Annotated in this window: 65 protein-coding genes (1 of these 65 cut by a window edge); 21 read left to right on the plus strand and 44 right to left on the minus strand. The window is 31.9% G+C overall.

All coding sequences use genetic code 11. The annotated features are described in order from the left end of the window. The 5 genes from VK164_RS12900 to VK164_RS01290 form a co-directional block, all read left to right on the plus strand. Positions 1–138 (plus strand): T9SS type A sorting domain-containing protein (locus VK164_RS12900; RefSeq protein WP_414655537.1); only part of this gene is annotated, 138 nt, incomplete at its 5' end. Positions 139–219: 81 nt separating this feature from the next. Then, positions 220–1,218 (plus strand): glycosyltransferase, encoded by a 999-nt coding sequence (locus VK164_RS01275; protein ID WP_324207632.1) that lies wholly within the window; start codon positions 220–222, stop codon positions 1,216–1,218. Between the two features lie 2 nt (positions 1,219–1,220). Beyond that, positions 1,221–1,808 (plus strand): dephospho-CoA kinase, encoded by a 588-nt coding sequence (gene coaE, locus VK164_RS01280; RefSeq protein ID WP_324207633.1) that lies wholly within the window; start codon positions 1,221–1,223, stop codon positions 1,806–1,808. A 72-nt stretch (positions 1,809–1,880) separates the two neighbouring features. After that, positions 1,881–3,464, plus strand: a complete 1,584-nt coding sequence (locus VK164_RS01285) for a HAMP domain-containing sensor histidine kinase (RefSeq protein WP_324207634.1) — start codon at positions 1,881–1,883, stop codon at positions 3,462–3,464. 25 nt (positions 3,465–3,489) lie between these two features. Continuing rightward, entirely contained in the window at positions 3,490–4,188 is a 699-nt protein-coding gene (locus VK164_RS01290) for a response regulator transcription factor (protein ID WP_166235826.1), read from the plus strand. Between the two features lie 33 nt (positions 4,189–4,221). On the opposite strand, the gene VK164_RS01295 is transcribed toward VK164_RS01290, so the two are convergent. The 9 genes from VK164_RS01295 to nadA form a co-directional block, all read right to left on the minus strand. After that, entirely contained in the window at positions 4,222–4,947 is a 726-nt protein-coding gene (locus tag VK164_RS01295; RefSeq protein WP_166235825.1) for an acyl-[acyl-carrier-protein] thioesterase, read from the minus strand. A gap of 4 nt (positions 4,948–4,951) precedes the next feature. After that, positions 4,952–5,887, minus strand: coding sequence for a tRNA (adenosine(37)-N6)-dimethylallyltransferase MiaA (miaA, locus tag VK164_RS01300; protein ID WP_324207635.1), 936 nt, complete (start codon positions 5,885–5,887; stop codon positions 4,952–4,954). A 2-nt stretch (positions 5,888–5,889) separates the two neighbouring features. Continuing rightward, positions 5,890–7,251 (minus strand): exonuclease domain-containing protein, encoded by a 1,362-nt coding sequence (locus tag VK164_RS01305; protein WP_324207636.1) that lies wholly within the window; start codon positions 7,249–7,251, stop codon positions 5,890–5,892. Between the two features lie 80 nt (positions 7,252–7,331). Next, the gene (locus VK164_RS01310) at positions 7,332–7,997 is read right to left on the minus strand and encodes a YggS family pyridoxal phosphate-dependent enzyme (RefSeq protein ID WP_324207637.1); all 666 of its coding nucleotides are present in this window, start codon (positions 7,995–7,997) and stop codon (positions 7,332–7,334) included. 90 nt (positions 7,998–8,087) lie between these two features. Then, complete coding sequence (locus VK164_RS01315; protein WP_324207638.1) at positions 8,088–9,308, minus strand: DUF1015 domain-containing protein; 1,221 nt, start codon at positions 9,306–9,308, stop codon at positions 8,088–8,090. Positions 9,309–9,373: 65 nt separating this feature from the next. Beyond that, positions 9,374–10,264: a 3-hydroxybutyryl-CoA dehydrogenase gene (locus tag VK164_RS01320; protein WP_324207639.1), complete on the minus strand. Its 891-nt coding sequence runs from the start codon at positions 10,262–10,264 to the stop codon at positions 9,374–9,376. 27 nt (positions 10,265–10,291) lie between these two features. Beyond that, a complete protein-coding gene (locus VK164_RS01325) occupies positions 10,292–11,257 on the minus strand; it encodes a Gfo/Idh/MocA family oxidoreductase (protein WP_324207640.1) in 966 nt (321 codons plus the stop codon). A gap of 74 nt (positions 11,258–11,331) precedes the next feature. Then, complete coding sequence (gene nadB / locus VK164_RS01330; protein WP_324207641.1) at positions 11,332–12,906, minus strand: L-aspartate oxidase; 1,575 nt, start codon at positions 12,904–12,906, stop codon at positions 11,332–11,334. A gap of 1 nt (position 12,907) precedes the next feature. Further along, positions 12,908–13,900 (minus strand): quinolinate synthase NadA, encoded by a 993-nt coding sequence (gene nadA / locus VK164_RS01335; protein WP_324207642.1) that lies wholly within the window; start codon positions 13,898–13,900, stop codon positions 12,908–12,910. 140 nt (positions 13,901–14,040) lie between these two features. On the opposite strand from nadA, the gene VK164_RS01340 reads away from it, so the two are divergent. Then, a complete protein-coding gene (locus VK164_RS01340) occupies positions 14,041–14,682 on the plus strand; it encodes a protein-L-isoaspartate(D-aspartate) O-methyltransferase (RefSeq protein ID WP_166235817.1) in 642 nt (213 codons plus the stop codon). A gap of 25 nt (positions 14,683–14,707) precedes the next feature. On the opposite strand, the gene VK164_RS01345 is transcribed toward VK164_RS01340, so the two are convergent. Then, entirely contained in the window at positions 14,708–15,760 is a 1,053-nt protein-coding gene (locus tag VK164_RS01345; protein ID WP_324207643.1) for a Fic family protein, read from the minus strand. Positions 15,761–15,818: 58 nt separating this feature from the next. Next, on the minus strand, positions 15,819–16,271 hold the full coding sequence (gene smpB / locus VK164_RS01350; protein ID WP_166235815.1) for an SsrA-binding protein SmpB: 453 nt from the start codon (positions 16,269–16,271) through the stop codon (positions 15,819–15,821). A 139-nt stretch (positions 16,272–16,410) separates the two neighbouring features. Here smpB and VK164_RS01355 point away from each other — a divergent pair, with 139 nt between their 5' ends. The 3 genes from VK164_RS01355 to VK164_RS01365 all read left to right on the plus strand — a co-directional run bounded on the left by VK164_RS01355 (position 16,411) and on the right by VK164_RS01365 (position 18,100). Beyond that, complete coding sequence (locus tag VK164_RS01355) at positions 16,411–17,073, plus strand: OmpW/AlkL family protein (RefSeq protein WP_324207644.1); 663 nt, start codon at positions 16,411–16,413, stop codon at positions 17,071–17,073. A 174-nt stretch (positions 17,074–17,247) separates the two neighbouring features. Next, positions 17,248–17,529 (plus strand): hypothetical protein, encoded by a 282-nt coding sequence (locus VK164_RS01360; protein ID WP_166235813.1) that lies wholly within the window; start codon positions 17,248–17,250, stop codon positions 17,527–17,529. 28 nt (positions 17,530–17,557) lie between these two features. Continuing rightward, complete coding sequence (locus VK164_RS01365; protein ID WP_324207645.1) at positions 17,558–18,100, plus strand: hypothetical protein; 543 nt, start codon at positions 17,558–17,560, stop codon at positions 18,098–18,100. A gap of 49 nt (positions 18,101–18,149) precedes the next feature. Here the strand turns inward: VK164_RS01365 and VK164_RS01370 are convergent, their stop codons facing one another. The 7 genes from VK164_RS01370 to VK164_RS01400 all read right to left on the minus strand — a co-directional run bounded on the left by VK164_RS01370 (position 18,150) and on the right by VK164_RS01400 (position 22,516). Further along, a complete protein-coding gene (locus VK164_RS01370; protein ID WP_324207646.1) occupies positions 18,150–19,007 on the minus strand; it encodes a TerC family protein in 858 nt (285 codons plus the stop codon). Between the two features lie 38 nt (positions 19,008–19,045). Beyond that, entirely contained in the window at positions 19,046–19,417 is a 372-nt protein-coding gene (locus VK164_RS01375) for a DNA topoisomerase IV (RefSeq protein WP_324207647.1), read from the minus strand. A gap of 1 nt (position 19,418) precedes the next feature. Beyond that, a complete protein-coding gene (locus VK164_RS01380) occupies positions 19,419–19,658 on the minus strand; it encodes a DUF6095 family protein (RefSeq protein WP_324207648.1) in 240 nt (79 codons plus the stop codon). Continuing rightward, positions 19,658–20,122 (minus strand): hypothetical protein, encoded by a 465-nt coding sequence (locus VK164_RS01385; RefSeq protein ID WP_324207649.1) that lies wholly within the window; start codon positions 20,120–20,122, stop codon positions 19,658–19,660. The genes VK164_RS01380 and VK164_RS01385 overlap by 1 nt, the downstream gene beginning before the upstream one ends. A gap of 4 nt (positions 20,123–20,126) precedes the next feature. Further along, positions 20,127–20,945 (minus strand): N-acetylmuramic acid 6-phosphate etherase, encoded by an 819-nt coding sequence (murQ, locus tag VK164_RS01390; protein WP_324207650.1) that lies wholly within the window; start codon positions 20,943–20,945, stop codon positions 20,127–20,129. Positions 20,946–21,017: 72 nt separating this feature from the next. Next, positions 21,018–21,752 (minus strand): ZIP family metal transporter, encoded by a 735-nt coding sequence (locus VK164_RS01395; protein WP_324207651.1) that lies wholly within the window; start codon positions 21,750–21,752, stop codon positions 21,018–21,020. Continuing rightward, on the minus strand, positions 21,752–22,516 hold the full coding sequence (locus VK164_RS01400; RefSeq protein ID WP_324207888.1) for a class I SAM-dependent methyltransferase: 765 nt from the start codon (positions 22,514–22,516) through the stop codon (positions 21,752–21,754). The genes VK164_RS01395 and VK164_RS01400 overlap by 1 nt, the downstream gene beginning before the upstream one ends. 110 nt (positions 22,517–22,626) lie before the next feature. Between VK164_RS01400 and VK164_RS01405 the strand changes: the two genes are divergently transcribed. Further along, positions 22,627–23,787 (plus strand): THUMP domain-containing class I SAM-dependent RNA methyltransferase, encoded by a 1,161-nt coding sequence (locus VK164_RS01405; RefSeq protein WP_324207652.1) that lies wholly within the window; start codon positions 22,627–22,629, stop codon positions 23,785–23,787. Positions 23,788–23,898: 111 nt separating this feature from the next. After that, positions 23,899–24,132 carry a hypothetical protein gene (locus VK164_RS01410; protein WP_324207653.1) on the plus strand — a complete coding sequence of 78 codons (234 nt, stop codon included), beginning with the start codon at positions 23,899–23,901 and terminating at the stop codon, positions 24,130–24,132. A gap of 375 nt (positions 24,133–24,507) precedes the next feature. Here the strand turns inward: VK164_RS01410 and VK164_RS01415 are convergent, their stop codons facing one another. From VK164_RS01415 to rlmD, 7 genes are all read right to left on the minus strand, one after another. Further along, entirely contained in the window at positions 24,508–25,062 is a 555-nt protein-coding gene (locus VK164_RS01415) for a hypothetical protein (RefSeq protein ID WP_324207654.1), read from the minus strand. Between the two features lie 370 nt (positions 25,063–25,432). Continuing rightward, complete coding sequence (locus tag VK164_RS01420) at positions 25,433–26,203, minus strand: hypothetical protein (RefSeq protein WP_324207655.1); 771 nt, start codon at positions 26,201–26,203, stop codon at positions 25,433–25,435. After that, complete coding sequence (locus tag VK164_RS01425) at positions 26,175–27,017, minus strand: hypothetical protein (protein ID WP_324207656.1); 843 nt, start codon at positions 27,015–27,017, stop codon at positions 26,175–26,177. Before VK164_RS01425 ends, VK164_RS01420 begins: the two co-directional genes overlap by 29 nt. 164 nt (positions 27,018–27,181) lie before the next feature. Further along, positions 27,182–27,760 carry a hypothetical protein gene (locus VK164_RS01430; RefSeq protein ID WP_324207657.1) on the minus strand — a complete coding sequence of 193 codons (579 nt, stop codon included), beginning with the start codon at positions 27,758–27,760 and terminating at the stop codon, positions 27,182–27,184. Between the two features lie 232 nt (positions 27,761–27,992). Further along, the gene (locus VK164_RS01435; protein ID WP_324207658.1) at positions 27,993–28,700 is read right to left on the minus strand and encodes a DUF6048 family protein; all 708 of its coding nucleotides are present in this window, start codon (positions 28,698–28,700) and stop codon (positions 27,993–27,995) included. Beyond that, positions 28,681–29,184 carry a DUF6452 family protein gene (locus VK164_RS01440; RefSeq protein WP_324207659.1) on the minus strand — a complete coding sequence of 168 codons (504 nt, stop codon included), beginning with the start codon at positions 29,182–29,184 and terminating at the stop codon, positions 28,681–28,683. The genes VK164_RS01435 and VK164_RS01440 overlap by 20 nt, the downstream gene beginning before the upstream one ends. Before the next feature lie 75 nt (positions 29,185–29,259). Continuing rightward, on the minus strand, positions 29,260–30,672 hold the full coding sequence (gene rlmD, locus VK164_RS01445) for a 23S rRNA (uracil(1939)-C(5))-methyltransferase RlmD (RefSeq protein WP_324207660.1): 1,413 nt from the start codon (positions 30,670–30,672) through the stop codon (positions 29,260–29,262). Between the two features lie 120 nt (positions 30,673–30,792). On the opposite strand from rlmD, the gene VK164_RS01450 reads away from it, so the two are divergent. After that, positions 30,793–31,491 carry a DUF1003 domain-containing protein gene (locus tag VK164_RS01450; protein ID WP_324207661.1) on the plus strand — a complete coding sequence of 233 codons (699 nt, stop codon included), beginning with the start codon at positions 30,793–30,795 and terminating at the stop codon, positions 31,489–31,491. A gap of 36 nt (positions 31,492–31,527) precedes the next feature. Continuing rightward, complete coding sequence (locus tag VK164_RS01455) at positions 31,528–32,076, plus strand: DUF1697 domain-containing protein (RefSeq protein ID WP_324207662.1); 549 nt, start codon at positions 31,528–31,530, stop codon at positions 32,074–32,076. Here the strand turns inward: VK164_RS01455 and VK164_RS01460 are convergent, their stop codons facing one another. Then, positions 32,077–32,823, minus strand: a complete 747-nt coding sequence (locus VK164_RS01460; RefSeq protein ID WP_324207663.1) for a PA14 domain-containing protein — start codon at positions 32,821–32,823, stop codon at positions 32,077–32,079. It lies immediately after the preceding gene. A gap of 179 nt (positions 32,824–33,002) precedes the next feature. Here VK164_RS01460 and rocD point away from each other — a divergent pair, with 179 nt between their 5' ends. Continuing rightward, the gene (gene rocD, locus VK164_RS01465; RefSeq protein WP_324207664.1) at positions 33,003–34,247 is read left to right on the plus strand and encodes an ornithine--oxo-acid transaminase; all 1,245 of its coding nucleotides are present in this window, start codon (positions 33,003–33,005) and stop codon (positions 34,245–34,247) included. Positions 34,248–34,298: 51 nt separating this feature from the next. Here the strand turns inward: rocD and VK164_RS01470 are convergent, their stop codons facing one another. The 7 genes from VK164_RS01470 to rsfS all read right to left on the minus strand — a co-directional run bounded on the left by VK164_RS01470 (position 34,299) and on the right by rsfS (position 39,829). Further along, positions 34,299–35,072: a superoxide dismutase gene (locus VK164_RS01470; protein ID WP_324207665.1), complete on the minus strand. Its 774-nt coding sequence runs from the start codon at positions 35,070–35,072 to the stop codon at positions 34,299–34,301. 3 nt (positions 35,073–35,075) lie between these two features. Then, positions 35,076–35,357 (minus strand): acyl-CoA-binding protein, encoded by a 282-nt coding sequence (locus VK164_RS01475; protein WP_166235792.1) that lies wholly within the window; start codon positions 35,355–35,357, stop codon positions 35,076–35,078. After that, complete coding sequence (locus VK164_RS01480) at positions 35,358–36,014, minus strand: phosphatidylserine decarboxylase family protein (protein WP_166235791.1); 657 nt, start codon at positions 36,012–36,014, stop codon at positions 35,358–35,360. Continuing rightward, positions 36,004–36,810, minus strand: a complete 807-nt coding sequence (locus VK164_RS01485) for a phosphatidate cytidylyltransferase (protein WP_324207666.1) — start codon at positions 36,808–36,810, stop codon at positions 36,004–36,006. Before VK164_RS01485 ends, VK164_RS01480 begins: the two co-directional genes overlap by 11 nt. A gap of 1 nt (position 36,811) precedes the next feature. Next, positions 36,812–37,417 (minus strand): lactate utilization protein B/C, encoded by a 606-nt coding sequence (locus VK164_RS01490; protein ID WP_324207667.1) that lies wholly within the window; start codon positions 37,415–37,417, stop codon positions 36,812–36,814. 106 nt (positions 37,418–37,523) lie between these two features. After that, positions 37,524–39,449, minus strand: coding sequence for an ATP-dependent zinc metalloprotease FtsH (ftsH, locus tag VK164_RS01495; protein ID WP_324207668.1), 1,926 nt, complete (start codon positions 39,447–39,449; stop codon positions 37,524–37,526). An 8-nt stretch (positions 39,450–39,457) separates the two neighbouring features. Beyond that, positions 39,458–39,829 (minus strand): ribosome silencing factor, encoded by a 372-nt coding sequence (rsfS, locus tag VK164_RS01500; protein WP_324207669.1) that lies wholly within the window; start codon positions 39,827–39,829, stop codon positions 39,458–39,460. An 85-nt stretch (positions 39,830–39,914) separates the two neighbouring features. Here rsfS and VK164_RS01505 point away from each other — a divergent pair, with 85 nt between their 5' ends. The 3 genes from VK164_RS01505 (at position 39,915) to VK164_RS01515 (ending at position 44,610) form a co-directional block, all read left to right on the plus strand. Continuing rightward, positions 39,915–40,646 (plus strand): biotin--[acetyl-CoA-carboxylase] ligase, encoded by a 732-nt coding sequence (locus tag VK164_RS01505; RefSeq protein ID WP_324207670.1) that lies wholly within the window; start codon positions 39,915–39,917, stop codon positions 40,644–40,646. Between the two features lie 104 nt (positions 40,647–40,750). Next, positions 40,751–43,909, plus strand: a complete 3,159-nt coding sequence (gene ccsA, locus VK164_RS01510; protein ID WP_324207671.1) for a cytochrome c biogenesis protein CcsA — start codon at positions 40,751–40,753, stop codon at positions 43,907–43,909. Between the two features lie 104 nt (positions 43,910–44,013). After that, entirely contained in the window at positions 44,014–44,610 is a 597-nt protein-coding gene (locus VK164_RS01515; RefSeq protein ID WP_324207672.1) for a glutathione peroxidase, read from the plus strand. Positions 44,611–44,677: 67 nt separating this feature from the next. Here the strand turns inward: VK164_RS01515 and VK164_RS01520 are convergent, their stop codons facing one another. Next, on the minus strand, positions 44,678–45,172 hold the full coding sequence (locus VK164_RS01520; protein ID WP_324207673.1) for a GNAT family N-acetyltransferase: 495 nt from the start codon (positions 45,170–45,172) through the stop codon (positions 44,678–44,680). A gap of 83 nt (positions 45,173–45,255) precedes the next feature. Between VK164_RS01520 and menD the strand changes: the two genes are divergently transcribed. Together menD and VK164_RS01530 are read left to right on the plus strand one after the other, a co-directional pair. Beyond that, positions 45,256–46,911 carry a 2-succinyl-5-enolpyruvyl-6-hydroxy-3-cyclohexene-1-carboxylic-acid synthase gene (gene menD, locus VK164_RS01525; protein WP_324207674.1) on the plus strand — a complete coding sequence of 552 codons (1,656 nt, stop codon included), beginning with the start codon at positions 45,256–45,258 and terminating at the stop codon, positions 46,909–46,911. Positions 46,912–46,982: 71 nt separating this feature from the next. Further along, positions 46,983–47,324, plus strand: coding sequence for a DUF2853 family protein (locus VK164_RS01530; RefSeq protein WP_324207675.1), 342 nt, complete (start codon positions 46,983–46,985; stop codon positions 47,322–47,324). Between the two features lie 43 nt (positions 47,325–47,367). On the opposite strand, the gene VK164_RS01535 is transcribed toward VK164_RS01530, so the two are convergent. The 4 genes from VK164_RS01535 to VK164_RS01550 all read right to left on the minus strand — a co-directional run bounded on the left by VK164_RS01535 (position 47,368) and on the right by VK164_RS01550 (position 50,139). Next, the gene (locus VK164_RS01535; protein ID WP_324207676.1) at positions 47,368–48,309 is read right to left on the minus strand and encodes a hypothetical protein; all 942 of its coding nucleotides are present in this window, start codon (positions 48,307–48,309) and stop codon (positions 47,368–47,370) included. A gap of 23 nt (positions 48,310–48,332) precedes the next feature. Further along, positions 48,333–48,752, minus strand: a complete 420-nt coding sequence (locus VK164_RS01540; protein ID WP_324207677.1) for a DUF1801 domain-containing protein — start codon at positions 48,750–48,752, stop codon at positions 48,333–48,335. An 81-nt stretch (positions 48,753–48,833) separates the two neighbouring features. After that, positions 48,834–49,298, minus strand: coding sequence for a DUF1456 family protein (locus tag VK164_RS01545; RefSeq protein WP_324207678.1), 465 nt, complete (start codon positions 49,296–49,298; stop codon positions 48,834–48,836). Between the two features lie 52 nt (positions 49,299–49,350). Beyond that, complete coding sequence (locus tag VK164_RS01550; protein WP_324207679.1) at positions 49,351–50,139, minus strand: alpha/beta hydrolase; 789 nt, start codon at positions 50,137–50,139, stop codon at positions 49,351–49,353. Between the two features lie 43 nt (positions 50,140–50,182). Here VK164_RS01550 and VK164_RS01555 point away from each other — a divergent pair, with 43 nt between their 5' ends. Beyond that, positions 50,183–50,584, plus strand: a complete 402-nt coding sequence (locus VK164_RS01555) for an excinuclease ABC subunit B (protein ID WP_324207680.1) — start codon at positions 50,183–50,185, stop codon at positions 50,582–50,584. Between the two features lie 65 nt (positions 50,585–50,649). Further along, entirely contained in the window at positions 50,650–51,402 is a 753-nt protein-coding gene (locus tag VK164_RS01560) for a UDP-2,3-diacylglucosamine diphosphatase (RefSeq protein WP_324207681.1), read from the plus strand. Here VK164_RS01560 and VK164_RS01565 read toward each other — a convergent pair. The 6 genes from VK164_RS01565 to VK164_RS01590 form a co-directional block, all read right to left on the minus strand. Continuing rightward, on the minus strand, positions 51,399–52,655 hold the full coding sequence (locus VK164_RS01565) for an MFS transporter (RefSeq protein ID WP_324207682.1): 1,257 nt from the start codon (positions 52,653–52,655) through the stop codon (positions 51,399–51,401). The two genes, VK164_RS01560 and VK164_RS01565, sit on opposite strands and share 4 nt — an antisense overlap. Continuing rightward, positions 52,648–54,348, minus strand: coding sequence for a single-stranded-DNA-specific exonuclease RecJ (gene recJ, locus VK164_RS01570; protein WP_324207683.1), 1,701 nt, complete (start codon positions 54,346–54,348; stop codon positions 52,648–52,650). The genes VK164_RS01565 and recJ overlap by 8 nt, the downstream gene beginning before the upstream one ends. Positions 54,349–54,519: 171 nt before the next feature. Beyond that, entirely contained in the window at positions 54,520–54,945 is a 426-nt protein-coding gene (locus VK164_RS01575; protein ID WP_324207684.1) for an OsmC family protein, read from the minus strand. Positions 54,946–54,947: 2 nt separating this feature from the next. Next, a complete protein-coding gene (locus tag VK164_RS01580) occupies positions 54,948–55,169 on the minus strand; it encodes a PLD nuclease N-terminal domain-containing protein (protein WP_324207685.1) in 222 nt (73 codons plus the stop codon). An 18-nt stretch (positions 55,170–55,187) separates the two neighbouring features. Continuing rightward, positions 55,188–55,865, minus strand: coding sequence for a 16S rRNA (cytidine(1402)-2'-O)-methyltransferase (rsmI, locus tag VK164_RS01585; RefSeq protein ID WP_324207686.1), 678 nt, complete (start codon positions 55,863–55,865; stop codon positions 55,188–55,190). A 4-nt stretch (positions 55,866–55,869) separates the two neighbouring features. Next, positions 55,870–56,476, minus strand: the 3' portion of a protein-coding gene (locus VK164_RS01590; protein WP_324207687.1) for a hypothetical protein. Its footprint extends 341 nt past the window's final position; 607 of the gene's 948 nt are visible here — the last part of the coding sequence; its start codon lies beyond the right edge, outside the window; its stop codon occupies positions 55,870–55,872.

The following is a 56,476-nucleotide window of genomic DNA, read 5'->3' on the forward strand; positions in this document are numbered from 1 at the left end:
CTTGGTCAAGAAGTTCTTTCTAGAGATGTAAATGCAACTTCAACACAAATAGATATGTCTCAATTGAGCACTGGAGCATACATTGTTAATGTAACAGTAGGAGATACAATCAAAACAATTAAAGTTGTTAAGCAATAATTAGAGGTGAAATTCTAATATATTAAAAAGTCCCGCTTTGGCGGGACTTTTGTTTTTTGCTATATTTGTAAAAATTAGAATATGTATTTTTCTTTTATTATTCCCGTTTATAATCGACCTGATGAAATAGATGAGCTTTTAGAAAGTTTATCAAAATTAAAAACCGAATTAGTTTTTGAAGTTGTTGTAGTTGAAGATGGCTCTAAAATTTCATGTGAGCATATAATTGAAAAATATAATTCTAAACTTTCCATATCTTATTATTTTAAACCAAATTCAGGGCCAGGTGATTCACGAAATTACGGAATGCGTATTGCAAAAGGGGACTATTTTATTATTTTAGATTCTGATTGCATTATTCCCGAAGATTATCTGGAACACGTTACAAAGAGCTTAGAAAATGATTATGTGGATTGTTTTGGAGGACCAGATGCTGCATTAGATACTTTTTCAGATGTACAGAAAGCAATAAATTTTACAATGACTTCTTTTTTAACAACGGGAGGAATTAGAGGAGGAAGTGAAAAAGTAGATAAATTTCAACCAAGAAGTTTTAATATGGGATTGTCTAAAATTGCATTTGAAGCTTCAAATGGTTTTGGAAATATCCATCCTGGTGAGGATCCAGATTTATCAATTAGATTATGGAATTTAGGATTCCGAACTAAGTTAATCAAAGAGGCTTTTGTTTATCATAAAAGAAGAATTAGTTGGGAAAAGTTTCAACTTCAAGTGAATAAATTTGGAAAAGCACGTCCTATTTTGAATTCGTGGTATCCACAATTTGTAAAAATTACTTTTTGGTTTCCAAGTCTTTTTTTATTAGGATTCTTATTTTCAGTTTTACTATTAGGTTTTAAATTCCCTTATTTTTTAGAATTGTATATAGCTTATTTCACAGTTCTATTCACGGTGTCATTATTTGTAAATAAAAGCCTTAAAATTGCACTATATTCAGTTTATGCAGCCATAATTCAATTTTATGGCTACGGAAAAGGATTTTTACTTTCTTTTTATAAAATCTTTATTTTAAAACAAAAACCAGAAGAGGCATTTCCAGAATTATTTTTTAAAAAATAAATATGACTAGAATTATTGGTTTAACAGGTGGAATTGGCAGTGGGAAATCTACAGTAGCAAGTTATATTGCTTCAAAGGGTATTCCTGTTTATATAGCTGACGAAGAAGCAAAAAAGCTGATGGATTCTAAAAAAATTTCGACAAAAATTCAAGCTATTTTCTCCGAAAATATTCTTACAATCGATGGCACTTTAGATCGAAAAAAAATAGCTGCTATAGTTTTTAATTCTCCCGAAAAACTATCTAAATTAAATGCAATTGTTCATCCAGAAGTAAAAAAACACTTCAGAAATTGGCTCAACTTACATAAAAATGCTCCTTTTATTATTAAAGAAGTAGCAATTTTATTTGAAACAGGTGGGAATTTATCTTGTGATAAAGTAATTTTAGTTACGGCTCCTGAGGAAATCCGTATTCAAAGAGCAATGAAACGAGATAATGTTGATAGAGATAGTGTATTAAAGCGTATTCAAAATCAACTGCCTGAAGAAGAGAAAATTAGTAAAAGTGATTTTGTAGTGCATAATATTGATTTACAAAATACGTTTATAGAAATAGACCAAATTCTTAAAATTTTAGCAAAACCATAAAAAATGGTTTTTATGTTAATCTTTGGTTAATGTATTTTAACAAGATATGTTAAAATGTTAAATTTGTTGTCGATGAATAAATCAAGGTTTAGGTTATTGGTCTTTTTAATGAGTTTGTCATTAATAGGAATTATTTTAGTTCAATTGTATTGGATAACAACCTCGTTGAATAAAAACGAAGAAGAATTCAAATATCATGTACAGCAAGTACTTGGGAATGTTTCAAATAATTTGAAAGAAAAAGAATTGGTTTCTTTTTTTACAAAGTATAATGAAATTAAAGACAGTATTGGTAAGGATCCAGAAACTAGTCAATTAAAGGAGATTTACTTTTATGAGCGAGACACAAAAACAAATGAAACTATAATTTACACCAATACTTTAGTAGCCGAAAATTATGGAATAACAGGTTCGTTCTTTGATAATAAAGCTGATTCAGTAAATGTTGGAAATCTAATCGCTAAACGGAAAACTGAGATTTACAACGGAAATTCTATTAATGACGGGAGTTTTCAAATTAACAATCAGCCAAATATAACAATTTCAAAAGCAGGAAGTTTGTCTAGTTTAGACAAAGCAAATTTTGAAGTGGTTTTTAAAGATATTGTTTCCCAAAAACCATTGCAGCAAAGAATTACAAACGAAGAATTAGAAAAGTTATTAAAAGCTGAATTAAAAAAATATGGTGTTAAAACGCCTTTTGAATTCGGAATTTATAGTAATGGATTAGCTACTAAAATTCGTTCAGAAAATTTTAAATACGATAAGAAAACCACCTATGGAATTCCTGTTTTTCAAGATAATGAAGGAATGTCAAAGTACCAATTATTGGTAGGTTTTCCTCACAAGAGTAAATTCGTTTTTTCATCGTTAATTGGAATTACAAGTTTGTCTTTATTGTTTACATTGGTTATTGTTTTAACCTATTCAAGCGCTTTGAATCAGTTAATTAAACAAAAACAAATTTCGGAAATAAAGACCGATTTTATCAACAATATGACACACGAGTTTAAAACACCTATTGCTACTATAAACTTAGCTTTAGATGCAATTAAAAATCCAAAAATAATTGAAGATAAAGAAAAAGTACAGCGTTATCTCCAAATGATTAAGGAAGAAAATAAGAGAATGCACGCTCAAGTTGAAAATGTTCTTAGAATTTCAAAATTAGAAAAGAATGAATTAGATATTTCTAAAGAACCAAGAGATGTTTCTGAAATAATTGAAGATGCAATTGAACACGTTAGTTTAATTATTGAAGATAGAGAAGGAGTTATACATCAGCATTTTAATGCACAGCGAACTACAATATTGTTAAATGAAGTTCATTTTACAAATGTGTTAGTAAATGTCTTAGATAATGCAATTAAATATTCGCCAAACGCACCTGTAATTGATGTGTTTACCGAAAATATAAAGGATTTTATTTTAATAAAAATACAAGATCAAGGGGCCGGAATGAGTAAAGTAGCTCAGAAAAAAGTGTTTGAAAAATTTTATAGAGAACACACCGGAGATTTGCATAACGTAAAAGGTCACGGACTTGGTTTAGCTTATGTAAAGCAAATAGTTGAAGATCATAACGGACAAATTTATGTTGAAAGTGAAAAAGGTCGCGGAAGTACCTTTATTATAAAAATGCCATTAATAAATTAAAAAATATACACACAACACTATTATCATGGAAGGAAAAAAAATATTATTAGTAGAGGATGATCCAAATTTTGGAGCTGTTTTAAAGGATTATTTAATGATTAATGACTTCGAAGTTACGTTGGCAAAAAACGGAATGGAAGGATTTGAAAAATTTAAAAAAGATACTTTTGATTTATGTATTTTAGATGTAATGATGCCATATAAAGATGGTTATACATTAGCAAGAGAAATTCGTGAAAAAAATCAGGAAGTACCAATTATCTTTTTAACAGCTAAAACACTCAAAGAAGATGTTTTAAAAGGTTATAAAGTAGGAGCAGATGATTATTTAAACAAACCATTTGATTCTGAAGTGCTATTAATGAAAATTAAAGCAATCATTCAGCGTAAAGCGTCTGAAGTAAAACCTGATACTACTAAATTTGAGTTCGAAATTGGAAAATTTCACTTGAATTCGAAATTACGTTTTCTAACATTTCCTGGTCAAGAACCAATTAAACTATCTCCAAAAGAATGTGAGCTTTTAAAAATGTTAGCATTACACGAAAATGATTTAATGCCTAGAGAATTAGCATTGACAAAAATTTGGAGAGATGATAATTATTTTACTTCTAGAAGTATGGATGTTTACATTGCTAAATTGAGAAAATTTTTAAAATTAGATGAAAATGTTGAAATCTTAAACATTCATGGTGAAGGTTTTAGATTAGTAATCAAAAAATAATAAAAATGGCTCTGATTTTCAGAGCCATTTTTATTATGTAATTAAATCAAGTGCGAAACAAATTTTATCATCCTTAGAAATCGTATAAATAGTTTCGTGATTTTGGATAACCACATCATCATTCAGATTTAATTCTTTTAGAAAATTCATTTCAAAGCCTTTAATTTTTTGTCTTAGCACAAATTTTGCGTCCATAGCATTTAAACACCATTCTAAATATTTTACATTATTAGCATGGTTTACAATATCTATGTCTGACAATTGTACTTTATGGTCCAAAACCTTTTTAAAAGCAACATTTAAATTAATTTTTTGAACTTCTTTTTCAGAGGCATTATTTTCTGGGTATTTAATAAAATGCTCATGAGGTAATGCTAAATTTTCTGGCCTTCTGGTTTGTGTATTCATTACCACCCAATAGGTTTCACATCCTACTAATTTTTCATTACCTCGGTACAATTCTAAACAGCGAGTCGAACGTGAGTTTTCAAGCGATTTTATCCAAGTTTTTACAGTAACTTTTTCTTTCCATTTTGGTAAATTGATAATTTCCAGTCGCATTTTACTCATTACCCAAGCTTGATGATGTTCTTGCATATCGCTAAAACTAATGCCACCTAAATCGGCATGAATTCCAGCAGTGATTTGAAAAATATTACATAAATCTGTATATTTTAAAACACCATTTGGATAACATTGCACAAAATTTATTTCGTATTCTTGTTCTAAAATGGATGTAAAGTTGGGTGAAATGGGCATTTTTTTATTTTTTTGGAATCTTAGATTCTATTACTTTAATAATTTCTTTTTTATCAGTTAAATAATCAAACCAACTCACATTTTCAGTTCGTTTAAACCAAGTTATTTGACGCTTGGCAAATCGTCTCGTGTTCATTTTGATTTGTCCAATAGCAAATTCTAGTGTTGTTTTCTCATCAAAATAATCGAATAATTCTCTGTAGCCAACGGTTTGTAATGCATTCAAATCTTTGTTTGGATATAGTGAGTGTACTTCGGCTATAAGCCCTTCATTTAGCATAATATCCACGCGTTGGTTGATTCTGTCGTACATTACCTCTCTGTCTGCTTCTAGACCAATAATGATTGGAGTGAAGTTTCTAACATTTTTTCGTTTACCAATAAAACTCGAATAAGGTTTTCCTGTTCCTTTACAAACTTCTACAAACCTCTTCATACGTTGCGGGTTTTGTAGTGTTTGCGGGTTTTGAGTTTGTAATTTTTGATAATATTTCGAATCTAATTCTTGTAATTGTTCTTGTAAATATGTAATTCCTAAAACATCAAACATAGCATTAATTTTAGTTCGAACAGAACCATCTATATCTGGAAAATCATCAAAACCTTTCAAAATTGCATCCACATACAATCCTGAACCGCCTACCATAATTTGAATGTTGTTTTTTTGAAATAATTCACTTAATTTATCCAAAGCTTCTTGTTCAAAATCTCCTACTGAATAACCATCAAAAATTGATTTATTTTGAATAAAATGATGTGTAGCAGTAGCTAATTCATCATCATTAGGAACAGCAGTTCCAATTTTCATTTCTTTAAAAAATTGTCTACTATCACATGAAATAATATCACAACCAAAATGTTGAGCCAAAGTAATACTTAAGGCTGTCTTTCCTATAGCTGTTGGGCCAATAATGGTGATAAGATAATTTTCTGAAGGCATAATTAAAACGTAATCACTTTATGTACTCTATTTTTACGCAAATAGGTTTGAATAATCGTTTTTGTATCACGATTGTGTTGCATCGGAATAATGATGTTTTTAAGAATTTCAATATTATTTACTTGATAGTTTAATTCATAGAAACAATAGCCTTTATAGACGCCATTCTCGATTAAAATTGCACTTCGCTCATCAAATGTTCGTCCTTTATCGATGATGACCATGTTATTGTTTTCAAATGAGTTTTCTGTAATAAATTCTTGCACACGTTCATTATAAATTTCTGGAGATTCTTCACCTAAACAAGCTCCATTACACTCTTTTATTTTGTATTGAAAACAACCGTTTTTTGTTTCGTATAAACCGTTTATTTTTTGGCATAAATTATACTTTTCTGTAACTTTAAAAAGGTAGTTTTTGCCTTCTTGTAAAGTTGTAAACGATGTGATTTCTTTTTTACGACCATCTGCTTTTTCGATAGATAGTGCTAAATAGCCAGCATCATCTTTTTGCATATACAAAGCATATTGGAAAATACTCTTACGTTGCGCAACATTATAAATTGGCTTGTTGATTTTAATTTCTTCGCTTTCTTTTAATAGTGCGATAAGCTCGCTACCCGTTTCTTCAACGTTTACGGCATATACATCACGCTGAATTTTTTTACTTTTACTATTAGAACCTGTAAAATGTTGATTGACACGTTTTTTGATGTTTTTGCTTTTGCCAATATAAATTAAATTGCCTTTTTCGTTATGTATGTAGTAAATACCTGTTTTTGAAGGTAAATTCTCTACAATATCTAATAACTTTGGAGACATTCCTGATTTGATTTCGGTTTTGACGAAGCTTTTTAAAATTTCTTTTTCAACGTCTTTTGCCATCAGCATTTTGAATAATTTTACGGTTGCCAATGCGTCTCCGCTGGCTCTATGTCTGTCAGCCATTGGAATTCCTAATGCACGAACTAATTTCCCCAAACTGTATGAAGCTTGGTCTGGAATTAGTTTTTTTGATAATTCAACCGTGCAAAGCGTTGGTTTTTTGAAATCAAAGCCTAATCGTCTAAATTCGGTTTGTAAAATTCGGTAATCGAAAGAAGCATTGTGTGCAACAAGCACGCAACCTTCGGTAATTTCTATAATTCGTTTTGCAATTTCATAAAACTTTGGAGCGCTACGAAGCATTGCATTGTTAATTCCAGTTAACTTCACCACAAACGGTTGTATTGGTTTTTCGGGATTGACAAGGCTAATGAGTTGGTCTACTACCTCATGACCATCAAATTTATAAATGGCAATTTCGGTAATACCTTCTTCATTGTATTGACCTCCAGTGGTTTCTATGTCGAGTATTGCGTACAAATTTGATTTAAAAATTTAAAGATTTTGAAATTTAAAGATTTTGAAAGGATAATTTTTCAATCGTTCAATTATTAAATATTTTAATTTCTTCCGCCAAAGATACTACTTCCAATTCGAACCATCGTACTACCGCATGAAATTGCGAGTTGATAATCGCCCGACATGCCCATTGAAAGGGTATTTGGTTTTAGGTTTTGGGTAAAAGGTAATTTTTCTAATTTATCGAAGATAATTTTCAAATGTTTAAATTCTTTTTCGATTTGGTTTTTATTTTCGGTAAACGTTGCCATTCCCATTAAACCAACAATTCTGATGTTTTTTAATTGTTTGAATTCTGTAGAAGATAAAATCTCTTCCAATTCTTGCTCGTCTAAACCAAATTTACTTTCTTCTTCAGCTATATAAACCTGTAACAAACAATCAATTATGCGATTATTTTTAGCCGCTTGTTTGTTGATTTCTTGTAATAATTTCAAACTATCTACACCATGAATCAAACTCACATAAGGCGCCATATACTTGACTTTGTTGGTTTGCACGTGACCAATCATGTGCCATTCGATGTCTTTTGGCATGACTTCCCATTTATCGGTCATTTCTTGGATTTTGTTTTCTCCAAAAATACGTTGCCCAGCATCGTAAGCTTCCATTAAATCAGCCATAGGTTTGGTTTTTGAAACCGCTACTAATGTAACGTGTTCTGGAAGTTGGGATTTTATGGTATTGATTTTTTTTGAAATTGACATTTTTTTATTTTTTTGGAACGCAGATTTAAGAAATTATTAAAATTTTCAAAATTTATTATATCTGTGTTTCTAAGTTTTAATTACTCAAAATTACAGTTCATAAACCACCAAACCACTTCTAAACTTAGGTTCAATATAGGTGGATTTTGGAGGCATGATTAAATTATTATCGGCTAAGGCTTTGATTTCGTTAATGTCGGAAGGGTAGAGCATGAAACCTACTTCAAATTCCCCTTCGTCTATTAAATCTTTTATAACAGAAATGGATTGTTTTCCTGGAATGTAATCAATGCGTTCGTCGTTGCGTAAATCTTCTATGCCTAACAATGGTAAAAGTACTTTATCGTACAATATTTGGGCATCTAAACTATTTAAAATAGAAGATTCATTGTGGTTTTCATGTTTGTAGAAAAGGGCATAAAAACTTCCATCTATATACATGCCAAATTCAAACTTATTTAGTGGTTTCCACAATTCCTGATCTTTGGATTTAATAATGAAATGTTCGGATAATTTTTTGATAAAATCATCCTTACTCAAACCATTCAAATCGCGAATCAATCTATTGAATTCGTAGATTTTGACATTACTTTCGGCAATTAAAAAACTCATGAAATAATTCAAGTTTTCGTTGCCTAAATGTTTGTCTTGTTCATACAATAACTCGGCTGAAGCAGAACGATGATGTCCATCGGCAATATATAAATTCGGAATTTTTTCGAAATGTTCTTGCAGCCAATCGATTTCACTTTGGGTATCAATTTTCCAAAGGGTGTGTTTTTCTTTATTGGTTGTTGAAAATTCGTAAACAGGCTTACTTTTTTTTCGTAACGAAATAAACGTATTAATTTCAACACTATCGGGATATGTAATTAAGACCGGTTCGGTGTTAAAATTCGTTTGATGTAAATAATCTTTGAATAGTTCTACTCGATATTGCAAAGTATCTTCGTGTTTTTTGATGATATTATTTTGGTAATCATGAACAGAAGTTCCAGCAATAATTCCAGTAAAAATTTGTCCTTTTGACTGAATTTCGTACAAATAAAAAACAGGATGTTCTTCAGCAACTAAAATTTGCTCTTGTTTGAAATCTTGATATTTATGAGCCACACCTTTGAAGCGTTTGTCCATTGTGATTTTTTGCGCATTTGCATAAGCAGGATGAATTACATGCAAAAACGAATACGGATTAAAATTTAACCAAGCGGCAAGCTCAGCCGAACTATAATCGTCATAAGTTCTACACGAAACCAACGCAACTTTATCAGAAGCGGGACGAATTGCTTTAAAAGGTTTTATTTTGGCCATTTTTAAGTGATTAGTAATTAGTGATTAGTAACTAGCTATTCACTAATTACTAATCACTTTTCACTCTATTTAGAAAATTGTTTTGAAACTTTTTCTGCTTTCTTGCTTTCAGAGTAATCGTAGAAACCTTCACCAGATTTAACGCCTAATTTCCCAGCCATTACCATATTTACTAACAACGGACATGGTGCGTATTTTGGGTTTTTGAATCCGTCATACATTACATTTAGGATAGATAAACAAACATCTAATCCGATGAAGTCAGCTAATTGTAATGGTCCCATTGGATGCGCCATACCTAATTTCATCACCGTATCAATTTCTTGTACGCCTGCAACACCATTGTATAACGTTTCAATCGATTCGTTAATCATTGGCATTAAGATTCTGTTGGCTACGAAACCAGGATAATCGTTTACTTCAGTTGGCGTTTTTCCTAATTTTACTGATAAATCCATGATAATTTTAGTCACTTCATCCGATGTAGAATATCCACGGATAATTTCAACCAATTTCATAATTGGCACTGGGTTCATAAAGTGCATTCCGATAACTCTTTCAGGATGTACTACTTGTGCAGCAATTTGAGTAATTGAAATAGATGAAGTATTAGAAGCTAAAATTACGTTATGGTCACAAACATCGCTCAACTGTTTGAAAATGTTCATTTTTAAACCTACATTTTCTGTCGCTGCTTCTACAACTAAATCACAACCTACTACACCGTCTTTGATGTCAGTGTACGTAATAATATTTCCGATGGTTTTGAATTTGTCTTCTTCGGTGATTGTTCCTTTTGAAACCATTCTGTCAAGGTTAGCAGCAATAGTTGCCATCCCTTTTTCTAATGATTTATCTGAAATATCGATTAATTTAACGGTAAATCCGCTTTGTGCAAAACTATGAGCAATTCCATTGCCCATAGTTCCTGCTCCAATTACAGCTATTGTGTTCATTTTGTTATTTTAGGTTTGTTTGGTTTTTTATTTATTCAAGCAATCAATAATCTGATATGCCACACGAAGAGCTTCAGTTCCGTCTTCTAACGTTACGATTGGTGTGGTGTTATTATTGATAGCGTCTGCAAATGTTTCTAATTCGTCCAAAATCGCATTATTTGCTTGTACATTTGGATTGTCAAAATAGATTTGTTTTTTTACACCTTCTGCATTTTGTAAAATCATATCAAAATCACCAGGAACTTCTGGAGCGTCTTGCATGCGAACAATTTCACATACTTTATCCAAATAGTCAACAGAAATGTAAGCGTCTTTTTGGAAGAAACGCGATTTTCGCATATTTTTCATTGAAATTCGGCTCGAAGTAATATTAGCGACACAACCATTTTCAAATTCAATTCGCGCATTGGTAATATCTGGAGAATCTGAAATCACTGCAACACTACTAGCGTTAATTGATTTTACTTTCGATTTTACAACACTTAAAATAGCATCTATATCGTGAATCATCAAATCTAAAACCACAGGAACATCAGTGCCGCGCGGATTAAATTCAGCCAAGCGATGGGTTTCGATAAACATCGGATTATTGATTTTGTCTTTTACAGCCGTAAATGCAGGGTTAAAACGTTCTACATGTCCCACTTGACCTTTAATATTATATTTTTTGGCTAAGGCAATAATTTCTTCTGCTTCTTCAACCGTATTTGAAATTGGTTTTTCAATGAAAATGTGTTTACCAGCTTCAATAACTTGTTTGGCACATTCAAAATGTTGTAATGTTGGCGTAACAATATCTACAACATCAACTGCAGCTATTAAGGCTGCAATAGAATCAAATTTTTTGTACCCAAATTCGGCAGCTACTTTATTTGCATTTTCATCAAAAGCATCGTAAAAGCCTACTAATTCATATTTTTCAGATTGTTTTAATAATCGTAAATGTATTTTTCCAAGGTGGCCAGCACCTAAAACTCCAACTTTTAGCATAAGAAAGTATTTTAAACAAAAATAGTATTATTTGTTTAAATTTTATAGCTAAAAGGGTAAAGTTTTTTACAATTTCACAACAAATCTAAGCTGTAGAAAGCGCCTTTGTTTTCTTTGGCTTGCATTGATTGTTTTACAATTAAATAGGCAACCGCGTTGATGTTTCTTAATTCACAAATTTGCGGTGAAATGGTAACATGTTTGAACATTTTTTCTGTATCCGAATAAATATAGTTTAAATGATCAATTGCTCTTTCTAATCTTTCGTTTGAACGTACAATTCCGACTAAATCGTTCATAATATTTTGAACCGATTTTCTATTATGCGAAATTAAAATTTGCTCTTTTGGTGCAATTGTTCCTTCAGAATTCCATTCGGGAATTGGTGGAAATGGTACTTGAAATACAGATTGATTTTCGATAATATTTTCTGCAATTTCATGACCAAAAACTAAGGCTTCAAGTAATGAATTTGAAGCTAGTCGATTTGCACCATGTAATCCTGTTTTGGCAACTTCACCATTAGCATATAAATTATGTATAGATGTTTGTCCTCTTTTGTTTACACTAACACCACCACACATATAATGCATGGCTGGAAGTACTGGAATAAAATCTTTTTTCACATCAATTCCGATACTTTTGCATTTTTCAACAATATTTGGAAAGTGTTTATAAAACGCTTCATATTCTAAATGGGTACAATCAAGATAAACACATTCAGCGCCAGAAGTATTAATTTCCATATTTATGGCCCTTGAAACAATATCTCTTGACGCTAGTTCACCACGATCATCTGTTTTTAGCATAAATCGTTCACCATTTTTATTTCTTAAATAAGCACCAAAACCGCGAACGGCCTCTGAAATTAAAAAAGCTGGACTTTTACCTGGTTCGTATAAAGCTGTAGGGTGAAATTGAATGTATTGCATGTCTTCAATTATTGCTTTAGCTCTAAAAGCCATGCCTACACCATCACCAGTTGCTATTACAGGATTTGTAGTTGTTGCATAAGCTTGTCCGCTTCCCCCAGTTGCTAATACTACTTTATGTGCCAAGTATGTGTCAATTTCAGAAGTTTTTTCGTTTAAAATGTATGCCCCAAAACAATGAATGTCATTTTGTCCTAATTCTATGGTTTTATCTGTAAAATGATGTTCTGTGATTAATTCAATAGCAAAATGATGTGAGAGAAATTCGATATTAGATAAATTTTCTACCTGTTTAATTAAGGTCATTTGAATTTCATAACCTGTAATATCTTTATGATGTAAGATTCGATTAGCTGAATGACCTCCTTCTTTTCCTAAATCATATTCATTTTGTGTGTTGAAATCAAATTCTGCCCCCCAATCTATTAATTCTTTAAGTCGAATAGGTGCATTTTCAACCACCATTTTTACAACTTCAATATCGTTCAGATAATCACCCGCCCGTAAAGTGTCTTGAATGTGACTTTCAAAAGAATCTTCTTGATCCCAAACTGCTGCAATTCCTCCTTGAGCGTATTTTGTATTGGATTCTTCTTTATTGTTTTTGGTGGCAACAATGATCTTTTTATTGGGCAAAGCTTTCGCTAATTTTATAGCTGTGGATAATCCAGCAACGCCAGAACCAAGAATTAATATGTCGGATTGAATGATGCTCATATTATTTTGAGATTTCTAACATTCTATTGATTGATTTCACAGCTTTTTTTCGTAATGACTCTTCAATTTCAACATTTGGTAATTCATATTTCATGCATAAATATAGTTTTTCCAAAGTGTTTAGCTTCATAAAGGCGCATTCGCTACAATTACAGTTATCTTCTTTGGCTGGAGCTGCAATTAAAATTTTATCTGGAGCTTCTTTTTGCATTTTGTGTAAAATTCCAGCTTCGGTGGCAACAATAAATTTTTTTGCCATACTTGTTTTTACGTAATTCAGCAATCCAGCTGTTGACCCTATATATTTTGCAACTTTTAATATATGTGCTTGTGATTCTGGATGCGCAATTATTTCAGCATCGGGATTTTCTTGATATAAATTTAAAATTTTATCAATTGAAAAAGCTTCGTGAACCAAACAAGCTCCATCCCACAATAGCATTTCTCTTCCAGTTTTTTCCATTAAATAAGCGCCTAAATTTCTATCAGGTGCAAAAATTATGGGTTGGTCTTTTGGTATAGAATTAATAATTTTTTCAGCATTAGAAGAAGTACAAACAATATCTGTCAAAGCTTTAATTTCTGCTGAGGTATTTACATATGAAACTACAATATGGTTTGGATGTTGTTTTACAAATGCTTCAAAATCAGATGGTGGACATGAATCTGCTAGAGAACAGCCGGCTTTTAAATCGGGTAAAACTACTTTTTTTGTTGGGTTTAAAATTTTTGCTGTTTCGGCCATAAAGTGAACTCCAGCAAATACAATCATATCAGCAGTTGTTTCTGCTGCTTTTTGTGCTAAAGCTAAGCTATCTCCAACAAAATCTGCAATATCTTGAATTTCGGGTCTTTGATAATAGTGTGCTAAAATAACTGCATTTTTTTCTTTTCGAAGCGTATTGATTGCTTCAATATAATCTATTTTAGTGTCTAATGAAATGTCTAAATAACCTTTATCTTCAAGATTTTCAATTGCTTTTGAAAGTTTCATATGTTTTATTTTTTTGCGAATATAAATTTACTCAAAATTTAATAGTATGACAAATGTTAGTTTTATTTAAAAAGTTTAATTTTAAACTATTGGATAAACTTATTTTTATACTAAATTTACAAACCAAATTTCCTATAAAATTGAAAGATACTAATAAGCATCAAGGACTTAGAAATCAGTTAGTAAAGCAACTGGAAGAAAAAGGAATTACCGATAAAAACGTGTTGGCAGCCATTAGTAAAATTCCACGCCATTTGTTTTTAAATTCAAGTTTTGGTGATTTTGCCTATCAAGACAAAGCATTTCCTATAGGTGCTGGTCAAACAATTTCACAGCCTTACACCGTAGCATTTCAATCGCAATTATTAGAAGTTCAAAAAGAACATAAAATTTTAGAGATTGGGACAGGAAGTGGTTATCAAACTGCTGTTTTATGTATGATGGGGGCTAAAGTATATTCTGTTGAAAGGCAAAATGAGTTATTTAAGGCAACTTCAATTTTATTACCAAAATTAAACATTAGACCCAAACATTTATCGTTTGGTGATGGATATAAAGGATTGCCAAATTATGCACCTTTTGATAGTATAATTGTGACTGCTGGAGCTCCGTTTATCCCACAACCATTGATGGCACAATTGAAAATAGGGGGAAGGTTAGTAATACCGGTTGGGGAAAAAGACCAAATTATGACTTTGTTGATTCGTAAAAATGAAACCCAATTTGAAAAACATGAATTTGGTGATTTTAAATTTGTTCCATTATTAGAAAATAAAAATTAAAAGTCCTGTAAATTACAGGACTTTTTTATGCAGGTTGGATAATACTCAAATAACGTTCTAAACTTTCTTTTTCAATTTGAGCAATAAATACTAAAAAATCTTCTTTATTGTTTGAAGTTTGAGCCGTTTCTAATGCTTGATAATATTTCATTCGAGAATCATAATCTCCTTTTATGTTAGCAATTACATATCCGTGTTGTAATAAAATTAAATTCATAATCAAACGTGAAGTTCTTCCGTTGCCATCAATAAATGGATGTATGGTAACTAAGCGTTCATGCATTTCGGCAGCTAAAACTATAGGATGCATTTTGGATTTGTTTTCTTCATACCAAATAAAATAATCTTCCATTTCTTTAGCAACTAAAAAAGGTTGTGGTGGCATATGTGTACTACCTTTTATCATTACCTGTACTTTACGATATCTTCCTGCATCTTCTGGATGAATTCCTCTTAGAATTAAATTATGAATCGCAAGAACTTCTCGTTCAATTAATGAAGTATTTTTATCCATTAGTTGTTTAATGTAATCTATTGCTTCTTTATGATTGATAGCTTCTAAATGTTCACGCATACTTTTGCCAGAAATAGTTAAACCTTCGTTGATTACTAAATCTGTTTCTCTAAGTGTTAAAGTATTTCCTTCGATGCGATTACTTTCAAAAGTATATTCTAATTCTAATGCTTGTTTGATTCTATAACTATCAAACTGACGGAAATTATCTAATTTAGATTTTAATTCATCGATTTCATTTAATAAAACTTGTAAGTTTTTTGATAATGATTTTCTAACATAGCTAATGTTGTATTTTATTTCTTCTTCTGCTAGTAGCATTGCTTTTAAAGCTAAATCATCAGTACCAATTTCATACAGAATTTTTTCTTTAAGCCAAGCTATCATTAATTCTTCAAAATTAATATCAAGTGCAGTAGCTAACTTTGAAATTTGTTCACGTGTTGGTTTTCTCGAACCATTTTCAAACTTACTAACTAATGCCTGATCAATACCTAAAAGTTGTGCTAACTCTCTGGTTTTGATGTCTTTTTGCTCTCTTGCGTTTTTTAATAGTGTTTTCATGATTCAAAACTGTTTAATTGTCATGACAAATTTAGTCATAAAATTTAACAAAAAAAAGCTAAAAAGCCTTTTTTATTCGATCTAAATCTCTTTTGGTATCTTGTTCCTTTAATGATTCGCGTTTGTCGTAGTTCTTTTTACCTCTACAAAGTGCAATTTCGAGTTTTGCTAAACCTTTTTCATTGGTAAACAAACGGAGTGGAACAATGGTTAATCCTTTATTTTCTGAATCTTTATTTAATTTTTTTAGTTCTTTTTTGTTTAAAAGTAATTTACGCTCACTTTTTGTTTTGTGATTGTAATGCGTGCCATATAAATATTCTTCAATATTAGAATTAATAACAAAAAGTTCTCCATCATGAAATTCACAAAAACTTTCAGTAATAGAAGCTTTTCCTAATCGAATAGATTTAATTTCTGTACCAGTTAATACAATTCCAGCCGAATATTTATCGAGAATTTCATAATCGAATTTGGCTCTTTTATTTAATATGTTAACTGTTTTTAGCATAGTGACGCAAATGTATTTAAAAAACTAGAATTATTAAGTATTATCTATTATAAAAATAAATTTTCAGTTATGATTTTTATCAGTTTTTATCGAAATATTGGTTTTTACATTTGTACTATAATTTTAAATTAATTAAAAAATGAGAAAAGTACTTTTTGCAATTATGGCTATGTCCCTATTGACTGTAAATTTTGTAAATGGACAAGATCAAGAAGAAAAAACAAATGACTTTAAAAGATGGCAAGTTAGATTAAGAGGTGTTGGTGTAGTGCCAGTTGAAAGCGCTAAAGTAGGTGTGATTGGCGGTGATGTTGCGATTTCAAATGCATTAATTCCTGAATTAGATTTTACTTACTTTTTCACAAAAAATATTGCTGCAGAATTAATTTTGGGAACTACAAAACACGATGTTCAAGCGGTTAATACTGCTGCTGGAAATGTAGATTTAGGAAGTGTTTATTTATTGCCTCCAACATTAACTGCTCAATATCATTTTTGTACTGAGAAAGAAGGAGTATTCAAGCCATACATTGGCGCGGGATTAAATTATACTTTATTTTATAACGTAAAATCTGGTGCTGTTGCAGATGTTAAATATGATAATGCATTAGGTTATGCAGCTCAAGTTGGTTTTGATTTAATGATTGATGATACTTATTTTATCAATGTGGATGCAAAACGCTTATTTTTAAGTACTGATGTAACAGTAGACGCTTCTAATTTAGCTCCAGGATTAACAGTGCCAGCAGAGGTTGATATCAATCCTTGGTTATTAGGTATTGGTTTTGGAATGAAATTCTAATAAATGTTTCGTTTAATAGTTGAAAGAGAGATTACTCAAAAGGTAGTCTCTTTTTTTATGGTATAGATTTTGATAAATGAGTTTAATGTGAAATTCTATTATAATATAGCTGAAAAAAGGCTTTTATATTTTATTTTTTTAGTAATTTTATGAAACTAACCAACTAATTAAACTATGAATAACGAATTTCAATTAATCGACAAAGAAGCTATAAGCACATTAAATTTTCCTGCAATTGATGTTTTGGAAGAAAAAGAGGCAATTATTCAAAGGAAAAATGATTTAGACAGAGCTTTATCGTTAGGAAATTTAGAGCATGTAAAAATTAAGATTTTCTTTGAAGATGATATTTCAAAAAAAGCGGTTGAAACTACTATTTGGGGTGTTACTGATAGTAGGGTAATACTTAAACAGGGAGTTGTGATACCTGTAAATAGAATTCACAAAATAGTATAATTTTTAAATTTTTAAACAAGAGACAAACATGAAAAAAATCCTTCTAATGGTTTTAGCATTGTTCCTTTCGATAGGTACAATGGCTCAAGAAACGAAAACAAAAAAAGCTAAGACTAAAAAAGAAACTACAGAAAAAGTAGAAAAAGCTAAAAAAGAAACAAAAGAAAAAGCAGACAAAAAAGCTAAAGAAACTAAATCAAAAACAAAAGAAGCAAAAGAAGAAACAAAGTCAAAAGCAAAGTCTACTGAAAAAGAAACAAAAGAGAAGGCAACTACAAAGAAAAAGGAAACAGAAGCTAAAGTAGATGCTAAGAAAAAAGAAACGAAAGCTAAAGTAGATACTAAGAAAACAGAAGCAAAAGAAAAAGCAACTACTGCAAAATCGAAAACAAAAAAAACAGTAGCTGAAGAAAAAGAAGATATGAAAGAAACTGCAGCATCAAAGGCAGCAGAGAAAAAAGTAGCCGACAAGGTAACTGGAGAATACAAAGGTAAAAAAGTATATACAGGACCACGAGGCGGAAAGTATTATATCAATAAAAACGGAAACAAAACATATATTCAAGACTAATAAAAAAGCTCCCAAATTTGGGAGCTTTTTTTATCAATGCTTATAAATATTAATTCATGATGTCTTCGTCTTTTAATTTTTCATCCAAAATTTTATTGTTGTGAAGTTTAACTGGATTTTTGCTTTTCTTCATTCTTAGGTTTAAGAATTCTACAAACAATGAGAAGAAAATTGAGAAATATAAATATCCTTTTGGAATGCTGTGAACTTCTGTTTCTCCAAAGAATCTAAAGTGTGCTAAATGTGATCCTTCTGCTAATAACATAACCCCAATTAAAATTAAGAATGAAAGCCCAAGAATTTGAATAGTTGGGTGCTCATTAACAAATTTAGATACTGGACCAGCAAAAATCATCATTATTACAATTGAAATAATAATTGATAAAATCATGATAATAAGCGCACCTTCATAGCCAAATCCTCCTTGTGATGGATCTTTCATACTAATTAATCCTACTGCAGTTAAAATACTGTCAAATGAGAAAACTAAATTTAATAATGCAATTTGTGTAATGGCTGCAGCTAAAGTATTACTAGCTTTTCCTTTTTCTGATTCTTCCTCACCTTCTAATTTGTGGTGAATTTCTGTTACAGATTTGTACAGTAAAAACAAACCACCACCAAAAATAATCAAACTTTGTCCTGTTACACCTGCACTAAAAAAGCCAAAATCTAAATGAAATAAAATATCTTGTAAACTTAAAACCCAAGTAATTCCAAATAATAAAACAATACGAAATGCCATAGCTAATAAAAGCCCAATGCGTCTCGCTTTTGGTTGGTCTTCTGCTTTTAATTTACCTGAAACAATTGATAGGAATACAATGTTGTCAATTCCTAAAATAATTTCTAAAAAAGTTAGGGTCAATAAGGCAATAAGTGCATCTGATGTAAATAATACTTCCATGTGTTTTATGTTAGTGTTTAAATCGAATTATACGTTGATTAGTCTAGTTTTGTTACAGTTCCTCGTTGCTTTTTTGAATCTCCAACAAAAGAATATTCAAAAGTGTATGATTTTGAGCTAGTTGTCAAAATTTTCATTTGAACTGGTTTTTTCTCTTCTCTGTTTTTTGGATGAATGTTCTGAATTATATATTCACAATCATTTGTCCATCTTACTTTAAAAGTATCAATTTTTCCTTCATACGTTTCGATTTGAATGGAGTCATTTCGTTCAAAAGTACTGGTATATTTTTTTCCTTCAATTTCGGTTTCTGATGTAAATTTACCCGTTTTAAAGTCTTTGCAATTACGTTCTTGATTGTAGCAAGAAGTAAGCAGTAGTACAGATAATAGTGCAGCAATAGATTTCATATTATAAATTTTGATTTTTATCGCCATCAAATAAACTCTTCAGCATAGTATTAATTCCTTTATAAATTAAAAACATAGCTCCTAATGCAGCTATAATTCCCAAAACTAAAACAAAGGGATATAAAGGATGTTTTTCATTTTTAAAAGCACTATTTATTACTATCGGCCCAATAAATAACAATGGCAAAGCAGCAGATAAATAACGAATTCCTTTCATTAAAACTTTCTTGTCTGTAGCCATTAGAAATTAATTTGGATTCCAAATCCATTGGAATTGTTCACAATATTTAATTCGAAGTTATCGCCTAGCGTTTTCTTTTCCTCTTTTAGTCCTTGGTTATAGATATCCACACTTTCTTCAATCATTTTTTTTCTTCCAGAAAGTATTGGAATTGAAACTGCCATTAAACCAACACCTGCATATGTAATTGGAGTAGGGTATTTCACATCAGAAGTTAATCCCATTACTAAATCAGCGGCTGTAGCTCCGATGCCTAATCCTAATAAAAAACCACCGATAGCTTCTTTGCTTTTTGCTTTTTTAAATTTGTATTGGGCTTTTAAATTGGTGGCCATCAACTTTTTGGTTTCAAAAGAAGATAATTGTTCGCCTCCTAGATATATTTTGCCTTTTTCAAGTTGTAATTCTTGTGAAAAAGAGATGGACAAACTCAATATTGTGATTGCTAAAAAAATGTTTTTCATAGGGTTAATTGTTTGAATTATAAAAATCTACGGCTTTCCTTACACTTCCATATGTGGCTAAAAGTTGGTTGGCTTCTTCATACGAAACGGGAATCTCATCCATTATCATTCTTGTTCCTCTATCGATTAATTTGGTGTTGCTCAGCTGCATGTCTACCATTTTGTTGCCTTTTACTTTCCCAAGTTGAATCATTGTTGTTGTCGAAATCATGTTTAAAACTAACTTTTGAGCTGTACCTGCTTTCATGCGTGAACTTCCAGTTACAAATTCAGGGCCGACCACCACATCTATTGGAAATTTAGCTGTTTTTGATAACGGACTTTCTGCATTGCAGCTAATACTTCCTGTACTGATGTTATTTTGATTGCATTTTTCCAATCCACCAATTACATAAGGTGTAGTTCCCGATGCGGCAATACCTACCACCACATCTTTTTCATTAAGATTCCATTGTTGCAAGTCTTTCCACGCTTGCTCCTTGTCGTCTTCTGCAAATTCTACTGCTTTTCTAATGGCTGTATCACCACCAGCAATAATTCCGATAACCAAATCAAAAGGAACGCCAAACGTAGGCGGACATTCCGATGCATCTACAATACCTAATCGTCCAGATGTGCCAGCACCAATGTAAAATAAACGACCGCCTTGTTTCATTTTTGCCACCACTTCTGAAACTAATTTTTCAATTTGGGGCAAGGCTCTTTCTACAGCTAATGGAACCGTTTTATCTTCGTTATTGATATTGGTCAACAAATCAGTAACCGACATTTTTTCTAAATGTTCGTATTTTGAGGTTTGTTCGGTGGTTTTAGTAAAATTCATTATTTTGGTTTACAAAGTTGTAAAGTATCAAAGTTACAAAGTTATTTTTAAATGTTTTGAATCGGTTAGCAATTAATGTGAATGCCCCATTTCAATAAGATATGCTAGGGCAAAACCAAAGACAATCATCGTAATTTTAGCCAAATTAAATTTGTGACCTTCGTTACTTTCAAAAATAATAGTTGATGAAATATGAAATAATATGCCGACTACAACTGCCGAAATTTCCTTTGAATAATGTTGGGCAAAATGCATTTGCTCTGCTAATAAAGTGCCTAGTGGTGTCATTAACGCAAATGAAAACATAAAGGCAAAAATCATCATTTTATTCATCTTCGCATTTACAAAAAACAAGGTCAAAATAATAGCAATAGGGAAGTGGTGTACTGCAATTCCATAGGCTAAATTCTGATTGTTATGAATTGGAAATCCTTCTAACAGCGCATGAATACATAAACTAACAAACAACAACCAAGGAATTTGGTGCAATTCGTTATGTTCGTCGGTATGCACGTGAACATGACCATGTTCTGCTCCTTTTGAGAAAAACTCCAATAGAATTTGAAATAAAATCCCAATCATAATAAATACACCAACAGGCAAAGTTGCATGTACTTCTTCACCTTCATGAATATGATTGTGACCTTCACTAAATAATTCAGGAAGTAAATGTAAAACCGTTAGCGATAGTAGAAATGCACCACTGAACGCCAACAATAATTTGATGTTTTTTTTCTTTTGAGGCTTTAAAAACAAAGCGATTAAAAAACCTAAAATAACAGCTGAAAAGGTGATGATATATTGCATTATTTAAAAATCATAATTAAACGTTCGGATTGTGTTTTGTAGAATTTTCTCAATTTATAGTCGCCAAAAATATCCAATAAGAAAATACCTGCTTCTTCCATCATTTGTTCAAAATCAGCTAAGCGAAGGGCTTGCACTTTTTCGGTAAAATGATATCGTTCGCCTTTATCTTCAAAATCAATTTCTTTATAAATATGTCCGTCTTTTAAGTAGCGTTTGATGTGAAAATCTATGCCATCTACTGTTTTTATTTCATTGGCTACCAAATTTTCTAATACATAATCTACATTCATAAAGTCGATAACTGCAAAACCTGTTTCAGTTAAACTATTGTGAATAGCTTTAATGGTTTTATAATTATCGGCATCATCGTCAAAATAGCCAAAACTGGTAAACAAATTAAAAATAGCATCATATTTTTCTTCAAAAGGCTCGCGCATATCGTGCACTTTAAAATGTAATTTATCATTAGCAAATTTTGAAGCTTCTGCAATACTGTTTTCTGATAAATCAGCGCCTGTTACATCATAATCTAACGAATTCAAATAAATAGCGTGACGCCCTTTTCCACAAGCCAAGTCCAATATTTTTGCTTCTTCGGGAAGATTCAAATAGTGCGTCAAATTATCCATCAATAATTGCGCTTCTTCGTCGTTGCGTTCTTTGTATAGGATGTGATAATATTCGGTATCAAACCAAGATTCGAACCAGTTTGAAGCTTGTTGATTGTTTATTGTAGGTTGTTTATTGTTGCTATCTGACATTAATTCTGATTTCATTTCTTTGAAGTAGCAAATTTAATGTATTTTTGCACAAGAATACCTTAATTATTCACATTGCAATTGAATTTTGCAATTGAATTTGAAATTGATGCATGGAAAATTTTAAAATGACTGCCAAAACCTTTTTTGGTTTTGAAGAAATATTAGCTAAAGAATTGCAAATTCTTGGCGCACAACAAGTGGAAATCGGTACACGTGTGGTGAGTTTTAAAGGCGATAAAGGATTTATGTACAAGGCCAATTTGGCACTTCGCACAGCATTAAAAATCTTAAAACCAATCAAAACGTTTAAAGCGCATAATGATAAAGCGCTGTATGAAGGTATTAGAGCCATTGATTGGTCGGATTACTTAACCGAGCACAATACTTTTTTAGTAGAAACCACTTTACATTCAGAGCATTTTAATCACAGTCAGTTTGTGGCGTTGAAGACCAAAGATGCCATTGTGGATCAATTTAGAGACTTGAATGGAAAGCGCCCAAGCATCGATAAAGATTTTCCGGATTTGCAAATTCATGTGCATATTGATAGAGATAATGTGACCGTTTCGTTAGATTCTTCGGGTGCTTCATTGCATCATAGAGGTTATAGAACCGCTACAAATATGGCACCTATCAACGAAGTTTTAGCAGCAGGAATGTTGATTTTATCGGGTTGGGAAGGAAAAAGTCATTTTTTAGATCCAATGTGTGGCTCGGGAACTATTTTAGCCGAAGCCGCTATGATTGCTTGTAATGTTCCTGCGAATATTAATCGTAAAGAGTTTGGCTTTGAAAAATGGAAAGATTGGGATGCGGAATTATTTGACAATATTTTGGAATCTCTTTTGAAAAAAACACGCGAATTTCATTATACAATTAAAGGCTATGACAAAGCCCCTAGTGCTGTAGCTAAAGCTAAAGACAATATTAGAAATGCTAATTTAGACGAATATGTTAGCATAGGTAACGAAAATTTCTTTGACTCTAAAAAAGAAACTGAAGGACCATTACACATGGTGTTTAATCCGCCATATGGTGAGCGTTTAGATATTGATATGGAGCGTTTTTATAGAGAAATTGGAGATACTTTGAAACAGAATTACCCCAATACAAACGCATGGTTTATTACCGCTAATTTAGAAGCCTTGAAATTTGTAGGGTTAAAACCAAGTAGAAAAATAAAGCTTTTCAATGGAAAATTAGAAGCCCGTTTGGTGAAATACGAAATGTATGAAGGCAGTAAGAAGGGGAAGTATTTGGGTGAGAAGTAAAAAGTAAAAAGTAAAAAGTGAAAAGTGAGAAGTGAGAAGTGAGAAGTGAAAAGTGAAAATCAATTCAACAATTTAACAATTCAACAATTCAACAATCAAACAACATATAAAATGAATAAAAAAATAAAATCGTTCCTTTATAATTTCATAGGATTTAGTGTGTTTTATATCCCAGCTTATCTTTTAGTGATGAATTATTCGCATTTACAAGGGTTGTGGATTGCAGTAACAGCTTTCATGATTTCGTTGCTGTTAGCACCAAAGTTTCAAGCCATAAAAACCCACGATGGTGAAAAAATCTTCGTGAAATGGATTTTCATCAAAGGCATCAAAGAAGTAAAATAAAAAATCCCGAGTGAGAGCTCGGGATTTTTTTTGCTAATAAATTGAAAAAAATTGTAAAAACTTAGTTAAATAGTCTGTTATAGCTATTTAAATAGTAGTAAATAATTTCTTTTTTCCTCAATCTACTTTATTTACAAATTTAATAATATCGTTTTCAATTGACGGATTGTTTTTTATTATTTTGAAGATGTATTTTTAAATTGGTGCGGATAAAAAAATTAATTCCCCTAGGGAAATTGATTAAATCCCCTAGGGGAATTACCTAAATGCTGTACAGGAATTATATAAAAGCCCTAGGGGAATTTGTTTTTTTATCCTGATGTTATGATTTTTTACTTATAACTAACCAATAATTGAATAGTGAGAAGCTAAGATTTAACAGCCTTTATTTTTACTAAAGTCACGCTTAAAAAGAATCTTGTTGTTTTGCGCAATATAATCGCCCGATATAATTAAGTAGGGATGATTATTTGAATATCCTACGCTACGGCTTCTTATAATTATTTTGTCGTTCACTTTTAGACTTTTTAATTGCTCAAAATCCTTTAAGTTAAATTGCATCATGTAATCTTCATCATTAATTTTAACTATGAGCCATTTTGGGCCTGATTTTACATTAGCGCGTTGAAAAGTAACAGAAGTTACCACTGCCTCCATGTCACTGAAATCTTTGATGTACTTTCTTATTTTATCGTGACTCGCGTGCACTTTTTTACCTGCGGGAGAAGCTTCCCACTCTTTGTATTTTATACCGTCTGGAGAAGCCTCCCATTTTTTTCTTTTGTCTTGATTGGCTTTTGCATCAGTAATAGACAATTGCTTTGAAGATGGCTTAGTTTCCTTTTTAACCTCACAATTAGTAAATACAAGTCCACTTACTACAGTTAGTAGTAAGAGCATTACTGGAATGTTTTTATGTATACGTTTCATAAACTTACAAATTAATTATACGAATCTAGTTAATATTTTTGGGACGGAGTGATTTGGATTGTTAATTAAAATGTAAATTTTGTGCTTTAATAGTAAATTGTATTAACTGAAAACAATCTTGTAATTTATTATTGAAGGAATGGTTAGTAAGCTTCGTTTAGGCTCAAAAAAATACGAGGTAACTTATTAAACTTAAAATAGCATAATTTTTATCAACGCATTGGTGTTTTCGATAGTATATGTAGTGCTACAGCGTTTTGTTTACCCACTTTGGTATCCACTATCTTCTGTTAAGCATAAAATTTCTTGCGAATTGAAATGTGAATTTATTATAAAATTTAAAATCTTGCCAAACGCCTGTTAGCAGAAGTCATTTTATCCAGATAAGGTTTGTTGTAAAAAATATTTGTTGGACAGTGAGATAAATAGTAATCACTATCAATGTAAAAATAAAAACAAATTCAACAGTTCTAAAAACAATTGGTTTTTTATAAAAATACAACGTTAAAATTCTTATACTAAGCAGTAATATTATTATTGACCAAAGAAAATAAATTGATTTTCTGTATTCCCCTTTTTTGAAATTGGTGACATCTTTAAAAATAAAACCATTTGTTGTTCCTTTAATTCTTGATTCTAAATGAAAAGAAATATTGTTTTTATTTGTTATTTTAGTGTATAGTATGTGAAAACTTGCACCGTCTCCTTCTTCTAAAGCTTCATCTTCTAATAATCGTATTATAACTTTGTTATTTTCAATTTTTGATTCGAACTTTAAGTCTTGGCGACTCTTACTATGAACAGAAACAGACAGTATTTTAATACTGTCGTTACTATAAAACTTTATAGGCTTTGACTTTACAAAGTCGCTGTAGTCAATAAAATTATCACCGTCATTCCATATTACAAGATTTGTAAAATATACATTTGTAAGCTCATCACTTTTATAGAAAATTTTTAAATATGAATCTGACTTTGTTGCAATAAGCTCTGGAGGTGAGTTATAAAACGATGGACTTTTATATGAAATACTGAGATAATAAAAAAAAGCACTCAATAAGATACTAAATACTAAAGCAGTTATTGGACTTCCTAAAAACTTCCAAATTTTATTAGCTAACTCTTTGTTGAGTGTTATCATTTCGCTCTACGTTTTTAATTATATATCGCTTTATATGTCCTGAATTGCTTTTAATTTCATCAATAGTTAACAAAATTTTTCCTTGACCAATCACCTGATTTGATGAATGTAAAGACCAAGTCAATATTTGTTTCTCTTCTTCCGTTAAATCTTTATGGCAGTGAAAAGACAAAGTTCTACCTTTAGCGTCATCATAAAATCTTCCAATTCCACTTAGATTGTTATATTTAGTTACATTGCCCAGAACATTGAAGAATTCCTCAGGATCATTTTGTGAAGAAACATATTCATATGTTTCCCGATTAAATTTTAATACAGTTCCGATTCTTGGTCTTTTTATTTCAATTTCAATATTTCTATCATTTTGAATAGGTCGGTGCATCATTTGCAACGGATTTTCAAGCGCGTGTTCAATTTCTTGTGATAATAATTCATTACCTTCAAAAATTCTTCTTGTCGACGTTTCGGTTAGTTCAGCTTGTCGACCAGTAGCTTGCCTCCATGTGAAATTCACAAAGTCCCAAAAAGCAGCCACTATTACAGACGATCCTAAAGCTTGAACAGCTGGGTCCTCGAAAACAATAGTAACTAATTCAATAAAACTTCCTTTTTTTGGTGGATGAAGATAAAATTTTACATTTGGAATAGAATCTACTCTGTGTCTAATATTACCATTATTAACTAATGCATGCGAAGTTATACCTAACGCTTTTGCAAGTCCATGAATTGAAGCAGCAGCATCATACAAGTCTAATAAACTTTCGTCTGCTTTTCCACCAGAATATCTTATTGTAAAATTTATTTCTTTTGGCATATCGTTTTTTAATGATTTCTGCTAACGTTTTGCGGCTTGCTCTCAGTGGCGTTGAACCAACACCAAGCCATTACAAATATAACAAAACATTCCATTCAGCAGCGGATTTTCCGTAGGAAAATCCGGAAGCAGCCATTGAAGCAAACCGCTGTTATATGCCGTATTTATTTTTTTAAATCAATGTAATCAATATCATTATTTCCAGTTTCTTCTAATATATCTATTCCTGTTCGGTTCTTTATTATTTCAAGTTTCTTTTTGAGATTCACATAAAAATATTCTTCACTCAGATATTCTACTTCAAGTAAATTTGAAAACTCATTATCAAATTTTTCTATATGATGTTTCAAAAGAATTCTGATTTCTTTTTCAACGCGCCACTCAATTTCAAATTCTTTTCGACTATTATTCTCATAGAAATTTACAAGATACATCCATATGTAATTCAACATCATCACAAATTCTAAAACAGTCAAATCATTTCCTAAAATATTTGTAATATCACTTTTTAGAGATTTAAGCATTTGTTCATTCCCATACTTTTTTGAATAAGCTTTTAAACTATAAAAACTGACGGTAGTGTCATGAGTTCCAAAATCGGAATTGCGATGGAAATAGCTATTTCTTCCCAAATAAAAATCGATTATTTGTTTTTTGTTTTTAGCGACTTCATAACTTCCGTCAACTTTGTTCCAAAAAATTTCGTATTCTGATTTTTCTTGAAGAATTTCAGGTTTTGTCATACCAAAGATTTGGCTGATAACTTTTCTCAATGTGTAAAATATGTTTTTCAAACTTTGGTTGTAAGGTTGGGTAATATGGCATATAACTAGTTTATATGCGCTATATAGTAGCGCCAATCTATCCATTTTTGGGTGTATATGCGCAACAAAACAGCTTTTTCAAATATATAAAATATTTACAACTTCATAATTCATTTTACAAAAAAAAGCGTCACTTTCGTAACGCTTGGTTTTATTTTTTCTCCGCTATGGGCTTGTTTTTCTTGTAAATGGGTATAAAATAGCTCACGGTGTAGTTCAATCCGGCGCCAAATTTTCCGTCGTAGGTGCGGTTAAAACCTGGAATGTATAAGTTGTCAAAGTTGGCAGGCTTTTTATCAGATACCAAATAGTTTAAACGCAATGAAAAACCTAAGTATAAGTTGTTAAACAATTCGGCTTTGATTCCGCCAATGACTTCAATCCAGCTCGCGGTTAGGCCATTAAATTTTTCTCCAGAGGTTATAATGGTTTCCCCGTAATAATTGGTAGGATCATAAATTTTGTAACTGTTTAGGGTTTGGCTAAAACTGCTAACACCATAACGCATTCCTACATAAATCATGTTTTCCATGTCGAGCCAGTTTTCAAACGAGTTGTAATCAAAACCTGCTTTAAAGTAGGTGCCCTTTGTAGTAAAGTTCATGCGGTCGTCGTCCACAGTTTTGTCTTCATTACCAAGTTCTCCAGCAATATAAAAACGACGGGTTAAACGGTAATCACCTACCAATTCTAATCCTCTGTAGTCTGTTTCATAAAAAGTTCTGGCCAAGCGATGCAAATCTACTCCTAAACGCAAACCATAACGCTCTGGATAAACTACCTTGGCAGTATCTTTCACTTGCGCTGTTCCAACGAATGAAACGCATCCTAAAGCGAGACTAAAAATATATTTTAACATGTACTTCATTTTCGTTTTCTATATCAGGTTGGGTCACTACAATATTTTGAATCCAATTGTTGCCATCGGTTGCTAAATTCACAGGTGTTGTAGGGTCTAAATAAAATAGGGTTTTATAACCGCATGCACGCGAAATATATACATCACTAGTTTCATAGTTAAATGTAACAGCATCAATGTTATCATTTGAAGTGTCTGTATCGCTTCCGTTTTGAATAAAATTCAAAGTAGTAGTCGTTGCATTAGTTCGCAAAGGTACTTGGATTTTACTTACAGCTGTAAAAGCAAAACCTGTAGCAAATGTAGGTTCAATAACGCCTAAACTAGTTACGTTTTTTAATGTAGTAGTTGCAGTAGCATCATAAAACTCAATAATTACTCTTGGTGTAGTTGGAGTTCCTTCGGCACAAATGTCGTCTTTTTCACAGTTCCAAAATGAAACCGCTAAAAGCAAGGACAAGGTTATAAAAACTATTTTTTTCATATTTATCTAAATTCTGTCAGACTGAGCTTGTCGAAGTCTTTTCGTAACATTTCGGCAGGCTCAATGTGACAAGTACTATCGTTTTTCTAATAAAACCACGTTTTCCACATGATGCGTTTGTGGAAACATATCCACTGGACGCACACGAACCACTTTATATTTCTCATCCATCAACGCTAAATCACGCGCTTGTGTTGCCGAATTACAACTTACATACACAATTTTTGGTACATCTGTTTTTAATAACATTTCTACCACATCTTTGTGCATGCCATCTCTTGGTGGATCGGTAATAATAACGTCTGGTTGACCGTGTTGGTTGATGAATTCGTCGTTGAACACGTTTTTCATGTCTCCTACATAAAACTCACAATTGGTTATGTTATTGCGTGTTGCATTGGCTTTTGCATCAATAATCGCTTCAGGAACAGCTTCTACACCAATTACTTTTTTCGCTTTTTTCGATACGAATTGTGCAATAGTTCCAGTTCCAGTATATAAATCGTAAACGGTTTCATTTCCTGTTAAGCCTGCAAATTCTCTGGTGATTTTGTACAATTCATACGCTTGGTCTGAATTGGTTTGATAGAACGATTTCGCATTAATACTAAAATGCAATCCTTCCATTTCTTCCAAAATATAATCGCGTCCTTTGAACAAAATAATGTCTTGGTCATACAATGTATCGTTCAATTTTTGATTGATAACATATTGTAATGATGTAATTTGAGGAAAACGCTCCGCTAGGAAATTCATCATCAATTCGATACCGTTTTTATCGTTTTCAAAGAACTGAATCAAAACCATAATTTCACCAGTTGAAGCCGTACGAATCATCAACGTACGCAACAAACCTTCCACTGCTCTTGCATTGAAGAACGTAAGATTATTTTCGTTAGCAAATCGTTTGATTTCGTTACGGATTTCATTCGACGGATCTTCTTGTAAATGACATTTTTCAATATCCAAAATCTTATCCCACATTCTTGGAATATGAAATCCTAAGGCATTTTTATTGTCAAATTCAGTTCCCGATTGAATTTCAGCATCGGTCATCCAACGCGCATTCGAGAAACCAAATTCCATTTTATTTCTGTAAAATAATTGCTTTTCAGAACCTAAAATCGGTTCAAACTCTGGCAATTCAATTTTACCAATACGTTTCAAGTTGTTAAATACTTCCTGGTTTTTATAGAATAATTGTTGGCTGTACTTCATGTTTTGCCACTTACAACCACCACAAGCACCAAAATGCTCACAAACGGGATCAATTCTATGTTCAGAAAATTCATGAAATTTTATAGCTTTACCTTCGTAGTAAGCTTTTCTTTTCTTCATGGTTTGTACGTCTACCACATCACCTGGTACTACATTTGGAAGAAATATTACTTTGCCATCAGGAGCTTTTGCTACCGATACACCTTTTGCACCTGCATCAAGGATTTTTACGTTTTCGAATACGATTTTGTCTGTTCTCTTTTTTCCCATGTGGCAAAAATAAGAATTGTTGTGCGGATTTGATACTTTTTTTTCAATTAAGCAGATTTTGAAATAAAATAGAAGTGTAAAAAGGTTTTAAATTGTACATTAGCTTATAAAATATACATTATGAATGCAAATAAAACATTTACAAGTGCTATTTCAAATATTGAGTTTCCTGAAAAAGAAAGAGTTTTAGGAAAATCAATTCGAATTTCGATATTACGATTGATACAACAAGATTATCCCGATTTTGATACTAATAATTCAATTGCAATAAGTGAGTTAAATGTGTACAGAGAAAAGTATATTTCAAAATACCTTCAAACCGAAATCAGAGAATTGTCAGATTTAGAGAAAGATGTAGTTAAATCGTTGGGAGAAGATACATCGTTTGTGGCTAAAATTGAGGATGAAGTAGATACGAGAAACTACGGACAAGTAATTGCCGACAAAGTGGCTTCGTTTGGCGGAAGTTGGACCTTTATTATTTCGTTTTTTATATTTATAACCATTTGGATCGGTTCCAATGTGTTTATTTTTACCCATAAAGAATTTGATCCGTATCCATTTATTTTACTAAACTTGATTTTATCTTGTATTGCAGCTTTGCAAGCGCCAGTAATTATGATGAGTCAAAACCGCCAAGAAGAAAAAGACCGTGAACGTGCTAAAAAAGATTATATGATAAATTTGAAATCGGAATTGGAAATTAGAATTTTAGATGATAAAATAGACCATTTAATTATGCACCAGCAACAAGAGTTAATCGAAATTCAGAAAGTGCAAATTGAAATGATGAATGACATTCTCAACCGAATTAAATAGGAAATACTATTTTTGTAGCAAATCTTGATATAAATAATGAAAACTCACTTAGCTTTATTACGCGGAATTAATGTTTCCGGTCACAACATGATTAAAATGGATGCTTTGAAAACGCTTTTAGAAAATGCAGGATTTCAAAATGTGCGCACTTATATTCAATCAGGAAATGTTTTTGTAGATTCGGAAGAAGAACATGGCGCAAGTGTTGGGTTTAAAATTAAACAAGAAATTTTCAAGGAATTAGGCTTAGAAGTTCCAGTTGTAGTTATCGGTAAAGAAGACTTAGAAGCGTGTTTGAAAAATAATCCATATCTAAAAGAAAATGACTGCGATACAAAGAAATTGTATGTGGCATTTATTTCAAAAGAATTGAGTAGTGGTGCTTTAAATGATTTAAAAATAAGTCAATTTAAACCCGATGAAGCGGCTATTGATAAAAGTAGAATTTATATTAAATATGCAATTGGAGCAGGAAAAACCAGACTAGACCAAAAGTATATTGAAAAGAAATTAAATGTAGTGGCTACTGTAAGAAATTGGAATACAGTAACCACTTTGTTATCAATGTATCAAGAATTGAAATAATTATTCTATAACGAAAGAATTAGCACTAACAATTCCGGTAGTTCCATTAGCATTTTGTAGCCAGTTAAATTGCATAAATTCAGAACCTGTATTTTCATAATACCAAAACTCAATTTTGTGTCTGCCTTTTGCAAGGTATATTGTACTGCTATTAAAAGCAGTAGGTCCTTGATCTATCCATCTATTTAAAACAGGAATTCCGTCGATTACTACCCTAGAACCATCATCAGATGTAGATTGTAACTGAAAATTTCCAGGAGTTTCAACTACAAGAGTTCCAGTAAACATAATGGTGTAGTTATCACCAGTGCGAATAGTATTTCTACAAGCATCGTTTAATGAGCCTGACCATAATCCAGAGTTAACAAGGCTCAAGCTAAAGTTTGATTTGTCAACATTTGGAGATACTCCATTTCCAGTAAAAGCATAAAATTGAAGTCCTCTGTTTTCATCAGCTTTACCAATACCTTGCCATTTTGTACCATCCCAATAGTAGTATCCAGCGGTTATGCCATTAGTGCCATTATGAAAAACTATTGTACTTACAGCTAACGAACCTCCTTTAGGATTTATAACAGGAGCTTGAATATTTAAAGAAGTTAAATCTACTCTAGGGATAAGTAATCCTTGAGTGGTTGAAGTGATGTCTAATTGTGCATTTGGAGTTGTAGTTCCAATTCCAATTTGAGCAAATGAAATTGTAGAAAAAGTAATGATTAATAGTGTTAAGAGAGAGATTTTTTTCATTTTTTTTAAAATTTTTGCAAAGGTATGAAATCACTTTTTTTTCGCGATACTAAATTATTGTTAATTTTTTTTAAATCATTATCACTTTTGGTGGCATTATTTTATATTTTTGTGGAGTTATGGTTGATTTCTCACCACAAAGAAGGAATTGCGATGTAACAATCAATAAAAAACAAATCATGTCAGTTTTAGAAAAAATGAGTTCGGCTGAAGCTATTGCATTAGAAGACAAGTATGGTGCACACAATTATCATCCACTACCAGTTGTTTTAAGTAGAGGAGAAGGGGTTTATGTTTGGGATGTAGAGGAAAAAAAATATTTTGATTTTCTTTCAGCATATTCTGCGGTTAATCAAGGACATTGTCACCCAAAAATTGTAGGTGCAATGGTGCAACAAGCACAGACATTGACGTTGACATCAAGAGCATTTTATAATGACAAATTAGGTGTTTATGAGCAATTTGTAACCAATTATTTTGGGTTTGATAAAGTATTGCCAATGAACACAGGAGCTGAAGCAGTAGAAACTGCTTTAAAATTGTGTAGAAAATGGGCTTACGAGAAAAAAGGAATCCAAGAAAATGATGCTCAAATTATAGTTTGCGATGGTAATTTTCACGGTAGAACAACAACTATTATTTCATTTTCAAACGACGAAAATGCGCGTAAAAACTTTGGACCTTATACAGCTGGATTTATAAGCATTCCTTATGATGATATTGAAGCGTTAGAAAAAGCAATTGCGTCATCAAAAAATATTGCAGGATTCTTGGTAGAGCCTATTCAAGGTGAAGCAGGAGTTTATGTGCCTTCAGAAGGGTTTTTAGCTAAAGCTAAAGCTGTTTGTGAAGCTAATAACGTATTGTTTATAGCGGATGAGGTACAAACAGGAATTGCTCGTACTGGAAAATTATTAGCCGTGCATCACGAAAATGTACAACCAGATATTTTAATTTTAGGAAAAGCATTATCAGGTGGTGCTTATCCAGTTTCGGCTGTTTTGGCAAATGACAATATTATGAATGTAATTAAGCCAGGACAACACGGTTCAACTTTTGGTGGAAATCCTATTGCAGCTGCTGTCGCTATTGCAGCGTTAGAAGTTGTTTCAGATGAAAAATTAGCAGAAAATTCAGAACAATTAGGAAAGATTTTCCGTGAAGAATTGGGAGCATTTATTCAAACTTCAAACATAGCTACTTTAGTTAGAGGTAAAGGTTTATTGAATGCCGTTGTAATTAATGATACTGAAGAAAGTGATACAGCTTGGAATATTTGTGTACGTTTAGCAGAAAACGGTTTGTTAGCAAAACCTACACATGGAAACATCATTCGTTTTGCGCCACCATTAGTAATGACAGAAGAGCAATTAAGAACATGTGTTGCTATAATTATAAATACATTAAAAGAGTTTGAGAAGTAATATTTTCAAGAAGAGTATAAAAAAATCCTGCATATTGCAGGATTTTTTATTTTATAATTTAGCTATTGCCGATTCGTATTTATCATTAACAACTTTCCAGTTGATGACATTGAAAATAGCTGTTAAATAATCATTTCGTTTGTTTTGATAGTTCAAGTAGTAGGCATGCTCCCAAACGTCAATTGCTAAAATAGGAGTTCCACGAACTTCTGCATTTGGCATTAAAGGATTGTCTTGATTTGCAGTACTAGTAACGGCAAGTTTTCCGTCATTTTTAACCACTAGCCAAACCCAGCCGCTTCCAAATTGACTGTTTCCAGCATCGATAAGTTGGTTTTGTAAATCATCAAACGAGCCCATTTCTGTATTGATAGCTTCTGCAAGAGCGCCTGTAGGTGTTCCTCCTGCTTTTGGTCCTAAAATCTCAAAAAATAAATTGTGATTGTAATAACCGCCAGCATTATTTCTCAACGTTTTATTGTTTGTATCTAATCCTTTTAGAATTTCTTCAATAGATTTGGTAGCTAAATTCGTAGTATCAACTTCTTTATTCAATTTGTTGGCATAGCCCAAATGATGTTTTGAATAATGAATTTGCATTGTTCTTCCATCAATGTGTGGTTGCAACGCATCATAGGCATATTTTAGACCTTTCATTTGAAAAGTTCCGCCTTCATTTACTTTTACTTCTCCTGGATTTCCATAAGCGGTTTGTGTGGTTTCAACTTCAGGCTCAGGAATTTGGACTTCTTCTAGATTACTATCTTCCTTGCAACTTAGCATTAATAAGGATATACAAGATAAGGTTACTAGTGCTTTTTTCATGTTTTATAGATTGCGTTCTTTGAGTAAGGCGTTAATAATTTCGATGTATTTTTCTTTGGCTTCATCTGCCGTTAAATGTTTTACCTGCATCCAAGCATTTAATTTAAAAGCATTTCTTAAATCTTGTGGATTTTGATAATGTATTCTACTGGTGCTTTCTGAACTAGCTTGTTTATACAAACCATACAAAACTAGTTGCATATCCTGTGGCACCGATTCTTGTGGAATGAGTTGCGCATTAGCAAATGCTTCATCAAATAATGTATTTAAGTCCTTTTCGCTCATTTATGCCTTTTTACAAATAACAGTCTTATTACCAATAGCTTTTTCGCCTATTTTTACATTAACTTCTGTACCTAATGGTAGATACAAGTCTACTCTTGAACCAAATTTAATAAATCCAGCATCTTTTCCTTGAACTACTCGCATACCTTCTTGAGCATAGTTTACAATTCTACGAGCCAATGCACCTGCAATTTGACGATACATTACTTCTCCATATACACGATTGTTGATAACTACAGTAGTTCTTTCGTTTTCTTCACTTGCTTTTGGATGCCAAGCTACTAAATATTTACCAGGATGATATTTACTGTATTTTACAATTCCATTTAGAGCATAACGTGTTACGTGTACATTTATTGGAGACATAAAAATAGAAACCATTAAACGCTTGTCTTTGAAATATTCTGGTTCATAGACTTCTTCTATAACTACAACTTTTCCGTCTACAGGCGCTAATATATGATTGTCGCTATTGTCCGCAACGCGAGTAGGGTTTCTAAAAAATTGCAAAATAAGTAGTAAAAAAATCAAAACAAGCACTTGCACTGATTTTAATAACCAAAAATTGTCTTTTAAAAATGCATCTGCCAAAAATATAAGTCCGACTGAAATAATTAGGGAGATGAAAATGATTTTTGAACCTTCTTTATGAAACATAATATAAAATTAAATAAAACAAATTAATAAATGGAATAACAAAGATAATACTATCTAATCGATCTAAGATACCTCCATGTCCAGGCATTATTTTTCCGCTATCTTTAACACCAGCTACGCGCTTAAATTTGGATTGAATAAGATCGCCTAATGTGCTAAAAATACTCACGATAATTGCAATTACTATCCAAATGTATAAAATGTTAGACTCAATGTAAAATTTTGATAACAAAACACTGCTAATAATTGTAAAAATCATGCCTCCAATAAAACCTTCAACGGTTTTTTTAGGAGAGACACTTGGAAAGAGTTTGTTTTTACCAAAGTTTTTCCCCACTAAATAAGCAAAGGTGTCATTTGCCCATATTAGAATTAAAATAGAAATTAATATTTTAGGATTATACCCATTTTTTCCTACTGCTACATAGTTTGTGATAATAAATGGAATGATGATATAACCTATTAACAACAAATAGCGTGTAGCAATAGTAAAGTTTGTTTTTTGACTGTTGAATAAATATAACAACAGCTTTATGGAGATAATGGTTGACAAACTTACTATTATGGTTTTTGAAACTAAATCTTGGTTTTTATCCCATAAGAAGTAGTAGGATAGAGCTGCTATGGGTAAACTAAGGTATAAATTTAATGCGGCTATTTTACAAAATTCATAAACACCAATCAACAAAAAGACACCAAATAGAACAGCTAAACTTTCTTTTGAATAGGAGATGCAGCCTAATAATAATACTATGTAAACGGCTCCAGAAATTGCTCTTTTTAGCGTTTCATTCATTTTATAAATCTTCTAAAAGAAGTAGGTACAAATTTTTATGGCAACTTCCATAATGCAAAAAGTCTTGCTCTTTTACTTCTTCAAAGTATTTTATAGTAGTTATATTAGTAGGATATTCTTTTTCGTGTTTGTTTTTAATACCACGTAATCCATCACCTTTTGAATTTACTATTTGACTTGTTGTTGCAAAAACAATCATGTTAGTAGGTAATTCGTTAGGTTTAAAATGTTTTAATTGAAGAGACGAAAATAGAATAGAACCTTCATCAGCAATTAAATTTTCACAAAATGAAAAGAAAAATTTTGGATTTTTTGGTTGCGTGTAATTTAGTTTGTTTTCATCTAATAAATAAAAAAGCCTCGCATCAAAACATTGTGCTTCTGATTCAAACCAGTCATTTTCAGCTAAAATATTTTCAAAATTTTCTGAAATTTCAGCCAAATTTTCACAATAAATAAACTTACCTCCATTTGCTTTGAAATTGAAAGTAAACTGTTCGTCTATCGGTAAAGTCACATCAGGAGTGTATGGGCTTTTATCTTCGGATTTATCCTTATTGTCGCCATCTTCTCCAGAAGTTCCAAAAAATTTTCTAAAAAGACTCATCTATCTTTAGTAGGTATTTTATACAGTAAAAATCAAAGATAAAAAAAAACTTAGTTCTTTTTATCATGAACTAAGTTTTTTATTAATATTATTTTGTTGATAAGTATTATTCAACTACTGGAATTTCATCTTGTTTGTCAAATGGTCTTTTTCCAAATATTGTTTCTAAATCATCTTTGAAAATAACTTCTTTTTCAATTAAAATGTCTGCTAATTGAGTTAACTTCTCTTTATTATGCTCTAAGATATCAATAGCTCTTTGGTATTGTTCTTCGATTAATTTTGAAATTTCAGTATCTATCACTCTTGCAGTATCTTCTGAATAAGGTTTTGAAAAATTATAATCAGATTGTCCCGAAGAATCGTAGTAAGTGATGTTTCCAAGTTTTTCATTCAAACCATAAATGGTGACCATTGCTCTAGCTTGACGTGTTACTTTTTCTAAATCACTCAGCGCACCAGTTGAAATTTTATCAAAAATTACGCGCTCAGCAGCTCTTCCACCCATAGTAGCACACATTTCGTCAAGCATTTGTTCTGGTCTTACAATCAATCGTTCTTCTGGTAAATACCATGCTGCTCCTAAGCTTTGTCCACGAGGCACAATAGTTACTTTTACCAAAGGTGCTGCATGCTCTAACATCCAACTTACGGTTGCATGACCTGCTTCATGTATTGCTATGGCACGTTTTTCTTCTGGAGTAACAATTTTATTTTTCTTTTCTAAACCACCTACAATTCTATCAACAGCATCTAAGAAATCTTGTTTATCCACAGCTTTTTTATCATTACGAGCAGCAATTAGAGCCGCTTCGTTACAAACATTAGCAATGTCTGCTCCTGAGAATCCTGGGGTTTGTTTTGCTAAAAACTCAGTGTCTAATTCCTCCGACTTTTTCAAAGGTTTTAAATGTACTTCAAATATTTCTTTACGCTCTCTAATGTCTGGTAGGTCTACATAAATTTGTCTGTCAAAACGTCCAGCACGCAATAACGCTTTGTCTAAAACATCAGCTCTATTGGTTGCAGCTAATACAATTACGTTAGAATTAGTGCCAAAACCATCCATTTCTGTTAGTAATTGATTCAGCGTATTTTCTCTTTCATCATTTGCTCCTGTCATATTGTTTTTGCCACGAGCTCTACCAACAGCATCAATCTCATCGATAAAGATAATGGCAGGTGATTTTTCTTTTGCTTGTTTGAACAAATCTCTCACACGTGATGCTCCAACTCCTACAAACATTTCTACAAAATCAGAACCTGATAAAGAAAAGAAAGGTACTTTAGCTTCACCAGCAACTGCTTTGGCTAATAAGGTTTTTCCAGTTCCTGGAGGCCCTACTAATAAAGCTCCTTTTGGAATTTTTCCTCCTATAGAAGTATATTTTTCTGGGTTTTTAAGGAACTCTACAATTTCTTGAATTTCTTCTTTAGCTCCTTCTAAACCTGCTACGTTTTCAAATGTTACTCTAGTGTCGTTTTTTTCATCAAATAATTTAGCTTTCGATTTTCCTATGCTAAAGATTTGACCACCACCACCACCAGAACCACCTGACATTCTGCGCATCATGAAAATCCATAAGGCTCCTAATAATAAGATAGGCAATAACAAGGATATAACATCTCCCCAAATGCTTTCAGGTTCTTTTTCATATTCTGAAATTTTTCCTGTTGCATCAGCTTTTGATAAACTATCTTGAAAAGCTTTCACATCTCCAATCTCTATGATGTAATGTGGTCCTTTTACATTTAATTTACCAGTGATGTCATTTTTAACTTTGGCGTGCGCTTTATCTTTTAAAGCAGCTTTTTTTAGATAAATTGTAGCTTTGGTATTGTTGAAAGTTACTTTTTCAACTTGACCTGCATCTAAAAACTTGTTAAATTTTGATAAACTGGTTTTGCCCGGATTACTCAAATCTAATCCATCAGTAACTAAACTGATAGTAAAGAAAATCATTAGAACAAGTACAATACTCATCCATGGACTAAACTTAAAGCCAGAATTATTGTTAGGATTTTGTGCCATAAAAATTTTTAGTATTTTGTTTCTATAGTTGTGATTTTAGCATCACCCCATAAGCTTTCAATTCGGTAGTATTCACGAATGTGTTTTTGAAATACATGAACTACAATATTTACATAGTCCATCAATACCCATTCGCCATTTTCGGCACCTTCTACGTGCCATGGTTTATCTTTTAATTCTTTTGAAACCACTTTTTGAACTGATCCTACGATTGCATTAACTTGTGTATTTGAATTTCCATTACAAATTACAAAGTAATCACAAACAGTATTGTCAATTTCTCTTAAATCAAGAATGTCAATATTTTCTCCCTTTACGTCTTCTATTCCTTTGATGATGTTTGCTAATAAATCATCATTATTAATTTCCTTCTTCGTCATTTATTATTTTTGAATTTATGCAAAGGTATCATTTTTTGTCATTATTTTTGAACCTTAACATAAGATTAAAATTTATTACTATTAAATGAAGATTATCAAACTCAATGCCATAGACTCTACAAATACTTTTTTAAAGCAATTAGCTGCCGATGAATTGGTTGAAAATTTTACAATTGTGGTTGCTGAGTCGCAAACAAATGGCAAAGGGCAACGCGGTTCGGATTGGGTTGTTGAGAGTGGTAAGAATCTAACTTTTAGTGTTTTATATAGAAACAATACAAATTATTTAAAAAGTTTATTTACACTAAACGGTATTGTTGCTATAAGTATAGTTGAAGCTTTACAATCTGAAAGTAAATTAAAATTTCAAATAAAATGGCCAAACGACATTTTGGCAGAAAATAAAAAAATTGGCGGCATTTTGATCGAAAATAGCATAAAAAATCAAGAGGAAGTGCAATCGATAATTGGAATAGGAATTAATGTCAACCAAACCCAATTTGATTATTTACCACAAGCAGCTTCGTTAGCTCTTTTAGAAAATATTATTTTTGATAAAATGATACTTCTTGAAAAAATAATAAATCAATTAAAATTTAATTTAGAGCGATTAGGCCGCGTAGGAGAAGATTTTTATTGGAATTTATACCATCAAAAATTATTTAAAAGAGACGTTGTGTCAACATTTGAGGATACAAATGAAAAGCGATTTGTAGGAAAAATAATGGGAGTGTCTAAAGAAGGGAGACTAGAAGTACTTTTAGATGATGATGTACGAGCTTCATTTGATATTAAAGAAATAAAAATGTTGTACTAAATTAAAACCTGCTTAAAATCGTGAATCCTTTGTTAAACTTTTCCAAAAACTATTCCTTTTAAGTACATTTGTGGCAATTTATAAAAAAAACATATTCCCAACTCATGGAGAAAAAAATAATATCCCTGTTATCTTCCACCCGCTTAATGGCGGTTTTGTTTATTCTTTTTGCATTTGCTATGGCGAGAGGAACTTTTATTGAAGATGAATATAATACAGACACAGCACGTTTAGCTGTTTATAACACTTGGTGGTTTGAAACCATAATGGTGTTTTTTGTAATCAACTTTATTGGAAATATCAAACGATATCAATTGCATAAAAAAGAAAATTGGGCAACTTTATTATTACACCTTTCATTTATCTTAATTATCGTTGGTGCCTTTGTTACACGTTACATTAGTTTTGAAGGAATGATGCCTATTAGAGAAGGCGAATCAGCTAATGTGATTTATTCCGATAAGCCTTATTTAACGGTTTTAGTAGATGGTAATCACGAAGGTCAAATACGTCGTAAAACTTTTGAAGAAGGATTGTATTTGGCTCCTGATATTAAGAAAGATGACTTTTTTTTAGATCTTTTTGTAGATAATCATTTTTCTATTGATGAGGAATTTAGCGGGATTCCATTTGAAGTTGAATATCAAGAATTCATTATGAACGCTACCGAAACCGTTGTTCCATCAGAAAACGGACAACTGATGTTAAAAATGGTTGAATCGAGTGGAGGAACACGCCATGAACATTATTTGAAAGAAGGCGAAGTTCAAAATTTGCACAACATTTTATTTGCGTTCAATAAATTCACTAAAGGCGCAATCAATATTACCAAAATAGGAGAAGCTTACACCATACAATCTCCTTTTGATGGAAATTTCATGCGAATGGCTGATAAATTGCAAGGACAAGTGACAAAAGATGCACCACAGACCTTAATGTTACGCTCGTTATACAACATGGGAGGTGCTCAGTTTGTATTTCCAGAGCCTGCAATTAAAGGTGAGTTAGTTTTAGAATCCAATAACGATTTCAAAGACAAACAAAGTGATGATGCTTTAGTTGTAAAAGTAAAAAGTCAAGGAAAAGAAGAAACAGTAACACTTGTGGGTTCAAAAGGAAAACAAGGTTTGCCTCAAAGTGTAAAAATAGGAGATTTAGAATTTACGTTATTCTTTGGAAGCAAAATTTATAATACGCCATTTAATATTAAGTTAGACGATTTTATTGCTGACAAATATCCAGGAACGGATAAAAGTTATTCTGCTTTCAAAAGTAAAGTTGAAGTAATAGATACTGAAAAAAAGAAAACGTTTAAAGACAGTATTTTTATGAATAACGTTTTGGATTATAGAGGTTTTAGATTGTTTCAATCAGGTTTTGATCCAGATGAGAAAGGAACACAATTGTCAGTAAGTCATGATTTTTGGGGTACTTGGATTACTTATATTGGTTATTTTTTATTGTATTTAGGCTTGATGGCTATTTTATTCAATAAAAATACCCGTTTCGCTAGTTTAAAAGAAAAATTAGAAAAAGTAAAAGCAAAGAAAAATCAATTCTTGGGCTTGATATTATTTTTATTTTCAGCGCTTACTTTTGGACAACATAATCACCAACCAAGTAAAGAGGAAACTCTTAAATTATTAAAAGAGCATATTGTTTCTGAAGAACATGCAGCCGAATTTGGAAAATTAGTCATACAAGATGCAGGTCGCATGAAACCTATTAATACGTTTTCATCGGAATTACTTCGAAAAGTATCTAAAAGTGATACGTATGAAGGAATGAATTCCGATCAAGCTTTTTTATCAATGACGCAATTTCCACAATATTGGTATAATTTACCCATCATCTATTTAAAAAGAGGTAATGACAGTATCCGTAAAATAATTGGTGTTGAAAAAGACGCAAAATATGCGCCATTGGTATCATTTTTTGATGAAAAAGGAGGCTATAAATTGTCAAGTTATTTAGATGCTGCATATAAAGAACCAGTTCCAAATCAATTTCAAAAAGATTTTATTGAAGCGGATAAAAAAGTGAATTTATTGTATTCAGCTTTAAGTGGACAAATTTTGAAAGTTTTTCCTGTTCCAGGAGATAAATCAAATAAGTGGCTCTCTTATTTAGAAATTAATCAGCCTACAGGAACTGCATTGGATTCTATAAAAAATGTGATGCCGTTTTATTTGAACGCTGTTGATAAAGCCACTTTAAATGGTGATTATAAACTCCCAAATAGTTTGTTGAAAGGGTTAAACATTTATCAAAAAAAGTATGGAAAAGATGTTATGCTTTCTGAAAGCAAAATTAATTCTGAAATTCTATATAATAAATATGATATTTTCAAACGATTGTTTTATTTGTACATGTTGGCAGGTGTGCTGATGTTGACTTTTTGTATTGTACAAATTTTCAAGGACACAAAATTTATTAGAATAAGTATCAATATCTTTCATGGGTTGATAGGTTTCTTTTTTGTCTTACACTTAGCTGGATTAGCTGTACGTTGGTATATTTCAGGTCATGCACCTTGGAGCGATGCCTATGAGAGTATGATTTATGTAGGATGGGCAACCATGTTTTTTGGTTTAGCTTTTGGAAGAAAATCCAAATTGACAGTAGCATCAACTACTTTTGTAGTTTCTATTATTTTAATGGTGGCGCATTGGCAATGGATGGATCCATCTATCGGAAACTTGCAACCTGTTTTAAATTCGTATTGGTTGATGATTCACGTAGCTGTTATCGTAGCGAGTTATGGACCTTTTACATTGGCAATGGTATTAGGTTTAGTAGCTTTGTTCTTAATGATTTTTACTAATGCGAATAACAAAGAAAAAATCAAATTAAGTATAGACGAAATTACCTATATCAACGAAATGGCTTTAACCGTAGGTTTGGTTATGTTGACTATTGGAAACTTCCTTGGAGGACAATGGGCAAACGAAAGTTGGGGTCGTTATTGGGGTTGGGATCCAAAAGAAACATGGGCTTTGATTAGTATCATGGTATATGCCTTTGTAATTCATGCTCGTTTTGTACCTGCATTACGTGGTCGTTGGATATACAACGTAATGAGTGTTTTGGCTTTCGCATCAATTTTAATGACCTATTTTGGAGTAAATTTCCACTTGAGCGGTTTACATAGTTATGCTTCGGGAGAAAAGCAAAATGTAACGTATTATTTTATAATACTTGCCATTGTTTTAGTTATTGCTGCAGTTGCTTATCCATCTTATAAAAAGCATTTAAAAAGATAAAATAGAAATTAAATATAAAAAAGGCTATCTTTTGATAGCCTTTTTTATGAATTGTTTAGCAAAAAAGCAATTTAAAAAGTTTAAATTTGAATAAAATATGCATCATGAAAAAAACATTTTTATTATTCTCAGCATTAATTTCTTTATGGAGTTGTCAAAATCAAGCGCAGAATACTCCAATGCCAAATATACAAACACCTAAATCTTCAGTTATGAGCAAAGAAACCATATACCAATTCAAAGTACAAGACTTAGAAGGAAATGAATTTGATTTTGCCGCTTTGAAGGGTAAGAAAATTCTGGTTGTGAACACAGCTTCAGAATGTGGATTAACACCACAATATGAGCAGTTACAGGCAGTTTATGAAAAGTATAAAGATCAAAATTTTGTAATTGTAGGGTTTCCTGCTAATAATTTTGGTGCACAGGAGCCAGGAACTAACAAAGAAATTGGTGCTTTTTGTCAAAAAAATTATGGCGTAACGTTTCCAATGATGAGCAAGATTTCAGTGAAGGGAGGAGACATGCATCCCGTATACCAATTTTTAACTCAGCTATCAAAAAACGGATTGCAAGACAGTGAAGTAGAGTGGAATTTTCAAAAATATCTAATCAATGAAAAGGGCGAATTAGAGAAAGTAATTTCACCAAGAGTACTTCCAAATGCTACCGAAATCTTAAATTGGATTGAAGGGAAATAATTTAGTATTCAGTGTTCAGTCCCAGTGTTCAGTATTTGTTGACTGACACTGAGAATTGCGACTAATATTATAGCATTTTCTGCATGAAAACGGAATGCAACCAGCGGTCAAATTTATAGCCAGATTCTTTAATAAAACCAGCTTCTTCAAAACCAAATTTCTTGTGAAAGGCAATACTTGTTGAGTTTTCTGAATCAATTACTCCAATCATTGTGTGGAGTTTTTGAGCTTGGGCTAACCTAATTAATTCAGTTAATAATAATTTTCCAACACCTTTTCCAATATAACGATTGTCTGCATAAACGGAATGCTCAACAGTGAATTGATAAGCTGCTCTATAACGAAATTCACTATAATAACCAAAACCGGCAATAGTTCCTTCAACTTCGGCTATGATAATAGGGAAACCTTTAGAAATTTTATCTTCAAAAACAGCTATTTGTTGTGCTAAATTTCTAGGCTCATAATCATATAAAGCGGTAGAGTTTAGAATATTATAATTAATAATTTCTAAAATAGCAGCAGTATCTTCAACTTGATATGGTCTAATTTTTATTTCCATAGTTCAAAAGTAGTATTTTTTGATTTAAACGCTATAATTATACTGACCAACTTTGTAACTTTGTAACTTACAACCAATCTAAAATGATGTATCCTAAAATTCCTTTAGCGCAGAGTATACTTGAAATTTGCCAACAAAAAGGAGTCCAACATATCGTAATTTCGCCAGGCTCTAGAAATGCGCCACTAACAATTGGCTTTACCAATAATTCTTATTTTAAATGTTATAGTGTTGCAGACGAGCGTTGTGCTGCTTTTTTTGCTTTAGGAATTGCTCAACAAATTCAAAAGCCTGTAGCTGTAGTTTGTACTTCAGGTTCGGCATTATTGAATTATTATCCAGCTTTTGCGGAAGCATTTTATAGCCAAACACCTCTTATTGTAATTTCTGCAGATAGACCACAAAGCAAGATAGATATAGGTGATGGACAAACTATTCGTCAAGAAAATGTATATGCCAATCATAGCCTATTTAATGCTAATTTAAGTGAAGAAGCATCAGTAATTAATGATCAATTGATTCAAGAAGCTATAGCAATTTCGGTTGCAAAAAAAGGACCTGTTCATATTAATGCACCTTTTGAAGAACCTTTGTATGAAACTATTTTAGAACCAACTTATTTCCCAACTGTGCATTCAAATGAAAGAACTGTTGCAAATTTTGTTTTAGTTTCGGAATATAAAAAACAATGGGATAATTCAAAAAAGAAGCTAGTGTTAGTTGGAGAGTTGCTTCCTAATGCTATAGAACAGCGTTTTTTAGATTATTTAGGTAATGATTCTAGTGTAGTGGTTTTAACCGAAAAAACATCTAATTTACATCATGAATCGTTTATAGATCAAATTGATACGCTAATTACGCCTTTTGCTGAAGAAGATTTTGAAAATTTTCAACCTGAAATTTTGCTAACCTTCGGTGGAATGGTAGTTTCAAAACGCATAAAGTCTTTTTTACGAAAATTTACACCTAAACAACATTGGCATGTGGACGAGATAAGAGCATATGATACGTATGGCGCTTTATCGCAACATTTTGAAACTACTCCAAATGCTTTTTTTAGTTACTTAGTAGGTGAGAATACGATAGAAAGTAACTATAAATCATTTATTGCAAATATTTGGAAAAACCGCCAAGCTAATCATAAATTATACACACAAAAAGCACCTTTTTCTGATTTTAAAGTTTTTGATTTTTTAAGTCAAAATTTACCTAAAAACATTCAGTTACAAGTAAGTAATAGTTCGGCTATTCGATACATACAACTTTTTGATATAGACAAAACAATTCAAGTATTTTGCAATCGTGGAACCAGTGGTATAGACGGCAGTACATCAACTGCTATTGGAGCCTCAGTAATAAATGCAATGCCTACAGTTTTGGTTACAGGAGACATTAGTTTTTTATATGACAGTAATGCTTTATGGAACAATTATATTCCAAAGAGTTTTAAAATTATAGTTTTAAACAATGGAGGAGGAGGTATATTTAGAATTTTGCCTGGGCATCAAGAAACCGAAACCTTCAATACATTTTTTGAAACATCGCACCAATTGAGTGTGTCTCACTTAGCGAAAATGTATGGTTTAACTTATTTTAGCGCAACAGATGAGATAACCTTAGAAACTGAGTTTTCATCTTTTTTACATCAAAATAATGCTCCAAGTATTTTAGAAATTTTTACGCCTGAAAAGTACAACGATACTGTTTTATTAGATTTCTTTAAAGCGTTAAAAAAATAATGATAATTTAAAACAAATGTTAAATTATTTGTGTAAATTTGAGTTGATTAATCCCTTAAAAGAACAATATTATGAGTAAAAGAGATGAATTAATTGCAAAATATGCAACTGATTTAAAAGAGAAGTGTGGTGTAACAGCTGATATGGATTTATTGACTAAAGTAGTTATTGGTTGTGGTCCATCAATTTATAATGCAGATGCTTCAACAGTTTCTGGTTCAGACGAAAAAGAATTAGCAACGGTGAAGAATAATTTTTTAATTAAAAAATTAGGCTTAAAAGATAGTGCAGATTTAGATAAAGGAATTGCAACAGTAATTGAACAATATGGAAAATCTAATAAAAATAAATACCGCGCAGTAGTATATTATTTATTAGCAAAACACTTCAAAAAAGAATCAGTTTACAAATAGTAGATAATAAAAAATCCTGAATTTTCATTCAGGATTTTTATTTTTATTCAGCATCATTATATGAGTTTACTTTAAAAATCAATTGAAGTTTAACAGGGTCTTTTTTCGAATTCGGATATTTTTCGTCATTGACTCTTTTTTCAAACTCTTTCATAATTTCTAAATCTAAATCATCTCTAACGGCAAATTGTATTTCATTATTTTTCTTTTTCAACTCAAATTGAACCATAATTTTTCCTGATTTATCAGAATTTTTAAAAAGATCTTCAAATATTTTACTTGTTTTGTCAATGATCGTTTTTATGTCTTCAATAGAGCTGTTTTTTTCAAAATCTTCTTCAGCATTTAGAAGCACTACTTTTTCTAGTCTAGTTTCTTTAATACCTTTAGAAATAGAATCTATTTCTTTTCCATCTTGATATTTTTTTGTGCCATTACTTGACTTTTTATTCGGTTTAGGAGCTTCATCTAACCACATCAATTTCAAATCTTTCTTCAATAAATTTAGAATATAATTGTGCTCTTTGGTTTCTATAATTAGTAAAGGTTCATCAATATCAAATGAAATTACAGACCAGTAGTATTTTAACTCATCTTCGGTTGCCTTTCTTATTTTGTACTCCTCAGTAACTTCTTTTTTAAGTTCATTCCAAATTAATTTAGTATCATTCACATCTTGACACATTTTCCCTTCCAAAATCAAATCATCAACGTGAAATTCAACTCTTCCTTTCTCTATTTTTTGAACATTTTCATAATTTTTAAACCTTTTCCATAACTCAGGTCCAATAATAAGGTTGTCTTGCAATATGTCATAATTACCAGAATTATTCAAATTGTCAGCTATTAATTTCTTTGCTTTTTCAACTATTTTACTGTCACAATAATTATATACAATTCCTTTTGGAATTGTTATAGTTTCCTTTTTTTGGGCAAAAGATATTGTAATTGTAAGTAGAGAAAATAAAAGATATATTGATTTCATTTGTAGAATTATTTTGTTTTTTATTAGCTTTTCATTTCTTGTACAATTGCAGTTTCAAGTACATCAATATTTATATCTTTTAATGTTTTAAATTTGATACAATAGCCTGATATACTAGCTTTACCAATTGTTTTTCCGTAAGTTTCGAGTAAATACTTTTTGTCTTCAATTCCCATGATATAAACAGAAATTCCAGTTGTGTTTGCACTTAATCCAATTTTATAGAACTCTTTAGTTGTACCATTGGAATATTTCAATAAGTGAAGCCCATAACCTATATTGGGGTTGGAAACAATTTTATTTTCATTGTTTTTGCCATCTAAAAACCACAACCTGCATGTAGGAAATATTTCAAGAATACGTTTGTGCAAGGTTTGCATCTCAGTCCTTTTTGGCTCGGATTGATTAGTAATGTATTCTTGAATTTGACTTTGAATGTCCATGTAATATTGAGCCTTTATGATGTATTAAAATCTAAAATAAATTACGTGTTGAGATTTCACAATAGTTATAAAAAATGCTAATTACTTTTTATTTTTACCAGAGTTGAATTTGAAACGTTCCACCGGATTTTCGGGTTTTATTTTTTTATCTGTTGGTTTTCCTTTGCCAAAAGGTTTTTTAGCTTCGGTAGTTTTAGCTTTAAAAGGTTTTTTATTTCCCTCTTTTGTGTTAGTGTTTTTAGGAGAGGCATCTTTCTTGTAAACTTCTTTCAAAGGCACTTTAGTAGCTTTTACTGCGTTTAAAACTTCCATGGGTTGTTTTGGGTCTTCTTTCGTACCACGTAAATAAATTACCAAACCATTTAAAAAATTGCGCAACAACTGATCGCCACATTCCATAAAATTAGGATGGTCTTCACTACGAAAAACATTGCCTAATTCACCTTTGGAAACCCTAAAGTTTACCAAATTTAATATCTCAATAATTTGGTCATCACGCAATTGCAATGCCACACGCAACTTTTTAAAAACATCATTATTATTCATCTAAATATCTTTTTTAATAATTCAAAAACACGCTCCACATCTTGCTCCTCACTCAAAAAAGCCAAAGATACGCTTTTGCAAATTCTCTTGCCCATAATTTTTCGTTATGTTTTCCGCCAGTTACAACTATTTTTTTTGTTAGATGTTCACAAGAGCAACGTTTGTCGTTTACTAAATCCACCATTTTATCCATATCACCAACCATAGTTTCGCTTTCGGCATCTCCACACATAAAATATAATTTGGTTTTTAATGTTTTTAATTGTTCGGTTTGAACATACAATGCTGGGCTAAACCAAAAGGAAGGAGAGAATACCATTGCTTTTCCAAATATTTTTGGATATTGCAAAGCAGCATAATACGAAACCAATCCGCCTAATGAGCTACCTCCAATTGCCGTATTGTATTTCCCAGTTTTAGTTCTATAGGTGCTGTCAACGTGTGGTTTTAATGTGGTCACAATAAAATCCAAATAGGCTGCAGCACCGCCACCACCATATTCTTCATGTTTAAAAGGAGTCAATTCATCAATTCGTTTTTCATTCCCATGTGCAATTCCAACCACAATTATATCAGCTTTTAAACTATCTAAAGTTTCATCAATACGCCATTCACCAGCATATGATGTACTTGCATCAAATAAGTTTTGTGCATCATGCAAATAGAGTACAGGATATTTTTTGGTGGTAGCATTATAATTCTCTGGCAAATACAACCATATTTTTTTTGTAGTCTGCAATTGTGGCGCCTCAATCACAAAAGTTGAAACGTTTTTTTGAGCATTACAAAATGGAAATGTTAATAAAAAAAAGAACGGATATAGGAATAAATGCTTTTTCATTTTTATATTTGATAAATCAACAAGTTATAAAATTAGTATTTTGATGGAGACTTACCAAGAAAAAATCAGTTTGTTACAAGAAATGATTGCATTTGCCCTTATCGATGGAGAATTACACGATAGAGAATACGATTTTTTAGAAATTGTTGCACAAGAATTAGAAATTGATAAAACTACTTTTTTAGAATTATTTAAAAATAGAGGTGAAATTAAAGTAATCAAAGACGAGTTTAATAGAATTTGTCAATTCTATCGCTTGGCATTATTAATGCATTGTGATGGAGTACTGCATGAAAGAGAGCAAATCAAAATTAACGAAATAGGCATCAATATGGGGCTAAACCCTTATGCCATGAAGCGAGTTTTGCATCTAATGAAAACAGCACCAGATAGAATGGTTTCTGGAGAAATACTACTTTCTGTCTTTAGTGAACAACACAATTAAGGGCTAAACACCAATTGTTTTAACGCAAATTTTCATATTTTTGCTATCTAATTAATACCATTCCTTTGAAACCAAATTCAAAAATCTATTTCGCATCAGACCAACATTTTGGAGCACCAACGCCCGAATTAAGTTTTCCTAGAGAACAAAAATTTGTAGCATGGTTAGATGAGGTGAAACATGACGCAGCAGCAATTTTCTTGTTAGGCGATTTATTCGATTTTTGGTTCGAATACAAAACCGTTGTTCCAAAAGGATTTGTTAGAGTTTTAGGAAAATTAGCCGAATTAAAAGATGCTGGAATTCCAATTTACTTCTTTGTAGGCAATCATGATTTATGGATGGGCGATTATTTTCAAAAAGAATTGAATATCCCTGTTTATCACGATAATCAAGAATTTACTTTTAACAATAAAACCTTTTTGATAGGTCACGGTGACGGAAAAGGACCAGGTGACATGGGTTACAAACGAATGAAAAAAGTCTTTACCAATCCGTTTTCAAAATGGTTGTTTCGTTGGTTACATCCTGATATTGGTGTAAAATTAGCCCAATACTTATCCGTAAAAAACAAATTGATTTCAGGCGCAGAAGACGTGAAATACTTAGGTGAAGACAACGAATGGTTGGTGCAATATTGCAAGCGAAAGTTAGAAACTAAAGAATACAATTACTTCGTGTTTGGTCACCGTCATTTACCTTTAGAAATTGAATTAACCGAAAATTCTAAATATGTGAATTTAGGCGATTGGATTGGTTATTTCACCTATGGCGTTTTTGATGGCGAAAAAATAGAATTGAAAGAATTCAAAAACTAAATCGTTTCCAAATCTTTTTCAATATCCAATTCCCTAAATTTTGGTGAGGCAACCGCAGTAACACCTACAATGCCTAAAGTCATGATACCACCAAAAACTACAGCATTTACAACTCCCATTAATTTAGATGCCAAGCCGCTTTCAAAAGCCCCTAGTTCATTTGATGAACCTACGAATATCGAATTAACAGAAGACACTCGTCCGCGCATAGAATCAGGGGTGTAAATTTGTAAAATAGTTTGTCGAATCACTACCGAAATACCATCGGTAACACCACTTAGAAACAAAGCTACAACAGATAACCAAAAGTTGGTTGATAATCCGAAAACAATAATACAAATTCCAAATCCAAAAACAGCTAACAATAACTTTTTACCTGCTTTTTGATGCAATGGAATTGAAGTCGAAATCAACATAGTAATTAAGCCACCAATAGCCGGAGCCGCTCTTAAAATTCCAAAACCTTCCGAGCCTACTTTTAAAATATCTTGTGCAAAAATGGGTAATAAAGCAACGGCTCCTCCAAATAAAACCGCAAACATATCTAAAGAAATGGCATTTAAAATAGGTTTTGAACTAAATACAAAAGACAATCCTTCTTTCAAACTTTTAAAAATTGGTTCGCCTAATTTTGGATTCAAAATTGGTTTTCTTTCAATTTGTGTCAATACGATTAAAGCCATTATCACACAAAAAACAACAAAAACCAATGACCAAAAAACGCCAACCCAACCAATTGCAAACCCCGCCAAAGCAGGTCCAATTACTGCAGCTACTTGCCATGTAGAACTACTCCAAGTGGCAGCATTGGGTTGCTCTTTTTTCGGAATAATCAATCCTAATAAACTAAAAACGGATGGAATTAAAAACGCACGAATGATTCCGCCTACAAAAACTAGAGCGTAAATTCCGTACAAAATGGTATTTTTTGAAAAAGAATTGATAAAATTAGGATGTACCAATAAACAAAATAAAGCACTAATAATTGCCAATCCAGAAAAACATTTGATTAACAGTCCTTTTTTTTCATTTTGATCCACTATATGTCCTGCAAATAAAGCCATACTAATCGCAGGAATAATTTCCATTAACCCAATTAATCCCAATGATAATGGGTCTTTTGTCATACGATACACTTCCCATTCAATCAGTACAAATTGCATCGACCAAGCTAAGACAATAAATAATCGCATGGCTAAAAACCAGCGAAATTCGGGTATACGTAAAGATGAAAAAGGGTCTTTTTTAGCCATTTGAAGTATTGATATCGCGTAATTGTAGTTGCAAAGTTACAGTATCTTTCCATTCATTTTCTTCCAATGAAAAAATAGCATCAAATTTCTTTTTGTCGCTTATTAAGCCCAATTTGTTGCCCAATCCAAAACCAATGGCACCAAAACTTTCCGAATTCCCTTGTTTTACGAATGCTTTCAAATGTTCGTTATCTGTACCTAACGTTTTAGCATAACCGGAATCCGTAAGTCCTTTTGCAAGAAATAGCGGTGTCATATTTTCAGGTCCAAAAGGTTCGAATTGTTTTAATAATCGCATTAATTTCGCATTAATTTCAGATAATTCGATTTCGGCATCATAAGAAATCTCTGGAGTTAATAAGTCGGGATGAATGGTTTCTTGGACTACTTTTTCGAAGGCATTTTTGAAATTTTCATAATTTTCTTCTAAAAGCGTCATTCCAGCGGCATACATGTGACCACCGAATTGTTCCAAATGTTCCGCACATGCTTCCAACGCATTATACACATCAAAATCTTTCACAGATCGGGCTGAAGCGGCTAATTTTTCACCACTTTTTGTAAAAACAATGGTTGGACGATAATAATTTTCAACCAATCGAGAAGCCACAATTCCGATAACGCCTTTGTGCCAATTTTCTTGATATACAACCGTTGAAAATCGTTTTTGCTCGTTATTTTCTTCAATTTGAAGTAAGGCTTCTTTGGTAATTTGTTTGTCTAATTCTTTTCTGTCGGAATTATGTTGCTCGATTTCGGATGCAAATTGCTCCGCTTGTTCCAAATCATATTCGGTTAATAAAGCAACAGCTTCGTTTCCGTGTTTGATTCTTCCAGCTGCATTAATTCTTGGTGCTACGATAAAAACAACATCAGTAATTGTCAAGACTTTCTTCTTTACATTTTGAATCAAAGCCTTAATTCCTGGTCGCGGATTCGAATTAATCACTTCCAATCCAAATTTTGCCAATACTCTATTTTCACCCGTAATCGGAACAATATCTGCAGCAATTGCTGTTGCTACTAAATCTAAATATAATACTAAATCATCAATGGTTTGGTTTCTATTTTCGGCTAAAGCCTGAATCAATTTAAATCCAACACCACAACCACATAATTCATCATACGGATACGAACAATCTTCGCGTTTTGGATCTAAAACCGCAACTGCATCGGGCAAAATATCGCCTGGTCGGTGATGGTCGCAAATAATAAAATCAATGTTTTTGGCTTTGGCATAATTCACATGATCAATCGATTTGATGCCACAATCCAATGCAATAATTAAGGAAATATCGTTGTCTTCAGCATAATCAATTCCCATGTAAGAAATGCCGTAACCTTCTGTATATCTATCGGGAATATACGTCGCAACATTGGGATAAAAACTACGTAAATAACTTGAAACTAAAGAAACAGCGGTTGTTCCATCAACATCGTAATCTCCGAAAACTAAAATATTTTCGTTGTTACCAATAGCTTTCTCAATTCGCGCCACAGCTTTGTCCATATCTTTCATCAGATACGGATTGTGCAAATCGGTTAAAGTGGGACGGAAAAATGTCTTGGCTTGTTCGAAGGTTTCGATTCCTCGCTGAACTAATAATTTTGCGATGATTTCATCGACTTGAAGGGCGCTCTGAATGGCTTGTACTTTTTCTGGATTTGGCTTAGATTTTGGATTCCAACGCATAGTTTTTAAAATTAGAATTTAGAAATTAGAATTCAGAATGTTAGTTTGAACTCTGTTATTTTGGCTTATATAATTGAATGACAAAGGTATAAATATTTTTTATTTCGGCCACAGATTACACTGATCATTAAGGATTAAATCCTTGGTAATCCTATAATCCGTGTCAAAAATTTATTGTTTGTGATAAAAAATCGCCACCTCAACTTTTGCAAATTGACGAAACATTTCCATCACACCGCAATATTTTTCTACGGATAAATTCACGGCTTTTTCTAGCTTTTTCTCGTCTAAATTATTGCCGTAAAAATGATAATCAACTTTTACTTTATGATACGTTTTTGGATGTTCTTCTGTTAATTCGCCTGAAGTTTCAATTTTGAAATCGGCTACTTCTAATTTCATTTTCTCCATTAAAGAAGCAACGTCTAAACCGGTGCAACCTGCTAAAGCTGATAACATCAACGCTTTAGGACGTAAGCCTTTTCCTTCTCCTCCGTTTTCAGGACCAGCGTCAATTGAAATGACATCACCACTTGGATTAGTGGACTCAAATTGCATGTTACCTTTCCAGGTGGTAGTTATATTGTGTGTTTCCATAGTTAATTATTAATTATTCTTTTTTTTCTTCCAATAAAGAAATACAAAAAAGGTCCCAATATTGGAACAAACAGCAAGACTAAAATCCAAACTAGCTTGTCGTTACTATTAAATGAATTTCTTAAAACATCAATTACACAAAACAACCAAAAAAACAATGAAACAAATAAAATAATTTGCCAAATCATTAATCCAAATGAAAAACTACCTAACTGAAACTCCATATATAATCATTTTAAGTTTTACTTCAAACTCTTCCCACCCACAACCACAACAATTTCTCCTTTGGCCGGTTTCGCTTCAAAATGTTTTAGTACTTCTTCGGCAGTTCCTCTTACGGTTTCTTCGTGTAATTTGGATAATTCTCGAGAAACAGAAACAGGTCTGTCGGCTCCAAAATATTGTGCAAACTCGGCTAAGGTTTTGTTTAATTTGTGCGGTGAAACGTAGAAAATCATCGTACGATATTCTTCTTGTAAGGCTAAAAATCGGGTTTGTCTTCCTTTTTTATCGGGTAAAAATCCTTCGAATACGAATTTATCATTGGGTAAACCGCTATTCACCAAAGCAGGTACAAAAGCGGTTGCTCCAGGCAAACATTCCACGGCAATTCCGTTTTCCACACAAGCACGCGTAAGTAAAAATCCAGGGTCAGAAATCGCTGGAGTTCCCGCATCACTGATTAGTGCAATGGTTTCGCCTGCTTGTAATCGCTTTACCAAATTTTCAACGGTTTTGTGTTCGTTGTGCATGTGGTGACTATGCATGTGTGTTGCAATTTCGAAGTGTTTTAGCAATTTTCCGCTAGTACGCGTGTCTTCTGCTAAAATTAAATCGACTTCTTTTAGTACTTTAATAGCACGAAAAGTCATGTCTTCTAAATTGCCAATGGGCGTAGGAACAATGTATAATTTACTCATCAGATTAAATAAACTTTTTCTCTACAATTTCTAAGAAGCGTGTTTCATATTCTTCGTTTCCAACCCAATTGTTATAATCTGGTTTTACAAAATCAATGATAAAACTTTTAGCTTCCTCAAAACTATCAAATGTATTCAATTGAGAAAGTACGCGATTAAAATCCTCAGCATTTCCACCAAATAGTTTTTTCTCAAACGCAATACGATCGTTTAATCCAATGTTAATGCCTTTGTTTAATTTATCGTTTAAAGACATTGGTTTGTCTTCTTTCTGAACTTTTTCAACTGTTTTTTTAACTTCCTCTTCAATAACCACTGGTGCTGTTACGGGTTCTTCTATAGTAATTTCTTCGGCTGTTGGGGTTTCAAAAATAGTTGCATTTGCTTGTTCTACAGCAACAGGAACATCTTCTACTTTTACAAAATCCAATTCTTTATAGTCGTGCACCAACATATCTTCAAATGAAATTTGTTTTGCAGATTCTTCTGTTTTTGGCGTAGCAACAGGTAGTTCTTTGATAATTTCTTCCTTAGCAGCTACTTCTTCTACAGGTGTCATTAATATTTCTTCCTCTTCCTCGTCTTCTTCAACGATTAATTCGGCAACTACA

The sequence above is a fragment of the Flavobacterium sp. genome, from assembly GCF_035299005.1.
GTDB lineage: Bacteria > Bacteroidota > Bacteroidia > Flavobacteriales > Flavobacteriaceae > Flavobacterium.

Bases quoted from the DNA above. Each gene is read 5' to 3' on its own strand.
- rsmI (WP_324207686.1), bottom strand. From the start codon at position 55,865: ATGAGTAAATTATACATTGTTCCTACGCCCATTGGCAATTTAGAAGAC.
- VK164_RS01405 (WP_324207652.1), top strand. From the start codon at position 22,627: ATGGAAAATTTTAAAATGACTGCCAAAACCTTTTTTGGTTTTGAAGAA.
- VK164_RS01385 (WP_324207649.1), bottom strand. From the start codon at position 20,122: ATGAAAAACATTTTTTTAGCAATCACAATATTGAGTTTGTCCATCTCT.
- rlmD (WP_324207660.1), bottom strand. From the start codon at position 30,672: ATGGGAAAAAAGAGAACAGACAAAATCGTATTCGAAAACGTAAAAATC.
- VK164_RS01535 (WP_324207676.1), bottom strand. From the start codon at position 48,309: ATGAAATCAATATATCTTTTATTTTCTCTACTTACAATTACAATATCT.
- VK164_RS01440 (WP_324207659.1), bottom strand. From the start codon at position 29,184: ATGAAAAAAATAGTTTTTATAACCTTGTCCTTGCTTTTAGCGGTTTCA.
- VK164_RS01360 (WP_166235813.1), top strand. From the start codon at position 17,248: ATGAATAACGAATTTCAATTAATCGACAAAGAAGCTATAAGCACATTA.
- VK164_RS01395 (WP_324207651.1), bottom strand. From the start codon at position 21,752: ATGCAATATATCATCACCTTTTCAGCTGTTATTTTAGGTTTTTTAATC.
- nadB (WP_324207641.1), bottom strand. From the start codon at position 12,906: ATGAGCATCATTCAATCCGACATATTAATTCTTGGTTCTGGCGTTGCT.
- VK164_RS01480 (WP_166235791.1), bottom strand. From the start codon at position 36,014: ATGTTTCATAAAGAAGGTTCAAAAATCATTTTCATCTCCCTAATTATT.
- ccsA (WP_324207671.1), top strand. From the start codon at position 40,751: ATGGAGAAAAAAATAATATCCCTGTTATCTTCCACCCGCTTAATGGCG.
- coaE (WP_324207633.1), top strand. From the start codon at position 1,221: ATGACTAGAATTATTGGTTTAACAGGTGGAATTGGCAGTGGGAAATCT.
- VK164_RS01375 (WP_324207647.1), bottom strand. From the start codon at position 19,417: ATGAAATCTATTGCTGCACTATTATCTGTACTACTGCTTACTTCTTGC.
- VK164_RS01420 (WP_324207655.1), bottom strand. From the start codon at position 26,203: ATGATAACACTCAACAAAGAGTTAGCTAATAAAATTTGGAAGTTTTTA.
- VK164_RS01315 (WP_324207638.1), bottom strand. From the start codon at position 9,308: ATGGCCAAAATAAAACCTTTTAAAGCAATTCGTCCCGCTTCTGATAAA.
- VK164_RS01425 (WP_324207656.1), bottom strand. From the start codon at position 27,017: ATGCCAAAAGAAATAAATTTTACAATAAGATATTCTGGTGGAAAAGCA.
- VK164_RS01355 (WP_324207644.1), top strand. From the start codon at position 16,411: ATGAGAAAAGTACTTTTTGCAATTATGGCTATGTCCCTATTGACTGTA.
- smpB (WP_166235815.1), bottom strand. From the start codon at position 16,271: ATGCTAAAAACAGTTAACATATTAAATAAAAGAGCCAAATTCGATTAT.
- VK164_RS01485 (WP_324207666.1), bottom strand. From the start codon at position 36,810: ATGAATGAAACGCTAAAAAGAGCAATTTCTGGAGCCGTTTACATAGTA.
- VK164_RS01565 (WP_324207682.1), bottom strand. From the start codon at position 52,655: ATGGCTAAAAAAGACCCTTTTTCATCTTTACGTATACCCGAATTTCGC.
- VK164_RS01275 (WP_324207632.1), top strand. From the start codon at position 220: ATGTATTTTTCTTTTATTATTCCCGTTTATAATCGACCTGATGAAATA.
- VK164_RS01455 (WP_324207662.1), top strand. From the start codon at position 31,528: ATGAAAACTCACTTAGCTTTATTACGCGGAATTAATGTTTCCGGTCAC.
- rsfS (WP_324207669.1), bottom strand. From the start codon at position 39,829: ATGACGAAGAAGGAAATTAATAATGATGATTTATTAGCAAACATCATC.
- VK164_RS01295 (WP_166235825.1), bottom strand. From the start codon at position 4,947: ATGCCCATTTCACCCAACTTTACATCCATTTTAGAACAAGAATACGAA.
- VK164_RS01520 (WP_324207673.1), bottom strand. From the start codon at position 45,172: ATGGAAATAAAAATTAGACCATATCAAGTTGAAGATACTGCTGCTATT.
- VK164_RS01530 (WP_324207675.1), top strand. From the start codon at position 46,983: ATGAGTAAAAGAGATGAATTAATTGCAAAATATGCAACTGATTTAAAA.
- miaA (WP_324207635.1), bottom strand. From the start codon at position 5,887: ATGCCTTCAGAAAATTATCTTATCACCATTATTGGCCCAACAGCTATA.
- VK164_RS01515 (WP_324207672.1), top strand. From the start codon at position 44,014: ATGAAAAAAACATTTTTATTATTCTCAGCATTAATTTCTTTATGGAGT.
- VK164_RS01320 (WP_324207639.1), bottom strand. From the start codon at position 10,264: ATGAACACAATAGCTGTAATTGGAGCAGGAACTATGGGCAATGGAATT.
- rocD (WP_324207664.1), top strand. From the start codon at position 33,003: ATGTCAGTTTTAGAAAAAATGAGTTCGGCTGAAGCTATTGCATTAGAA.
- VK164_RS01345 (WP_324207643.1), bottom strand. From the start codon at position 15,760: ATGAAAACACTATTAAAAAACGCAAGAGAGCAAAAAGACATCAAAACC.
- VK164_RS01505 (WP_324207670.1), top strand. From the start codon at position 39,915: ATGAAGATTATCAAACTCAATGCCATAGACTCTACAAATACTTTTTTA.
- VK164_RS01310 (WP_324207637.1), bottom strand. From the start codon at position 7,997: ATGTCAATTTCAAAAAAAATCAATACCATAAAATCCCAACTTCCAGAA.
- VK164_RS01410 (WP_324207653.1), top strand. From the start codon at position 23,899: ATGAATAAAAAAATAAAATCGTTCCTTTATAATTTCATAGGATTTAGT.
- VK164_RS01555 (WP_324207680.1), top strand. From the start codon at position 50,183: ATGGAGACTTACCAAGAAAAAATCAGTTTGTTACAAGAAATGATTGCA.
- VK164_RS01475 (WP_166235792.1), bottom strand. From the start codon at position 35,357: ATGAGCGAAAAGGACTTAAATACATTATTTGATGAAGCATTTGCTAAT.
- VK164_RS01540 (WP_324207677.1), bottom strand. From the start codon at position 48,752: ATGGACATTCAAAGTCAAATTCAAGAATACATTACTAATCAATCCGAG.
- VK164_RS01575 (WP_324207684.1), bottom strand. From the start codon at position 54,945: ATGGAAACACACAATATAACTACCACCTGGAAAGGTAACATGCAATTT.
- VK164_RS01430 (WP_324207657.1), bottom strand. From the start codon at position 27,760: ATGACAAAACCTGAAATTCTTCAAGAAAAATCAGAATACGAAATTTTT.
- VK164_RS01545 (WP_324207678.1), bottom strand. From the start codon at position 49,298: ATGAATAATAATGATGTTTTTAAAAAGTTGCGTGTGGCATTGCAATTG.
- VK164_RS01370 (WP_324207646.1), bottom strand. From the start codon at position 19,007: ATGGAAGTATTATTTACATCAGATGCACTTATTGCCTTATTGACCCTA.
- VK164_RS01490 (WP_324207667.1), bottom strand. From the start codon at position 37,417: ATGAGTCTTTTTAGAAAATTTTTTGGAACTTCTGGAGAAGATGGCGAC.
- VK164_RS01380 (WP_324207648.1), bottom strand. From the start codon at position 19,658: ATGGCTACAGACAAGAAAGTTTTAATGAAAGGAATTCGTTATTTATCT.
- VK164_RS01460 (WP_324207663.1), bottom strand. From the start codon at position 32,823: ATGAAAAAAATCTCTCTCTTAACACTATTAATCATTACTTTTTCTACA.
- VK164_RS01325 (WP_324207640.1), bottom strand. From the start codon at position 11,257: ATGCTAAAAGTTGGAGTTTTAGGTGCTGGCCACCTTGGAAAAATACAT.
- VK164_RS01290 (WP_166235826.1), top strand. From the start codon at position 3,490: ATGGAAGGAAAAAAAATATTATTAGTAGAGGATGATCCAAATTTTGGA.
- VK164_RS01285 (WP_324207634.1), top strand. From the start codon at position 1,881: ATGAATAAATCAAGGTTTAGGTTATTGGTCTTTTTAATGAGTTTGTCA.
- VK164_RS01365 (WP_324207645.1), top strand. From the start codon at position 17,558: ATGAAAAAAATCCTTCTAATGGTTTTAGCATTGTTCCTTTCGATAGGT.
- VK164_RS01400 (WP_324207888.1), bottom strand. From the start codon at position 22,516: ATGTCAGATAGCAACAATAAACAACCTACAATAAACAATCAACAAGCT.
- VK164_RS01470 (WP_324207665.1), bottom strand. From the start codon at position 35,072: ATGAAAAAAGCACTAGTAACCTTATCTTGTATATCCTTATTAATGCTA.
- nadA (WP_324207642.1), bottom strand. From the start codon at position 13,900: ATGAAACTTTCAAAAGCAATTGAAAATCTTGAAGATAAAGGTTATTTA.
- ftsH (WP_324207668.1), bottom strand. From the start codon at position 39,449: ATGGCACAAAATCCTAACAATAATTCTGGCTTTAAGTTTAGTCCATGG.
- VK164_RS01435 (WP_324207658.1), bottom strand. From the start codon at position 28,700: ATGTTAAAATATATTTTTAGTCTCGCTTTAGGATGCGTTTCATTCGTT.
- VK164_RS01580 (WP_324207685.1), bottom strand. From the start codon at position 55,169: ATGGAGTTTCAGTTAGGTAGTTTTTCATTTGGATTAATGATTTGGCAA.
- VK164_RS01415 (WP_324207654.1), bottom strand. From the start codon at position 25,062: ATGAAACGTATACATAAAAACATTCCAGTAATGCTCTTACTACTAACT.
- recJ (WP_324207683.1), bottom strand. From the start codon at position 54,348: ATGCGTTGGAATCCAAAATCTAAGCCAAATCCAGAAAAAGTACAAGCC.
- VK164_RS01450 (WP_324207661.1), top strand. From the start codon at position 30,793: ATGAATGCAAATAAAACATTTACAAGTGCTATTTCAAATATTGAGTTT.
- murQ (WP_324207650.1), bottom strand. From the start codon at position 20,945: ATGAATTTTACTAAAACCACCGAACAAACCTCAAAATACGAACATTTA.
- menD (WP_324207674.1), top strand. From the start codon at position 45,256: ATGATGTATCCTAAAATTCCTTTAGCGCAGAGTATACTTGAAATTTGC.
- VK164_RS01550 (WP_324207679.1), bottom strand. From the start codon at position 50,139: ATGAAAAAGCATTTATTCCTATATCCGTTCTTTTTTTTATTAACATTT.